The 54,773-nt window shown below is 68.2% G+C and carries 45 protein-coding genes and 1 tRNA gene (1 of these 46 cut by a window edge); 22 read left to right on the top strand and 24 right to left on the bottom strand.

Annotation, left to right across the window (positions count from 1 at the left end; translation table 11 throughout):
- Nucleotides 1–232: hypothetical protein (locus AC30PD_RS11795; RefSeq protein ID WP_489535844.1), on the bottom strand; the 232-nt coding region annotated here is incomplete at its 3' end.
- A 74-nt stretch (nt 233–306) separates the two neighbouring features.
- Between AC30PD_RS11795 and AC30PD_RS11790 the strand changes: the two genes are divergently transcribed.
- Nucleotides 307–903, top strand: a complete 597-nt coding sequence (locus tag AC30PD_RS11790; RefSeq protein ID WP_489535843.1) for a hypothetical protein — start codon at nt 307–309, stop codon at nt 901–903.
- Between the two features lie 21 nt (nt 904–924).
- Here AC30PD_RS11790 and AC30PD_RS11785 read toward each other — a convergent pair whose 3' ends face one another.
- Nucleotides 925–1,746 (bottom strand): methyltransferase, TIGR04325 family, encoded by an 822-nt coding sequence (locus tag AC30PD_RS11785; protein ID WP_489535842.1) that lies wholly within the window; start codon nt 1,744–1,746, stop codon nt 925–927.
- 147 nt (nt 1,747–1,893) lie between these two features.
- On the opposite strand from AC30PD_RS11785, the gene AC30PD_RS11780 reads away from it, so the two are divergent.
- On the top strand, nt 1,894–2,856 hold the full coding sequence (locus AC30PD_RS11780) for a JmjC domain-containing protein (protein ID WP_489535841.1): 963 nt from the start codon (nt 1,894–1,896) through the stop codon (nt 2,854–2,856).
- 12 nt (nt 2,857–2,868) lie between these two features.
- On the opposite strand, the gene AC30PD_RS11775 is transcribed toward AC30PD_RS11780, so the two are convergent.
- The 13 genes from AC30PD_RS11775 to AC30PD_RS11715 form a co-directional block, all read right to left on the bottom strand.
- Entirely contained in the window at nt 2,869–3,726 is an 858-nt protein-coding gene (locus AC30PD_RS11775; RefSeq protein ID WP_489535840.1) for a serine aminopeptidase domain-containing protein, read from the bottom strand.
- Nucleotides 3,723–4,565, bottom strand: coding sequence for an alpha/beta fold hydrolase (locus AC30PD_RS11770; protein WP_489535839.1), 843 nt, complete (start codon nt 4,563–4,565; stop codon nt 3,723–3,725). The genes AC30PD_RS11775 and AC30PD_RS11770 overlap by 4 nt, the downstream gene beginning before the upstream one ends.
- Nucleotides 4,562–5,119, bottom strand: a complete 558-nt coding sequence (locus AC30PD_RS11765) for a 4'-phosphopantetheinyl transferase family protein (protein ID WP_489535838.1) — start codon at nt 5,117–5,119, stop codon at nt 4,562–4,564. The genes AC30PD_RS11770 and AC30PD_RS11765 overlap by 4 nt, the downstream gene beginning before the upstream one ends.
- 167 nt (nt 5,120–5,286) lie before the next feature.
- Complete coding sequence (locus AC30PD_RS11760; protein WP_489535837.1) at nt 5,287–11,727, bottom strand: amino acid adenylation domain-containing protein; 6,441 nt, start codon at nt 11,725–11,727, stop codon at nt 5,287–5,289.
- Nucleotides 11,724–19,046, bottom strand: coding sequence for an amino acid adenylation domain-containing protein (locus AC30PD_RS11755; protein WP_489535836.1), 7,323 nt, complete (start codon nt 19,044–19,046; stop codon nt 11,724–11,726). Before AC30PD_RS11755 ends, AC30PD_RS11760 begins: the two co-directional genes overlap by 4 nt.
- Nucleotides 19,047–19,253: 207 nt before the next feature.
- Nucleotides 19,254–19,772, bottom strand: a complete 519-nt coding sequence (locus AC30PD_RS11750; RefSeq protein ID WP_489535835.1) for a methylated-DNA--[protein]-cysteine S-methyltransferase — start codon at nt 19,770–19,772, stop codon at nt 19,254–19,256.
- Entirely contained in the window at nt 19,769–21,271 is a 1,503-nt protein-coding gene (locus tag AC30PD_RS11745) for a DNA-3-methyladenine glycosylase 2 family protein (protein WP_489535834.1), read from the bottom strand. Before AC30PD_RS11745 ends, AC30PD_RS11750 begins: the two co-directional genes overlap by 4 nt.
- Before the next feature lie 69 nt (nt 21,272–21,340).
- On the bottom strand, nt 21,341–21,952 hold the full coding sequence (locus AC30PD_RS11740; protein ID WP_489535833.1) for a TetR/AcrR family transcriptional regulator: 612 nt from the start codon (nt 21,950–21,952) through the stop codon (nt 21,341–21,343).
- The gene (locus AC30PD_RS11735) at nt 21,949–23,916 is read right to left on the bottom strand and encodes an acetyl/propionyl/methylcrotonyl-CoA carboxylase subunit alpha (protein ID WP_489535832.1); all 1,968 of its coding nucleotides are present in this window, start codon (nt 23,914–23,916) and stop codon (nt 21,949–21,951) included. The genes AC30PD_RS11740 and AC30PD_RS11735 overlap by 4 nt, the downstream gene beginning before the upstream one ends.
- A gap of 58 nt (nt 23,917–23,974) precedes the next feature.
- Nucleotides 23,975–24,778 carry an enoyl-CoA hydratase/isomerase family protein gene (locus AC30PD_RS11730; protein WP_489535831.1) on the bottom strand — a complete coding sequence of 268 codons (804 nt, stop codon included), beginning with the start codon at nt 24,776–24,778 and terminating at the stop codon, nt 23,975–23,977.
- Between the two features lie 10 nt (nt 24,779–24,788).
- Nucleotides 24,789–25,943 (bottom strand): acyl-CoA dehydrogenase family protein, encoded by a 1,155-nt coding sequence (locus AC30PD_RS11725; protein ID WP_489535830.1) that lies wholly within the window; start codon nt 25,941–25,943, stop codon nt 24,789–24,791.
- Nucleotides 25,944–25,962: 19 nt separating this feature from the next.
- Nucleotides 25,963–27,576: an acyl-CoA carboxylase subunit beta gene (locus AC30PD_RS11720; RefSeq protein WP_489535829.1), complete on the bottom strand. Its 1,614-nt coding sequence runs from the start codon at nt 27,574–27,576 to the stop codon at nt 25,963–25,965.
- A gap of 1 nt (nt 27,577) precedes the next feature.
- The gene (locus AC30PD_RS11715) at nt 27,578–28,450 is read right to left on the bottom strand and encodes an SDR family oxidoreductase (protein WP_489535828.1); all 873 of its coding nucleotides are present in this window, start codon (nt 28,448–28,450) and stop codon (nt 27,578–27,580) included.
- A gap of 96 nt (nt 28,451–28,546) precedes the next feature.
- Here AC30PD_RS11715 and AC30PD_RS11710 point away from each other — a divergent pair, with 96 nt between their 5' ends.
- Both AC30PD_RS11710 and AC30PD_RS11705 read left to right on the top strand, forming a co-directional pair.
- Entirely contained in the window at nt 28,547–29,752 is a 1,206-nt protein-coding gene (locus AC30PD_RS11710; protein WP_489535827.1) for an acetyl-CoA C-acetyltransferase, read from the top strand.
- A gap of 1 nt (nt 29,753) precedes the next feature.
- A complete protein-coding gene (locus AC30PD_RS11705) occupies nt 29,754–31,892 on the top strand; it encodes a 3-hydroxyacyl-CoA dehydrogenase NAD-binding domain-containing protein (RefSeq protein WP_489535826.1) in 2,139 nt (712 codons plus the stop codon).
- A gap of 74 nt (nt 31,893–31,966) precedes the next feature.
- Here the strand turns inward: AC30PD_RS11705 and AC30PD_RS11700 are convergent, their stop codons facing one another.
- Nucleotides 31,967–32,275, bottom strand: a complete 309-nt coding sequence (locus tag AC30PD_RS11700) for a c-type cytochrome (protein ID WP_489535825.1) — start codon at nt 32,273–32,275, stop codon at nt 31,967–31,969.
- Between the two features lie 124 nt (nt 32,276–32,399).
- On the opposite strand from AC30PD_RS11700, the gene AC30PD_RS11695 reads away from it, so the two are divergent.
- On the top strand, nt 32,400–32,666 hold the full coding sequence (locus tag AC30PD_RS11695; RefSeq protein ID WP_489535824.1) for a TIGR04438 family Trp-rich protein: 267 nt from the start codon (nt 32,400–32,402) through the stop codon (nt 32,664–32,666).
- Between the two features lie 24 nt (nt 32,667–32,690).
- Here the strand turns inward: AC30PD_RS11695 and ilvD are convergent, their stop codons facing one another.
- Nucleotides 32,691–34,373: a dihydroxy-acid dehydratase gene (gene ilvD / locus AC30PD_RS11690; RefSeq protein WP_489535823.1), complete on the bottom strand. Its 1,683-nt coding sequence runs from the start codon at nt 34,371–34,373 to the stop codon at nt 32,691–32,693.
- Between the two features lie 89 nt (nt 34,374–34,462).
- Between ilvD and AC30PD_RS11685 the strand changes: the two genes are divergently transcribed.
- The 6 genes from AC30PD_RS11685 to AC30PD_RS11660 all read left to right on the top strand — a co-directional run bounded on the left by AC30PD_RS11685 (nt 34,463) and on the right by AC30PD_RS11660 (nt 39,313).
- Nucleotides 34,463–35,392 (top strand): LysR family transcriptional regulator, encoded by a 930-nt coding sequence (locus AC30PD_RS11685; protein ID WP_489535822.1) that lies wholly within the window; start codon nt 34,463–34,465, stop codon nt 35,390–35,392.
- A 48-nt stretch (nt 35,393–35,440) separates the two neighbouring features.
- Nucleotides 35,441–36,241, top strand: a complete 801-nt coding sequence (lgt, locus tag AC30PD_RS11680) for a prolipoprotein diacylglyceryl transferase (RefSeq protein WP_489535821.1) — start codon at nt 35,441–35,443, stop codon at nt 36,239–36,241.
- Nucleotides 36,238–37,239 (top strand): tetratricopeptide repeat protein, encoded by a 1,002-nt coding sequence (locus tag AC30PD_RS11675; RefSeq protein WP_489535820.1) that lies wholly within the window; start codon nt 36,238–36,240, stop codon nt 37,237–37,239. The genes lgt and AC30PD_RS11675 overlap by 4 nt, the downstream gene beginning before the upstream one ends.
- A gap of 22 nt (nt 37,240–37,261) precedes the next feature.
- Nucleotides 37,262–37,978 (top strand): DNA polymerase III subunit epsilon, encoded by a 717-nt coding sequence (gene dnaQ / locus AC30PD_RS11670; protein ID WP_489535819.1) that lies wholly within the window; start codon nt 37,262–37,264, stop codon nt 37,976–37,978.
- A 50-nt stretch (nt 37,979–38,028) separates the two neighbouring features.
- Nucleotides 38,029–38,103: transfer RNA gene (locus AC30PD_RS11665), tRNA-Val, on the top strand.
- Nucleotides 38,104–38,194: 91 nt separating this feature from the next.
- Entirely contained in the window at nt 38,195–39,313 is a 1,119-nt protein-coding gene (locus AC30PD_RS11660) for an NAD(P)/FAD-dependent oxidoreductase (protein WP_489535818.1), read from the top strand.
- Here the strand turns inward: AC30PD_RS11660 and AC30PD_RS11655 are convergent.
- The 5 genes from AC30PD_RS11655 to AC30PD_RS11635 are packed head-to-tail and all read right to left on the bottom strand — an operon-like array spanning nt 39,294 to nt 43,829.
- Nucleotides 39,294–40,061, bottom strand: a complete 768-nt coding sequence (locus tag AC30PD_RS11655) for an arginyltransferase (RefSeq protein WP_489535817.1) — start codon at nt 40,059–40,061, stop codon at nt 39,294–39,296. The genes AC30PD_RS11660 and AC30PD_RS11655 overlap by 20 nt on opposite strands.
- A complete protein-coding gene (gene aat / locus AC30PD_RS11650; RefSeq protein WP_489535816.1) occupies nt 40,058–40,816 on the bottom strand; it encodes a leucyl/phenylalanyl-tRNA--protein transferase in 759 nt (252 codons plus the stop codon). Before aat ends, AC30PD_RS11655 begins: the two co-directional genes overlap by 4 nt.
- A gap of 1 nt (nt 40,817) precedes the next feature.
- Nucleotides 40,818–41,600, bottom strand: a complete 783-nt coding sequence (locus AC30PD_RS11645) for a 3-hydroxybutyrate dehydrogenase (RefSeq protein WP_489535815.1) — start codon at nt 41,598–41,600, stop codon at nt 40,818–40,820.
- Between the two features lie 53 nt (nt 41,601–41,653).
- The gene (locus AC30PD_RS11640) at nt 41,654–42,811 is read right to left on the bottom strand and encodes a DUF3734 domain-containing protein (RefSeq protein WP_489535814.1); all 1,158 of its coding nucleotides are present in this window, start codon (nt 42,809–42,811) and stop codon (nt 41,654–41,656) included.
- Between the two features lie 46 nt (nt 42,812–42,857).
- Nucleotides 42,858–43,829, bottom strand: a complete 972-nt coding sequence (locus AC30PD_RS11635) for a sugar kinase (protein ID WP_489535813.1) — start codon at nt 43,827–43,829, stop codon at nt 42,858–42,860.
- A 117-nt stretch (nt 43,830–43,946) separates the two neighbouring features.
- Between AC30PD_RS11635 and AC30PD_RS11630 the strand changes: the two genes are divergently transcribed.
- Nucleotides 43,947–44,123 carry a hypothetical protein gene (locus AC30PD_RS11630; protein ID WP_489535812.1) on the top strand — a complete coding sequence of 59 codons (177 nt, stop codon included), beginning with the start codon at nt 43,947–43,949 and terminating at the stop codon, nt 44,121–44,123.
- A gap of 63 nt (nt 44,124–44,186) precedes the next feature.
- Here AC30PD_RS11630 and AC30PD_RS11625 read toward each other — a convergent pair whose 3' ends face one another.
- The gene (locus AC30PD_RS11625) at nt 44,187–44,984 is read right to left on the bottom strand and encodes an IclR family transcriptional regulator (RefSeq protein WP_489535811.1); all 798 of its coding nucleotides are present in this window, start codon (nt 44,982–44,984) and stop codon (nt 44,187–44,189) included.
- A gap of 138 nt (nt 44,985–45,122) precedes the next feature.
- Between AC30PD_RS11625 and AC30PD_RS11620 the strand changes: the two genes are divergently transcribed.
- From AC30PD_RS11620 to AC30PD_RS11590, 7 genes are all read left to right on the top strand, one after another.
- The gene (locus tag AC30PD_RS11620; RefSeq protein ID WP_489535810.1) at nt 45,123–46,082 is read left to right on the top strand and encodes an MBL fold metallo-hydrolase; all 960 of its coding nucleotides are present in this window, start codon (nt 45,123–45,125) and stop codon (nt 46,080–46,082) included.
- 1 nt (nt 46,083) lies between these two features.
- Nucleotides 46,084–47,769, top strand: coding sequence for an FAD-dependent oxidoreductase (locus tag AC30PD_RS11615; protein WP_489535809.1), 1,686 nt, complete (start codon nt 46,084–46,086; stop codon nt 47,767–47,769).
- Between the two features lie 23 nt (nt 47,770–47,792).
- Entirely contained in the window at nt 47,793–47,981 is a 189-nt protein-coding gene (locus AC30PD_RS11610; RefSeq protein ID WP_489535808.1) for a DUF2783 domain-containing protein, read from the top strand.
- Nucleotides 47,982–47,997: 16 nt separating this feature from the next.
- The gene (gene hmgA / locus AC30PD_RS11605; RefSeq protein WP_489535807.1) at nt 47,998–49,299 is read left to right on the top strand and encodes a homogentisate 1,2-dioxygenase; all 1,302 of its coding nucleotides are present in this window, start codon (nt 47,998–48,000) and stop codon (nt 49,297–49,299) included.
- A 144-nt stretch (nt 49,300–49,443) separates the two neighbouring features.
- The gene (gene bufA2 / locus AC30PD_RS11600) at nt 49,444–49,725 is read left to right on the top strand and encodes a BufA2 family periplasmic bufferin-type metallophore (RefSeq protein ID WP_489535806.1); all 282 of its coding nucleotides are present in this window, start codon (nt 49,444–49,446) and stop codon (nt 49,723–49,725) included.
- 47 nt (nt 49,726–49,772) lie between these two features.
- Entirely contained in the window at nt 49,773–50,618 is an 846-nt protein-coding gene (bufB, locus tag AC30PD_RS11595; protein WP_489535805.1) for an MNIO family bufferin maturase, read from the top strand.
- Entirely contained in the window at nt 50,615–51,388 is a 774-nt protein-coding gene (locus AC30PD_RS11590; protein WP_489535804.1) for an HvfC/BufC family peptide modification chaperone, read from the top strand. Before bufB ends, AC30PD_RS11590 begins: the two co-directional genes overlap by 4 nt.
- Before the next feature lie 19 nt (nt 51,389–51,407).
- On the opposite strand, the gene AC30PD_RS11585 is transcribed toward AC30PD_RS11590, so the two are convergent.
- Nucleotides 51,408–52,355 carry a hypothetical protein gene (locus tag AC30PD_RS11585; RefSeq protein WP_489535803.1) on the bottom strand — a complete coding sequence of 316 codons (948 nt, stop codon included), beginning with the start codon at nt 52,353–52,355 and terminating at the stop codon, nt 51,408–51,410.
- A gap of 187 nt (nt 52,356–52,542) precedes the next feature.
- Here AC30PD_RS11585 and AC30PD_RS11580 point away from each other — a divergent pair, with 187 nt between their 5' ends.
- The 3 genes in view from AC30PD_RS11580 to ligD are tightly spaced (at most 50 nt apart) and all read left to right on the top strand, a layout consistent with a single transcriptional unit that may run on beyond the window.
- Nucleotides 52,543–52,941 carry a hypothetical protein gene (locus AC30PD_RS11580; RefSeq protein WP_489535802.1) on the top strand — a complete coding sequence of 133 codons (399 nt, stop codon included), beginning with the start codon at nt 52,543–52,545 and terminating at the stop codon, nt 52,939–52,941.
- Nucleotides 52,942–52,991: 50 nt separating this feature from the next.
- Nucleotides 52,992–54,359: a CHASE3 domain-containing protein gene (locus AC30PD_RS11575; protein ID WP_489535801.1), complete on the top strand. Its 1,368-nt coding sequence runs from the start codon at nt 52,992–52,994 to the stop codon at nt 54,357–54,359.
- Nucleotides 54,356–54,773, top strand: the beginning of a protein-coding gene (ligD, locus tag AC30PD_RS11570) for a DNA ligase D (protein WP_489535800.1). 2,093 nt of this gene lie beyond the right edge of the window; the window shows 418 of its 2,511 coding nt (coding positions 1–418); it begins with the start codon at nt 54,356–54,358; its stop codon lies beyond the right edge, outside the window. The genes AC30PD_RS11575 and ligD overlap by 4 nt, the downstream gene beginning before the upstream one ends.

Here is a 54,773-nt window from a genome sequence, read left to right as displayed (position 1 = left end):
CCGACCCCGCCTGCGCCAGCACCGACCCCGCCTGCGCCAGCACCGACCCCGCCTGCGCCAGCACCGACACCACCTGCGCCGGCACCGACACCACCTGCGCCGGCACCGACGCCGCCAGCACCGGCACCGACCCCACCTGCGCCGGCACCGACGCCGCCAGCACCGGCACCGGCACCGGCACCGGCACCGGCACCGGCACCGGCACCGGCACCGGCACCGACGCCGCCAGCACCGGCGCCGCCGCCTGCCCCCACTGCGCCTGCCCTCGGCGGGCACAACCTGGTCTACAACCGAGACGGTGTCGCCGTGTCGCCGCTCAGCATCAGCCCGATCGCAACGCGCGCTTCGGGCAGCACGGTCTTGGTGTCGGTCGGGCGCGGCGTGGTCTCGGCTCATGCGCTGCCGACCGACAACAAGAGCAACGCCTACACGCAGCTCGGCGCGACCCACATCTACACCTTGTGGCAGAACTCCGGCACCGCGCTCTACGCCTGCGCTCGCGCGAGCGGCGGTTCAGGCCATGTCGTGACCGCGCCGAAGTCGGTGCCTGCCGACGAGACCACGCTCAGCGTCGTCGAAGTCGTGAACGGCGGTGCGATCGGCGAAGTCAAGTGGAACGAGGTGCTTTCCGGCAACCCGCTCACCAGCCAGAGCGTCACCACCACCGGCCCGGCCTTGCTGGTGGCGTGGTGGTGGGGCGATGCCAACGTGGTCTCGAACAAGACCGCGATCCCGGACAACGGCTTCAGCGTGATTGATTCGATCCTGCTCGAAGGCGCGCTGGTGCAATGCGCCGTGGCCGTGCGGCAGGTCAGTGCTGCCGGCACCTACCACGTCACCTGGGCAGCCACGCCGCTGCAGGGTGCCCAGCTCTGGATCGCGGCCGTGCAGTCCTCGCCTTGAGTCGGGTCGCCCCGCCGCGGCTTACGCGGCCGTTGCCAGATCGAGGCAGTAACCGCTGTAGTGGGTCAGGCTGTAGTCGGGGCGGTAGGGAATGCGCAAGGGCTTGTCGGGGTTGAGCCAGGCTTCGCGCAAGCGGTAGCCGAGGGCCGTCAGCCCTCGAATCAGGGCGGCCTGCGTCTGCACGCGGTAAGGGCAGAACGCGGTGCCCACGCTGTTGACGGTGAAGTACTCGCGCTCGTCGTGGATCGCCGCGGTGTTGATCACGATGCGACGCGGCAAGCGCTTGTAACCCGCGAGCAACTCGCTCAAGGTTTGCGGCAGGTACTGCAACACGCCCGACGCGAAGAGGATGTCGAGGCCTTCGCCATCGCCGAAGTTCTCGGTGAACTGCAGACGGTGGTTGTCACCTCGCTGAATCGAGAGTTCGCGCCCGTGGGCCACCATCGCCGGCACGTCCTGCACACGCCAGAGCAAGTCGTCGAAGCGCTGCAGCGGTTCGCCGAAGGCGAGGTATTTGATGCCGATGGCGCCCCCCAAATCGAACACGCCCTTCAAGCCTTCCTGAAGCGAGCGGCTCAACCAGTAGAGCGAGGGGTAGTCGTGCTGGTCCATGCGCACGCGCGAGTCGTACATGGCGGCCGAGGCTGCATTGTCGTAACCCTCCAGGCCGAAGGCGTGGGCGGCGGCCACCGCTTCTTCCCAACTGGCGTGCACGCCGAAGAACATGTTCCTGCTGCGGTTGGCGATGAAGGCCTGGCGCGCCTGGCGCTGGATCATTCCGCGCAGCGGCGGCTGGTTTGCCAAGGCATCGACGCGCCGGTGAAGGAACTCGATCAGGGCCATGTGGAATCCATTCGCGGCGGCTCAAAGTGGCGGGGCGACGGGATTATGTCGGAGCCTCCCGCCCATCGACCGCCCCCGAGGCGGGGGTGTTGTTGCGGCCACCCAAGGCTGGACTGATGTGCACTGTTCGCCGCAGAATCGAAGGCCATGAATGACACCGCATCGACCTTCCGCGATTTCACCCCGGGCACTGTGTCGGGCGGGGCGGCCCGGCGTCGCTTCCGTGTCTGGGTCGATCAGCCGCACGCGTTTTCGACCGAGCGTGTGCAGGCGATCCACCACAATTTTCACGAACACCCGCTGATGCAGTTGCCCGAGCTCGCAAAGCTCGCGCAAGACCTGTCGGCGACGAAGCAGTGCCGGTTCATCATGCCCGACACGCAGCAGGCCTCGGCCTTCGCGCACAACGCCGACGCGCACGACGGCCGCACCATCGACGAAGTCTTTCGACGCATCGAGGAGCCCGGCTCCTGGGTCGCGCTGTACAACGTCGAGACTCATCCGGTGTACCGCGAATTTCTCGCCGAGGTCACCGCCTGCGTGCGCCCGCTTGTCGATGCGCAGCAGCCTGGCACATGCAACGTGGGCGGGTTCATTTTCATTTCGGCGCCGCCTTCGGTGACACCGTTCCACATGGACCGCGAGAACAACTTCTGGCTGCAGGTGAAGGGCCGCAAGACGATGAACGTGTGGAACCACACCGACCGGCATGTCGTCGCGGCCGAAACGGTCGACCAGTTCATCATGTACGGCTCGCTCGACAAGGTGCGCCTCAAAGACGGCTTTCGCGAACGCAGCCACGAGTTCGATGTCGGCCCCGGTGACGGTGTCTACTTCCCGAGCACCTCGCCTCACATGACCCGCAGCGACCCGGGCTGGGTGCGTGCCGGCGACGGCGTTTCAATCTCGATCGGCGTGGTGTTCTACACCGACGTGACCCGCCGCTCCGCCAATGTGCACGCCTTGAATCACCTGCTGCGGCGGCTCGGGTTCTCACCGCGTGAACCTGGCGAATCGACCGCGATCGATCGCCTGAAATACCCGTTCGGCCGGGCGCTCATCTGGTTCAAGAAGACCTTCAGGCACTACAAGCCGCAGGTCGGCATGTAAGCGCCTGCCGGCTCAAGTCAGGCTGGAAATCGCGCGCTGCACTTCGGGCACCCAGCTCGTGATCACCTCGATCATGCGTTGCTGAGCCTCCAGCGAGATCAGCGTGTGGTCGAGGTCGGGGCGGAAGTCGCAACGCACCTGGTCGAAGAATGCCTCGTGGCCGAAAGCATCGCGGAACTGCCCGGCGTAGCTGTAGTACTCGATCGACGAGCCGCTGTACATGAAGAAGACCGCAACCCGGCGGTCCACCAACGCTTGTACCGCACGCACGAATTCGTGGCGCGGCGGGTTGGCCGGGCCCGACAGGTCGGGCGCCGGTTCGCCTTCGGGTGCGGCGCGTTTGGGCGTCACGAGCCCGGCCAGCCGCCGCGCGCCGGTGGCAGCGGCTTCGGTCCACGACAGGTTTCGAAAGCGTTTCCAGTGCCGCACCAGGCGAGACCAGCGGCTGCCGTACCAATGCCCGTCGAAGCTCAACAGGCCGACCACGCGCGCGTCGGCCCGCGCAGCCGCGAAGACGTTGACCGCGCCCGAGCAAATGCCGATCAGCGCGAAGCGACGAATGCCGAATGCCTGCTCCAGGTGGTCCATGGCGATGCGCAGGTCGCGCACCGCCTGGGCCCAGAAATCGCCGTCGCTGCCACGTGCGCTTCGGCTGTCGCCCTGGCCCGAGAGGTCGAAGCGAAGGCTCGTTTCACCAGCCCGCGCCAGCGTGCGCGCAAGCTTGACGTTGAGCCGGTGCGGGCCGATGCGCGGGATCACACCGGCGTTGAAGGTGATGAACGCGACCTGAGCCTGCGCATCGCCCACGGGCTGTGTGAGCACGCCGACGAGCGAAGCGTCCGGGCCGAAGACCAGAGGTGTTTCGGTCATGCGTTCGCTCCGGCGTGCTTGACGAGTTGCATCAGCGCCGGCGCGGTGATGAGCGCGCCGTTGTCGGCCGAATCGCTGGCCCACACGGTGCCGTGCGAGAGTGAAACGGCCTGCACACGGCCAGGTGTTGCAGCGCAGGCGGCTGCCAGGTCTCGCCCGTCGGCGTCAGCCGGGTCGGTGAGCGCGACGATCGATGCGGGCCGGGGCGGCCAGCGCAGACCGGTCGGCCGCACGGCCTGCAACTGCTCGCGCAACGCTGGGGGCAGCGCGAAGCCGATCGCCTCGTTCTGAAATTCGGCCGGGTCGCGCGCCCGCTCGCTGGCTGACGGGCGCGGTATGACGCTGAAGGCGTCGCCGAGGATGGCCACGTGCCGCTCGCGCAGGTAGCGCAGATACGCCGCGCCGTCGAGAACCGGGTCCCAGAGGACGAGGCGCTTCAGGCCGGGCGGCGCCTGTTCGGCGGCACGCAGTGCGATCGTGCCCCCGAGACGCATGCCGATCCACACCGTGTCATGCACGGCGCTGCGGGCACGCAATTCGCGGTCGGCCGAGTGCAGATCGGCGGCCCAGCCTTCGAGCTCGCCGTCGCTGCCTTCACCCATCGAGTCGCCGGTGCCGTAGAGGTCGAAACGCAACACCGGGTGCCCGGCACGGGCCAGCCGTTCGGCCAGCACTTTCATCATGCGGTGGGCACGCACTGCTTCCTGCCCGAAGGCCGGGCACAGCACCACTCCCGGCATGGCCGTGGGGGCTGGCTCGCCCGGGTGGAAGATGCCGAACAAGCGGCGCTGCGGCGTGCCGAAGTAGAAGGGCTGGATCGATGGGCCAAGTGTGCTCATGAAGGTTCTTGATCGGGCGGCGTGCACAAAGTTCTCGCCACGGCGGCCAATGCGTTTTCGCCGGCTTGAACGGTGTGCACAAGTACTTCGACAGCACCTGAGTCGGTTTGCAGGGTCAGAACTTTCGGTGCTGGCGCCAGACCGACGTCGAAACCGGCCGGCGCGATGCTCAGGCCGCAGCCCGCCGCCTTCAGGCAGGCTTCCTTGCGCGTCCAGCCGCTAAGGAAGGCGCGTGAAAGATGTTCTTTCGGAGCGCGGCGCAGCTCCTCGTACTCGTTCGCGCTGAAGTTCTGTTCTGCCAGTGGCCAGATGTCGCTCACATCGCGCAGCATTTCGATGTCCACGCCCACGCCGTCTTCTGCACCGATGCCGATGAGCGCGTGGCCTTCGCTGTGGCTCAGGTTGAAACCCCCGCCCCGGCTTGCCCGCGGATGCGGCTTGTCGTGCGCGCCGAGCTCGAATTCTTCGCCTGCCGGCAGTCCGCAGTGCGCCCACAGCAGGCGGCGCAGCAGCACGTGGGCTGCACGATAGCGGGCGGCGTCGCGCGCGAACACGAAGCGTGCGGCGCGCGCCTTCTCTGTCGCAGGCAGCCACGCCGCCGCGTCGTGTTGAGCTGGCCCGTCGAGGCCAGCGAGCCAGAGGCGGACACCCGCGATCGGTGACTGCAGTTCAACCGGTTCCGACGCGTCAGCCACCTCGAGGAATGAAGGTGCAAGCACGGTCAAGAACGGCGCCCCAGTCGACCGAACACCCGCGACAGCAGACCCGGCCGCGCCGATTCTTCGTCGCCGGCGGCAGGCGCCGCTTCGACCGGCGTGGCCGCGACCTGTGCCAGGCTCTCGAACACCAACCGGCGCACGGCCACGCGGATCGAGAGGCGCTTTTCCATTTCCATCACCGCGCGCATCGCGATCAGCGAGTGGCCACCCAGGTCGAAGAAATTGTCGGTGGCCCGGATGTCGGAGACGCCCAGGATGTCTTGCCACACCTGCGCCACGCCTTGTTCGATGTCGCTCAGTGGCTGCTGCAGGCGATGTGGCGCAGCGGCGACGGTTTCGCTCGGTGCCGGCAGGCCCTTGCGATCGACCTTTCCGTTGGGCAGCAGCGGCATGCGCTCGATCGGCACGAAGTGCTGCGGCAGCATGTAGTCGGGCAGAGTCAGGCGAAGATGGGTCCGCAGATCGGGGGCACTGGCTTGCCCGTCGCGGCCGATCAGGTAGGCCACGAGCCTCACATCGCCCGGCTTGTCTTCGCGCACGATCACCACGGCCTGAGCAACCTGCGGGTGGCTGGCGAGGTTCGCCTCGATCTCGCCGAGCTCGATGCGGTGGCCACGCACCTTGACCTGCGAGTCCATGCGGCCCAGGTGCTCGAGCAGCCCGTCATCGCACCAGCGGCCGCGGTCACCGGTGCGGTACAGGCGCCCGTTCGCGATGGCGGGGTCGGCGATGAAACGTTCGGCGGTGAGCTCGGGCCGGTGCAGGTAACCCGTGGTCACGCCACTGCCGCCGATGCAGATCTCTCCCGGCACGCCGACGGCACAGACTTGCCCTTGTTCGTCGAGGATGCGCACCCAGGTGTTCGCGATGGGCCGGCCGATCGAGATGCGTTCGATCGGCAGCTCCACCTGCCAGCAGGTCGACCAGACCGTCGTTTCGGTCGGGCCGTACATGTTCCACAGCGCGTCGCAGCGCTCGCGCAGCGTCTGCGCCAGATCGAGCGGCAGGGCCTCGCCGCCGATCAGGGCCTTGAACGTGGGCGACCCCCTCCAGCCGGCCTCGAGCAGCAGACGCCAGGTGCTGGGCGTGGCCTGCATTGCGGTGGCGCCGCTCGCTTCGAGCAGTTGGCGAAGCGCCGGGCCGCTCTGCGTGGTTTCAGTGCTCGCCAGAACGACCTGTGCACCCACCGAGAGTGGCAGCAGCAGTTCGAGCACCGCAATGTCGAACGACAAGGTGGTCACCGCGAGCAGCTTGTCGTCGGCGACCAGCCCGGGTTCACGCGCCATGCTGGCCAGGAAGTTGAGCACGGCCCCGTGCGGCACGACCACGCCTTTCGGCTTGCCCGTCGAGCCCGACGTGTAGATCACGTAGGCCGGGTCGTCGGCCGTGGCATCGAGCCGGGCGTCGGGCAGCAAGGGTGTGCCGGGCAGGGCTGCGACGGCCGTGGCGTCGGTGTCGACCAGCAACGAAGCCGCGCGCGGCCACGGCAACACCTGCGTGAGCGACGAGTGCGTGATGAGCAGCGCGAGCTTCGCGTCGCTGGCCATGTAGCCCAGGCGGTCGGCCGGGTAGGCCGGATCGAGCGGCACATAGGCGGCGCCCGATTTGAGAACGGCCAACTGCGCCGTCAGCATGTCGGGTGAACGTTCCAGACACAGACCGACCAGCGCCCCGCGCCCCACGCCGCGCGCGCGCAGCGCGTGCGCCAGCCGGTTCGCACCGGTATCGAGTTCGGCGTACGTGAGGGTGGTGTCGCCGCTGCGCAGTGCGACCCGGGGGCCCGACACGAGTGCCTGCGTCTGCAGCAGCGCCGCGATCGAGGGTGCTGGCGACGCGGTGGCCGCGGTGTGGTTCCATCGGTCGAGCGCGGCGAGCTCGGTCGCGGTGGCGTAGGCCAGTTCGCCGACCGCGCGTTGCGGTTCGGCCAGCGCCGAGGCCAGCAAGCGTTCGTAGCGGTCCACGAACCGCTGCACAGTCCCAGGCTCGAACACGTCGGCGTTGTAGCTCAGACCCCCGGCCAGCCCCTGCGGGTGTTCGAGGAACCACAGCCCCAGGTCTTCTGCAGCGCCGGGCTGGAACAGGTGCACCTGCTCCTGCTTCAGCGCGCCCCATTGGCGCGTGCGCTGGCGCGCGTCCTGGAACGAGAAGAAGGCCTGGTAGATCGGTGAGCGGCTTTCGTCGCGCGGCAGGTTCATCTCGCGCACCAGGTGCTCGAAGGGCACGTCGGGCGCCGAGAACGCGTCGAGCACGACGCGGCGAACCTGGGCCACCAGGTCGACAAAACTCTGCCCCGGCTCGATGCTCAGGCGCAAGGGCAGGGCGTTGACGAAGAAGCCCATTACGTTGTCGAGCTGTGCTGAATCGCGGCCGCGCACCGGTGTACCGATCATCAGCTCACGCTGCCCCGACAGCCGGCTGAGCAGCATGGCGTAGACCGCGAGCAGCGTCATGTACAGCGTGGCGTCGTGCGACTGGCCGAAACGCCGCACTTCGTCGGCCAGCGTTTGCGAGAACGCGACCGAACGTGTGCCGCCGGCACCCGACATGCGCGCCGGCCGCGGCCGGTCGAGCGGCAACTCCAGCGGGCCGGGCAGGCCGGCGAGCCGCGCGGTCCAGTGGCCGAGCTGGCGTTTCAGATCGTCGCTCTCCAGCCACTGCGCCTGCCAGTGTGCGAAGTCGGCGTAGCTGGCCGCGAGCGGCGCGAGCGTCGGCTCGGCGCCGCGGCTGTAGGCGCCGTAGAGCGCCGCCATTTCTTCGTAGAGCAGGTCGAACGACCAGCCGTCCCAGATGATGTGGTGCGGCATGAAGAACAGCACGTGTTCTTCTGCGGCGAGCCTGTACAGGCCGACACGGAACAGTGGCGCATCGCGCAGGTCGATCGGCTGAGCCACGCGCTCCTGCATCAGTGCAAGCAGTCGCGCTTCGCGCTCAGCCGGCGCCAGATGCGACAGGTCTTCCACCGGTTGCAGCGAGACCTGCAGGCTCGGCAGGATGTGCTGCACCGGTACGCCGTCTTCGTCGATCACAGCGGTGCGCAACACGGCCTGGCGGCGCAGCATCTCGTTGAAGCTGCGCTCGAAGGCGTTCAGGTCGAAAGCACCGGTCAGGCGGTGCGCCGACGGGGTGTTGTAGGTCACGCGGCCGGGGGCGAGCTGCTCCAGGAACCACAGGCGTTGCTGCATCAGCGAGGTGGGCGCCCGATCTGCTTCGGCATGGATTTCGATCGTGGCAGGTGCGACAACGTCGCTCGCCAGCTGAGCATCGAGCCACTTGGCGAGTTGCGCGATCGACGGTGCATCAAAGACCGCACGCAACGGCACGCGCTGGCCGAGGGAGCGGCTGAGTGCTGTGGCCAGTTGTGCGGCCAGCAACGAATGGCCGCCCAGCGCGAAGAAGTTGTCGTGCACGCTCAGGCCGGGCAGGCTGAGGGCCGATTCCATCGCGGCGGCGACCTCGCGTTCGCGGTCGTTGCGCGGCGCGACGAACTCGCTGGCCACCGCGACTGCCAGATCCGGCGCCGGCAATGCCTTTCGGTCGACCTTGCCGTTCGGCAGCAGCGGAATGGTGGCCAGCGTCACGAAGTGCTGCGGCAGCATGTAGTCGGGCAGCGTCGCTTTCAGATGCGCCACGAGGGCTGCTTCTTCGAGTGCCTGGCCGGGCCGCGGAACGATGTAGGCCACGAGGCGCAGGTCGCCGACCTGGTGTTCGCGGGTCACGACCACGGCGCGCGCCACGCTCGCATGGGCCAGCAGCGTTGTTTCGATTTCGCCGAGCTCGATGCGGTAGCCACGAACCTTGACCTGGAAGTCATTGCGGCCCAGGTGTTCGATCACGCCTTCGCCGCGCCAGCGGCCGCGGTCCCCGGTTCGGTAGAGCAAGGCGCCAGGCGCGTCGGAGAACGGGTCGGCGACGAAACGCTCGGCGGTCAGTTCGGGCCGGTTCAGGTAGCCCGAGGTCACGCCCTCGCCGCCGATCATGATCTCGCCCGGCACGCCGACCGGGCACAGCTGCGAGCGCTCGTCGACGATCCAGATGGCGGTGTTGTCGATCGGCCGACCGATGTCGATCGACGGGGCGCCCGGCTCGACGCGTGTGCAGGTCGACCACACGGTGGTTTCGGTCGGGCCGTACATGTTCCAGAGCGACCCCGTGCGCGCGAGCAACTGTCGGGCGAGGTCGAGGTCGAGTGGCTCGCCACCGCACAAGGCCTTGAAGCCGGCGTTGCCCGCCCAGCCTGCCGCCAGCAGCAGCCGCCAGGTGGCCGGCGTGGCCTGCATGACGTTGACGTGGTGGGTTTCGACCAGCCCTCTCAAGAGGCTCGCGTCGCCCGCTTCTTCGCGGCTCGCCAGCACGATGCGGGCGCCGACGGTCAGCGGCAGCAGCAGTTCCGTCACGGCGATGTCGAACGACAGCGTCGTCACGGCCACCAGCGTGTCTTCGGCGCTCAGCCCGGGGCGGCGCGCCATCGCATGCAGGAAGTTGACGGCCGCGCGATGCGGCACGACCACGCCCTTGGGTTTGCCGGTCGAGCCCGACGTGTAGATCACATAGGCGGGAAGCTCCGAGTGGAGCGCACCCTCCGCATGTTTCAGCGGCCCATGAGGCGCCTGGCCGAGCTGCGCTGCGTCGGTGTCGAGCAGCAGGCAGCGCTCGTGCGGCCACCCCAGCGTCTTTGCCCCTGCGGCGTTGCTGATCAGCAGCGCGAGCCCGGCATCGTCGGCCATGTAGGCCAGGCGGTCGGTCGGGTACGCCGGGTCGAGCGGCACGTAGGCGCATCCCGCTTTGAACACGCCCAGTTGTGCGGCCAGCATGTCTGCACCGCGCTCGATGTGCAGGCCGACCATGGCTCCCGGCGATACGCCACGCGCACTGAGGGTGTGCGCGATCTGGTTGGAACGCGCGTCGAGTGCGGCGTAGCTCAGCGAGACGCTTCCGGTGACCACGGCCACGGCATCGGGCGTACGACCCACTTGCGCTTCGAACAAGTCGTGCACCAGCGTCAGCCGTGAGAAGGGCGTGGCGGTGGTGTTCCAGCCCGCCATCAGCGCACGATCGGCCGCACTCACGAACGGCAGGTCGCCGAGCGCCTGATCGGGTGCGCTGCTGGCCCCGCGCAGAAGCGCCTCGTAGCCGGCCATCCAGCGTTGCACCGTGGCGCCGTCGAACAGATCGCTGTTGTACTGGCACTCGAGCCGCAGGCCACCGTCTTCCTGAACGGCGTTGACGAACAGCTCGAAGTTCTCGTGTGTTCTTGCGTTGCCCGAGAAGGCCAGTTCCAGGCCGGGAAAACCGGCTTGCGTGGTGTCGAGTGCCTGGTCGAGGTTGAACATCACGCTGACCAGCGGCAGGCGGCTCGGCTCGCGGGGCAGCACGAGCTTCTTGAGCAGGGTGCCGAAGGTGTATTGCTGGTGCTCGAAGGCATCGAGCATCGCGGATTGCGTGCTGCCGAGCAGCGTGCCCAGCGGCGCAGCCGCGTCGACGCGCAGGCGCAGTGGCAGCAAGTTCACGCAATGCCCGACCACGCCTTCCCAGCCGGCTTCGCTCTGGCCTGCTGCGGGAACGCCGACCACGAAGTCGTCGCCGCCGCAGACACGCTGCAAGGTCGCCGCGAAGCTGCCGAGCAGCGTCGAGAACAGGCTCGCTCCCTGGCGCGAGCCGAACTTGCGCACCTCAGCCAGCAGGCCGGCGTCGAGTCGAACGTCGAGGCGTTGTGAAGCGAAGCTGCGTTGGGCGTGCCGTGGGCGGTCGGTCGGCAAGTCGAGCAGCGGTGCGCCGTCGGCGAACCGGCTCGTCCAGTAGTTTTCATCGGCGAAGTGTTCGGGGCTGGTGGCGCGTGCCGATTGCGCGAGCGCGTAGTCGGTGAACGACACGGCCGGCGGGAGCTCGGGCGCCTGCCCGAGCTGGCACGCGTAGAGCTGGCCGAGGTCCTTGACGAGCACGCCGAACGACCAGCCGTCGCACACGATGTGGTGTGCGGTGAGCACAAGCAGGTGTTCCTGGGCTTGCAGCTTGAGCAGGCGCGCGCGCAGCAAAGGCCCTTGCTCGAGATCGAAACCGCGATCGACTTCTTCGCGCAGGATTCTGGCCACGCTTGCATCGCGTTCGGCGGCGGGCAGCGCGTCGAGAGAGACCGAGCCGACTTCCAGTGCGCTGGCGGTGTCGGCGATGCAGAGTGTCTGGCCGTCGCTGCCGAAAGTCGCGCGGAGTGCGTCGTGGCGTTCGACGAGTGCGCGTGTGGCGGCCTGCAGCGCCGACACGTCGAGCGGGCCGGTCAGGCGCAGGCTGACCGATTCGTTGTACGCGAGCGAAGCGGCGGTGCTGAGCTGGTCGGCCAACCACACCTCACGCTGTGGCTCGGTGCTGGGAACCACCCGCGTGAGCGGGACTTCTGCGAAAGGGTCGTGGTCGACAGCCGAGAAACCGGCCGGCACTTCAACGCTCATGCATTCACCTTCAGATACTTCGCCGGATCCTTCGGGTTCGGCACGAACCACGCCGGCTTGCCGTCAGCGTCCTTGCCCAGGCGTGCGCCGGGCACGGGCGGCTTGGCCGCGTCGAACACCATCGCCACCGGCACCTTGTGGCGTGGCAAGAAGTCGGACTCCTGCAGCTCACGCACCGAGTCCTTGAACGCGGTGGCGATCAGTTGCACGTCGGCTTCGGAATGCGCCGTCGTGAAGAAGCACGGGAAGTTGTCGAGGATGTGCACGCCGCGGCTGCGCATCATCGCGAACAGCAGGTCTTGCAGCGGGTGGTCTTCGAGCCAGCTCACGCGCCACAGCGACGCGAAGCTGCGGATCTCGAGCGGCGCGCCCACCTCGCGGCAGAACGCGCTGAGCTCGTCGGCCATGGCCAGGGTGCGCTGGTTGAGCCTTTCCTGAAGTTCCGGGCCTTGCTCCTTCAGATGCACGAGCGAGGCCTTCGCCGCGGCGAGCGCGAGCGGGTGGCGCACGAAGGTGCCGGCGAAGTAGGTCACACCGACCGTCGGCATCGAGTCGTCGCCGAACTGCCAGCCGCCGCCGTCGAGCGCGTCCATGTAGTCGCGTTTGCCGGCGATCACGCCGACCGGAAAACCACCGCCGATGACCTTGCCGTAGCAGGCCAGGTCGGCGCGCACGCCGAACAGCGCCTGCGTGCCGCCGAGGTGGGCCCGGAACCCGGTGATCACTTCGTCGAAGATGAAGCAGGTACCGCTCTTTTCGGTGATGGCACGCACTTCCTTCAGAAAGTCGACGGGGCGGAAGTCGGGCCGGCGGCTCTGCACCGGCTCGACCAGAACGGCCGCCAGATCGTCGGCATGCGTGCGGATGAACTCCAGCGCTTCGGGCGTGCCGTACTCGAGCACACGCACGTCGCCGAACACGCCGGCCATGATGCCGGGCGCGGCCGGAATGCCCTTGCCACCGCGGCCGGCGCGCACCAGCACTTCGTCGAAGGTGCCGTGGTACGAGCCGGTGAAGGTGACGACCATGTTGCGGCCGGTCACCGTGCGCGCGATGCGCACGGCCGCCATCACCGCTTCGGAGCCGGTGTTGCACAGGCCGGCACGGTCGAAGCCGGTGAGCTCGCAGACCAGATCGGCCACTTCACCGGCCAGCGGATGTTGCGGCCCGATCTCGTAGCCGGCGTCGAGCTGCTTCTTCACCGCGTCCTGCACGAAGTCGGGTTGCCAGCCGAACAGGTTCATGCCGAACCCGTTGAGCACGTCGACGTACTCGTTGCCGTCGATGTCCCACATGCGCGAACCCTTGCTGCGCTCGATCACGATCTGGTAGGTGATCTCTTTGGTCATCGGGCGGAAGCCGTTGACGACGCGCGGGTCGGCCAGGCGCGAGCGGTGCTGAACGGTGTAATCCTTGCTCTTGCGCGTGCGCTCCACGTAGCGGCGCATGAAGGTGTCGAGCCGCACGCGCTGCCGGTTCGTCACTTCGTTGGCCTGGGTGTGGATGCGGGCGATCGCACCGAAGGCCTTCTTGACGTCGTAGCGTGAGGTCGAGGCTTCTTCGGCAGGCGCGGGCGTGGACGTGGGTGCACCTGCACTGGGCGGCGCGACGACAGCCGCCGGCGCTGCAGGCTGTGTCACGGTGGCTGCCGCCACCTGCGGCGCCACGGCGGCGGCACCGGCCGAGCCGTTCAGCAGCGCGAGCTGTTGTGCCATCAATTGCATCTGCTGCGCGATCACCTGTTGCACCAGCGACGACGGCGCGGCGGCCGGGCCGGCAACGGTCATGGCGAGCGGAGCGAACGCTGCGGGCGCCGCAACGCCCGGTGCCGAAGCGGCCATCACGGCCGGTGCGGCCACCTGCGCCGCTTCGGCCGGCACGGTCTCGTCGAGGAAGGCGGCGAGCGTGTCGAAGCTGCGGTACTTCTCCATCAATTGCCGGAACGTGATCGCGACACTGAAGTTCTTCTTCACCTGGAGCGCCGCTTGGGTCAAGGTGAGCGAGTCCAGGCCGAGTTCGACGAAGGGCGCTGCCGCATCGGCGTCGCCGAGGTCGACGCCGGCCACGTCTTCGAACAGCTCGCGCAGGCGCGAGACGAAGCGCGGGTGCCGCGCGGCGGCGGGCGCAGGGCTGGCGGCAGGTTGGGTGTGGGACATGTCAAGCCTCGGTGCGGGAATATCGGGGGTGATCGTTGCAGTCTGCGGCGCTGCGGCGGGAATTGCGGCGACAACCGGAACAGGTGCGGGCGCTGCCGCCGGAGTCGACGCGTGTGGCGCGTCGATCCAGAAGCGCTTGTGCTCGAAGGCGTAGGTCGGTAGCAGCACGCGGCGCCGGCCTTCGGCGGGCGAGGCTGCGGACGACGGCAACTCGATGCCGACCGACCACAACTGCGCCTGGGCGAGCAACAGCAACGCGGCCTCCGAGTCGGGTGAATCGCCCAGGCTGGCGATCGCCATCGGCGCGCCCTTACCGGGCACCGCATGCTGGCGGGCCAGCGTGGCCAGCGTGCCACGCGGGCCGATCTCGAGAAAGGCAGCGTCGAGGTCCGGCTGCAGTGTGCGCAACGCGGCTGAAAAACGAACCGGTTCGCGCAGGTGGCGTGACCAGTAGCGCGGGTCGGTCGCGTCCTGGTCGGTCATCCAGGTGCCGGTCAAGGTCGACACGATGCGGATCGCGGGTGCCGACAGCGTCACCTTGCGCACTTCGGCTTCGAAGGGCGCGACGGCCGCGTCCATCATCGACGAATGGAAAGCGTGCGAGGTCTGCAGCAGGCGCGCGGTGATGCCGTCGGCTTCCAGCTTCGCCTGCCAGGCTTCGACCAGCGGCGTCGGCCCGGCCACCACGCAACTGAGAGGCCCGTTCTCGGCGGCCAGCGACAGGCCCGCCGGGATGAGCGGCATCAGCTTGTCGAGCGCGAGCCGAACCGACAGCATGCTGCCGCGCGGCAGGGCCTGCATCAATGCACCGCGCATGGCCACGAGGCGTGCCGCATCGGCCAGAGGCATGACACCGGCGATCACCGCGGCCGCGAATTCGCCGATGCTGTGGCCGATGAGCGCGGCTGGTTGCGCTCCACGGGCGAGCCAGACGCGGGCGAGTGCGTATTCGATGCAGAAGGTGGCCGGCTGGGTGGTGTCGGTCGCCGTGAGCGCGTCGGCGCCACCGTCGAACATGCGCGCACGCAGGTCGAAGGGCAGGACCGACCGCAATGCGTCGAGGCATTCATCGAAGGCCGCGCGAAAAGCGCCGTCGCTTTCATACAGGCCACGCCCCATGCCGGCGTACTGCGCTCCCTGACCCGGGAACAGCCACACCTGCGAGGGCACCAATGCACCCACGCTGCGCGCGCTGCGCAGCGGTGCGTCGGCACTGCGCAAGGCGACCACGGCCTGCGACGAAGAATCGGCCACCACCGACAGCCGATGCGTGAAGCGGCTGCGGCCGTGCTGCAGCGTGTAGGCCACGTCGGCGAGATTGAGCTGCGGGTGTGCTTCGAGATGATCGGCCAGTTGCTCGCCCATGCGCTGCAGCGCGGCGGCGGAACGCGCCGACAGTTGCAGCCATTGCGGACCGCGCGCCGGTGTTGACGCAGCGGTCAGCGGCGCCTCTTCCATCACGACGTGAGCGTTCGTGCCGCCGACGCCGAAGCTGCTGACGCCGGCGCGCCGCACCTGCGCAGCGCGCGGCCAAGGCGTGAGCCGGTCGTTGACGATGAACGGGCTGGCGGCGAAGTCGATCTTCGGGTTTTGTTTGTCGAAGTGGATGCTCGGTGGCAACTGTTCGGCTGCGAGCGACAGTGCCGTCTTGATGACACCGCCAGCGCCCGCCGCGATCACCATGTGCCCGACGTTGCTCTTGAGCGAGCCGATGCGGCAGAAGCCGGTGTCGGCCGTGCCGCGCCGGAAAGCCCGCGTCAGGCCTTCGAGTTCGACCGGGTCGCCGAGCGGCGTGGCCGTTCCATGCGTCTCGACGTAAGAGATCGTGCGCGGGTCGACACCGGCCGAAGCCTGCGCCGCGGCGACCACGGCAGCCTGGCCGTCGACGCTCGGTGCCGTGAAGCTGGCCTTGTCGCGCCCGTCGTTGTTGACGGCCACACCGCGGATCACGGCGTACACGGTGTTGCCGTCGGCGATGGCGTCGCTCAGGCGCTTGAGCAACACGACGGTGGTGCCGTCGCTGAACACGGTGCCCTGCGCGTTCGCATCGAAGCTGCGGGTGCGACCGTCGGGCGACAGCATCGCGCCGTCCTGGTACAGGTAACCGCTGCGCGGCGGGCAGGTGATCGACGAGCCGCCCGCCAGGGCCATGTCGCACTGCCCGGCGCGCAGGCTCGTGAAGGCTTGGGCGATCGCCACCAGCGAGGTCGAACACGCCGTGTGCACGCTGACGGCCGGGCCGGTCAGGTTGAGGCGGTTGGCGATGCGGGTGGCGATGTAGTCCTTCTCGTTCGCCAGCATCACCTGGAACTCGCCGAGCTTTTCGATCAGCTCGGGCCGGTGCATGACGTGGCGTTGAAAGTACGTGGCGTTGTACATGCCGGCGAACACGCCGACAGGGCCGCCGGCGGCGTCGGGCGCGTGGCCGCCGCGCTCCAGGCATTCCCAGCACAGCTCCATGAAGATGCGCTGCTGCGGGTCCATCAACTCGGCTTCACGCGGCGAGATGCCGAAGAACGCGGCGTCGAACAGCTCGACGTCGTCGACCACGCCGCGGGCCTTCACATAACACGGGTCGCTCGTCAGCGCCGCGGGCAGGCCCGGGTCGAGCTCGTCGTCCTTGAAGAAGGTGATGCCGTCACGGCCTGCGCACAGGTTGTCCCAGAACTGCTCGACGTTGCGTGCGCCGGGGAAGCGGCCTGCCATCGCGATGACGGCGATCGGTTCTTCGTTCGCACTGCGGCCTGCCGCCGATTGGCGCGACAGGCGGCGCGTGTCGAGCGACAGGTCGGCACCGTCGGCATCGAGCGCCCGCGCCAGCGCGGCAGGTGTGGGCTGGCGGAAGAAGGTGTTGGTCGACAGGCGGGCGGGGTGGTCGCGGCCCAGTTCGGCGATCACGCGCAGCACCAGCAGCGAATTGCCGCCCAGATCGAAGAAGTTGTCGTTGCGGCCGATGGGCTCGAAGCCGAGTGCGCTCGCGAAGGCGGCGCAGACGCGACGCTCGGTCGCGCTCGTGGCCTGCTGGAACGGTTCGGCCAGATCGGGGCGTTCGGACGAGGGTGCCGGCAGCGCGCGGCGGTCGAGCTTGCCGTTCGTGGTGATCGGGAAGGCCGCCATCCAGACGAAGCTGGCAGGCACCATGAATTCAGGCAGGCGCTGACCGAGGTACTGGCGCAGTTCCGCGGCAGGCAGCTCTGCCGCGCCCAGCGCCGCCACAAGGTAGGCGACGAGCCGGGTGTTGCCGGCGCGGTCTTTGGCGGCCACGATGGCACTCGCCTTCAGGCCGGGGTGGCCGGCGAGTGCGGCCTCGATCTCGCCGACCTCGATGCGGAAGCCGCGCACCTTCACCTGGCCGTCGGCGCGCCCGACGAACTCGATGTTGCCATCGGGCAGGTAGCGCACGAGGTCGCCGGTGCGGTACAGGCGCTCGCCGGGCGCGCCGAAAGGGTCGGGCACGAAGCGGTCGCGGGTCAGCGCGTCACGTTTCAGGTAACCACGCGCCAGACCACGGCCGCCGACGAAGAGTTCGCCAACCAGCCCGATCGGCAAGTGCTGCATCGTCGGCGAGAGCACGTGCACGGGGGTGTCGGTGATGGGGCGGCCGATCGGCACCGAGCGCGCGTGCGCAGGAAGGTCACGCGGAATGGCATACGCGGCCGTGAAGGTCGTGCACTCGGTCGGCCCGTAGCCATTGATGATCGTCACCTCGGGCAGCGCCTGCATCGCACGGCGCACGTGGGCGACGGAGAGGGCTTCGCCGCCGATCAGCAATTGCTTCAGGCCGTGCAGGTGGCGCGGGTCGTCGTCGACCACCGCATTGAACAGCGCGGCCGTGAGCCAGGCCGTGCTCACCTGTTCTTTGCGGATCGTGCGCGCGAGGCCGGCGCCGGTGGGCAGGTCTTCGTCGTGCAACACGCAGCGCCCGCCATTCAGCAAGGGGCCCCAGATTTCGAGCGTCGAAGCGTCGAAACCAAGAGGCGCCGCGTGCATCACGGCGGCGGTGGGGCTGAGTTCGACATAGCGTGCATCCAGCACCAGGCGCAGGATGGAGCGGTGGCAGATCTCGATGCCCTTGGGTGTGCCGGTGGAGCCCGAGGTGTACATCACGTAGGCGAGCGAATCACCAGAGGCCGCGACCGGTGCGAACACCGGTTGCGCGGACTGGTCATCGGGCGCGGCGTCGATCGTGAGCACCGGGGTCGGGCCGGTGAAGACGGCGCGGTGCTCGCTGCCGGTGACGACGAGCACGACCGATGCGTCGTCGAGCATGAAGGCCAGGCGTTCTGCAGGGTACGACACGTCGACCGGCAGGTACGCGGCACCGGCTTTCAGCACACCGAGCAGCGCGACGATCGAGGTCATCGACCGTTCGAGCGCCACGCACACCGTCTGCCCTGCGGCCACGCCGTGCTGTTGCAAGCGCGCCGCGAACTGCGTCGACTGCCGATCAAGCTCGGCATAGGTCATCAAGGCACCCCGATACGACAGGGCGGCGGCATCGCCGCGTGCGGCGGCTTGTTGTGCAAACACGCCGTGCACGCTCAGTGCGGGTCGCGCCGAAGAGAGCGGCGCATTCCACTCGACGAGCTGGCGCTGGCGTTGTGCGGCCTGCAAGGTTTCGACGGCGCTCACTGGCTTGTCGAGGCTGGCGAGCAGTGAAGAAGACGCCTGAACCACGGCGTCGAGCACCGTCCGCGCCTGCTCCTCGTCCATCACGGCGGTCGATGTGAAAACGACGAGGCTGCGGCGGGTCGTGCCCCGCAGGCCCAGGGCCAGCACTGAGTCTTCGGCAAGCGCCGGCCCATTCCCGCTCGTCAACGAGCCGAGCCAGCCGAACGCCGCCCCGCCGGTGTCACGCTGCCGGACATCGACCTCGGCGAGCCACTTGGCGCAGGTTTGCGTGAGGTCGGATGCACCGGCATGGCCGTGCAGTGCCGCCCCGCGCCACTGGCTTTGCAGCAGCAGCCAGGCCGCGCAGTACAGGGTGTCTGGCAGCAGGCCCGCAGACGCGCAGAGGGCATTGGCCTCCTGCGTCAGCGCTGCGGGCAGTTCGGTGCTGAGCTCGATCGTGCGCGGCGCCGCAGACGCGAGCGACGACGGAACGAACAGGTCCGACAAAGCGAGGGCTGTGCTGGGTTCGGTGGGCTGCGAGGCAGAGAACATGGTCGAGGATTCGGGCGCGTGGTCAACAGGGCGTGGACCATGCCTTGGCGAGGCCGGTTGGCAGCAGAGTCAGCACGCACGGACTGTATGACCGGAAGGACACGAATCTTCCTGCTCCCACCCCCCTATTCTGGTTAACCAAAGGTCACATCCGCACCGTACCGGTCGCTCGTGGAGCGGCCATGTGCGCACAAGTTCACTGTCGCTTTACACGCTCGGGCGCGCGCCCTCCAGCGCGAGCAAGGCCAGCTTGCGATCCACGCCACCGGCATAGCCCGTCAACGAACCGTCGGCGCCCACCACGCGGTGGCAGGGCACGAGCACCGAGACCGGGTTGCGGCCGACCGCGCCACCCACCGCGCGCACGGCCCTGGCCGATGCCACGTGTTGCGCGATGCCCCCGTAGGTCTGCGTGCTGCCCGCAGGAATCGCCAGCAAGGCCCGCCACACCGACTGCTGGAAGGGTGTGCCCAGCAAGTCGAGCGGCACGTCGAACTGCGTCGTTTCCCCGGCGAAATATCGCTTGAGTTGCAACGCGGCCCGGTGCAGCAACGGGTCGTCTTCGCGTACCGGGGCGTCCAGCGCCCCCGGGTGGTGCTTCTGCCCCTCGAACCACACCCCGGCCAAGCCCTTGGCCGTGCGTGCCAGCAGCACCGGGCCGAGCGGTGAAGCGATGGTGCACTGGGCCGTGCACGCGGCGTGAATCGAATCGGTGACTTGGCTCATGGCTTTTTCTCCAGGCTGTTCCAAAGGCGCAGCACGGCGTAGGACCGCCAGGGCTGCCAGGCTTGCGCGCGGGCGTCGGCCTCGCGCTGGTTGTTCGTATCGAAGCGCTCGCGCATCGCCTTGAGCACCGCCACGTCGTTCGGCGGAAATGCGTCGGGCCAGCCGAGCGCGCGCATCGCGACGTAGTGCGCCGTCCAGGGGCCGATGCCGGGCAGGGCGCACAGCGCGTCAATCAGCGGCTCGGCGCGGGCCTTCGGCGCGAGCCGCGCAGCGATCTGCGGCCAGGCCTTCGCGATGCCGATGATGGCGCCGGCCCGGGTGCGGATGATGCCGAGCTCGGCGATGCTCTCGATCGGTGCCGCGGCCAGCACTTCGGGTGCCGGGAAGAGCCGGCTCACGTCGGCCCAGGGTGTGCCGATCGGCTCGCCGAAACGTTCGACGACACGGCGCGCGAGTGTGCGGGCGGCCGCCACCGTGACCTGCTGCCCGAGCACGGCGCGCACCGCGAGCTCGAAGCCGTCGAGGCTGCCTGGCAAGCGCAGGCCGGGGTCGCCCGGCAAGTCGGCCAATGCGGCGTCGATGGCCTGCGGCATGGCATCGAGGTCGAGCCAGCGGCGCACGGCGGCCACCACGGCGCCGCTCGAGCCCGCCAGTTCCGGCGCGAACCGCAGGTGCAGCAGCGAAGGCTGGGTGAGTGACGCCGCCGTGGCGAATTCCGCTTCGATCCAGCCGGCCGTCGCGGCGACCGTGCCGGCCCGCACGCTGCGCCGGATGCGCCGGCCCTCGACGTGTTCGATGCCCGGAATGGCGCGCAGTGCGATGAAGCGCATCAAGGCCGCCACGTCGTAAGGCGCGCGGTAGGCGAGCTTGACCGTGACGCCGGTGGTGGGTGTCCCGGCCTCCTCGGGCACCTCGCCGCGGAGCCGGCTCGGGCTCATGCGGTAGCTCTCGGCAAAGGCCGCGTTGAAGCGCCGCAGGCTGTTGAAGCCGCTCGCGAGCGCGACCTGCGCGACCGGCATCCGCGTGTCGGTGAGCAGCTGCTTGGCGAGAAGCAAACGCCGCGTCTGCAGGTATTGCAGCGGCGTGACGCCGTGCTCGGCCTGGAAGATGCGGCGCAAATGCCGGTCACTCACGCCCAGGCGGTCAGCCAGCGCTGCCACGCTCGGCGGCTCGGGCATCGCGGCGTGCGCTTCGAGCACATCGGCTGCCTGGCGGGCCAGCGTGCGCGAAGCGTCCATCGTCGTCCACGCAGGGTCGGCGCCGGGTGCGATCTCGGGCCGGCACTTCAGGCACGGCCGGAACGCGGCCGCCTCGGCCTGCGCCGGTGTGTCGAAGAAGCGGCAGTTCTTGCGCAACGGCGTGCGCACGCGGCAGATTGGCCGGCAGTAGATGCCGGTCGAGGTGACGCCGACGAACAGCCGGCCGTCGAAACGGGCGTCACGGGCGGTGATGACCTGGTACGCGGCGGCGTCGTCGAGGCGGGGTGTGGCTTGCAGCATGGGGCCGATTATGGTCAGCCTGCCCCAGCAGACTGGCCGTTTTCGGACACGTCCCGCCAGCCCGGCGGCTCAGGGCACGTGCAAAACGAGGGCGACCGTCTGTGCGGTCAGTTCGTCGAGGTCGACACGCTTCACCGAGCGCGGTTTGCTGCGGTACCACGTGGCCGAAAAGTTGATCGCCCCGAGGATCATCAAGCGCGCGAGCCGCGCCTCGGCACGCAGCAGCCCGAGCGTGTGCAACTCGTCGAGCGTGCCTTGCCAGATCGCGTCGTAGCGGTCTTTCAGTTCGATGATGCGCCGCTTGTACTGCGCCGGCAAAGCGCGCCAGTCGTACAGCATCACCGGGATGAAATCGCTGCCCGTGTCGTGCAGGATGCCGTAGTGCGTGCGCACGAGCCGTTTGAAACGTTCGGGCGCGGCGAGCGACGTGTCGGCCAGCGCCTCTTGCGTGCGCGCCAGGCCAAGCCGCAGCCCTTCTTCCATCACCGCCATCAGCAACTCGTGCTTGTTCGCGAAGTGGTAGTAAGAACTGCCGGAGCGCATGCCGACGGCGTGGGCAATATCGCGTACCGAGGTGCCGTCGAAGCCCTTCTCGCGGAACAGCCGCGCTGCGACGCGGATCAGTTCGGCGCGGCGGTTCGCGGGCTCGGTGACCGCAACGGCTTCGGCCCTGGCCTTCACGCGCTCACTTCCACCAGCACCTGGCGCGCCGCGACCTGATCGCCCACGCTCGTGTGCAGCGCGCCCACGGTGCCGTCGAAAGGCGCGTGGACCTGGTGTTCCATCTTCATCGCCTCCATCACGATCAACAGCGCGCCCGCCTGCACCTGCGCGCCGGGTGCCGTGTGGACCTGCGTCACGCGGCCGTGCATCGGCGCCCGCAAGGCACCCGCCTTCGCACCCGCGCTTGCTTCGGGCGCGGCGTGCCGCCGGTCTTGCAGCGTGAGTTCGAAGCCGCCCGATTGCCACCACGACTCGCTGCCGTCGTTCACGCAGCGCGCGCTGACGGGGTGGCCATCGACGACCGCGTGAACGAGCGAACGGCTCTCGCGCACCAGCCCGGCGATGTGGTGCGTGTGGTCGCCGCATCGCGCCGTCAACCCGGCAGGCGAGCCGTCCAGACGCCATGTTTCGCTCGTTTCGCCGATGCTGATCGGCGCCAGCGTGCCGACGTGGTTCGACGACGTCCAGCCGGCCCAGAGCGCGGGCAAGGCGGCGGGCGCGAGCGTGGCATTGCTCGCCGCTGCAAGGGCGCGCAGCCACGACGGCGCGCCACCCGTACGGGCCGCGTCGTCCTTGAAATGCAGGCCGAGAAACGCCGTCGTGACGGCGCTGGCGGTGAACGCCGGATGGCGCAGCACACTCGCCAGAAACGCGCGGTTCGTCGTCACGCCGAGACACACGCAGCGGTCGAGCGCATCGGCGAGCTTGTGGGTGGCCGCCAGCCGGCTCGGCGCGTGCGCGATGAGCTTGGCGAGCATCGAGTCGTAAAACGGGCTGACCTCGCAGCCGCTCGCCAGCGCGTGGTCGCAGCGCACGCTGCGTGGCGGCTGCCAGTGCAACACGCGGCCCGACTGCGGCAGGTAGCCGTGCGCGGGGTCTTCGGCACACAAGCGCGCTTCGATGGCGTGGCCACCCGACTCGAACCGCTGCAGCACCTCGTCTTGTGTCAGCGGCAGCGCTTCGCCCGCTGCCACGCGCAACTGCCACTCGACCAAATCGACACCGACGAGCGCTTCTGTCACCGGGTGCTCGACCTGGAGGCGGGTGTTCATCTCCATGAACCAGAACTCGCCGCTCTCGTCGAGCAGGAACTCGACCGTGCCCGCGCCTGCGTAACCCACGGCCCGCGCGACCGCGACGGCCACCTCGCCCATGCGCCGCCGCAGCGATGGCGAGACGGCCGGCGAGGGCGCCTCTTCGATGATCTTCTGGTGGCGGCGCTGCACCGAACAGTCGCGCTCGCCGAGGTGCAACACCCTGCCGAGCGTGTCGGCGAAGACCTGGATCTCGACATGGCGCGGCGCGAGCAGCGCCCTTTCGAGGAGCAAGCGCGCGTTGCCGAACGCCGCTTGCGCTTCGGCCGCCGCCGAATCGAGCGCCGCATCGAGATCGTTCATCTGCGTGACGAACCGCATGCCACGCCCGCCGCCACCCGCCGTGGCCTTGATCATCAGCGGCACGCCGATGCGTTCGGCCTCCATGCGCAGCGTGCCGCGCTGCTGGTCTTCGCCGTCGTAGCCGGGCAAGACTGGCACGCCGGCGGCGGCCATGCGTTGGCGCGCCTGCGCCTTGTCGGCCATGGCGAGCATCGCGGCCGGCGGCGGGCCGATCCAGGCGAGGCCGGCGTCGATCACGGCCTGGGCAAACGTGGCGTTCTCGGACAGGAAACCATAGCCCGGGTGCACCGCCTGCGCGCCGGAAACGCGGGCCGCGTCGAGCAGCTTGTCGATGCGCAGGTAAGAGTCGGCCGGCCGATCGCCGCCGATCGGCACGACGGTGTCGCAGGCATCGGTGTGCGGTGCGCCGGCGTCGACGGCCGACGCCACGGCGATGGTCTTGAAGCCGAGCGTGCGTGCCGTGCGCGCGACACGAGTGACGATCTCGCCGCGGTTCGCGATCAGCACCGAATCGAAGCGGCTCACTGGACTACCCTCTGCACTGCGTGCGCCGGGATGAGCGCTTGGGAGCGGCCCGGCGCGCTCATGGCGCTGCGCCCTCGGGCACGCTGACCCACGCGGCAGCGCGCTTGGCCGACAAGGCCGCGAGGCCTTCCGAGGCCGTGCCGCTGCGCAGTGCCGCTGCGAACGCGAGCGACGCGAAATCGAGCGTCGGTGCCAGTGCCTCGCTGCGGCACTGCAGGATCGTTTTCGTGGCGCGCATCGCGCCCGGCTCGGCACAGCCGAGCTCGGCCAGCAGCGCATTTACGCGCTCGTTCAACGCGTCGCCTTCGTGCAGTTCGTCGGCCAGGTTGCAGCCCAGCGCCTGCGCCGCGCCGATGCGCCGGCCGGTCAGCATCAGCCGCAAGGCCGCGCCGTGGCCGAGCCGCGCGGCGACAAAAGGCGCGATCTGAGCCGGGGGCAAACCGAGTGTCACTTCCGGCATGCCGAACTGCGCCGTGCCGCTGGCGAGCACGAAGTCGCACGCCGCCGCCAGCCCCACGCCGCCGCCCATGGCCGCACCTTCGACGACGGCGATGGTCGCCACCGGGCAGGCCTGCAGGCGTTCGAGCATGGCGCCGAAACCGCGGTTGAACACGGCGATCGGGTCGGGGCCGCTGGTGGGTGCGGCGGCGGCCATGAGTTCGCGAAAGCGGCTGAAGTCACCACCCGCGCAGAACGTGCCACCGGCCCCGCGGATCACCAGCGCACGCGTCTGCGGGCTCGACCCCGCGAGCGCGATGGCGTCGCTCAGGCCGGCCACCATCGTGTCGCTCAGCGCATTGCGCGTCGCTGGCGAATCCAGCGTCGCGAACACGAAGGCCCCGCGCGTTTCGATGCGGATCACGGCCGGTGCCTCAGCGCTTGCCCGGCAGCGTGTGCATGAACTTGCTGATGATGCCGAGCATCACTTCGTCGGCACCGCCGGCGATGGAGGCCAGGCGCCCGTCGCGGTACATGCGCGAGACGCGGTTGTCCCACGTGTAACCCATGCCGCCCCAGTACTGCATGCAGCTGTCGGGCACGGTGCGCAGCAGGCGGCTCGACTTCAGCTTGGCCATCGAGGCCCACTCGGTCACGTCCTTGCCCTGCACGTACTGCTCGGTCGCCATGTAGACCAGGCCACGCAGCGATTCGATCTCGGTCTTCAGTTCGGCGAGCTTGAAGTGAACCACCTGGTTGTCGAGCACGCTCTTGCCGAAGATCTGGCGCTCGCGGGTGTATTCGATGGTTTCGTCGATGCAGTTCGACAGCCCCTGGATCGCGTTCGCCGCCGCCCACAGCCGCTCTTCCTGGAACTGCATCATCTGGTAGGTGAAGCCCATCCCTTCCTGGCCGACGAGATTGCGCTGCGGCACACGCACGCCGTCGAAGTGGATCAGCCCGGTGTCGCTGGCCATCATGCCGATCTTGCGGATCTTCTTCGCGCGCGTCACGCCGGGCGAATTCATCGGCACCATGATCAGGCTCTTGTTCTTGTGCGCCGCGCCTTCCGAGGTGTTCGCCAGCACGCACATCCAGTCGGCCTGCAGGCTGTTGGTGATCCACATCTTGCCGCCGTTGATGACGTAGTCGTCGCCATCTTTCTTGGCCGTGGTCTTGATGCTCGCCACGTCGGAGCCGGCGCCGGGCTCCGAGACGCCGATGCATCCGACCGCGTCACCGCTGATCGCCGGCGCCAGAAACTCGCGGCGCAGCGCGTCGGAGCCGAAACGCGCGAGCGCGGGCGTGGCCATATCGGTCTGCACGCCCACGGCCATCGGCACGCCGCCGCAGTCGCAGTGGCCGAGCGCTTCGGCCATCACCACCGAGTAGGAATAGTCGAGCGCCATGCCGCCGTAGTCGGTGGGCTTGGTCAGGCCGAGCAAGCCCAGGTCGCCGAGCTTCTTGAAGACCTCGTGCGCCGGGAAGGCTTCGGCCGCTTCCCATTCTTCGACGTGCGGGTTGATTTCGTCGGTGATGAAGCGTTTCAGCGTGCGCCGGATCTCTTCGTGTTCGTGGGTGAGTTGCATGGGCGTGTCTCCGGGTGGGTCAGGGGCGGGCCACGCCGAACTGCATCGGGTGCAGCGTGCGCCGGTTCGTTTCATCACACAAAGCGAGCGTGAGGGCGAGCACGCGGCGTGTGTCGCGCGGGTCGATGATGCCGTCGTCGAGCAGCAGGCCCGAGGTGTAGAACGCATGCATCTGGCGCTCGAAGGTGTCGACGATCTTCGCCTTCAGCGCCGCCAGCCTGGTTTCGTCGACCGGCTCGCCCTTGCGCGCCGCGCCTTCGCGCATCACGATCTCCATCGTGCCGGCGGCCTGCTCGGGGCCCATCACGGCGGTGCGTGCGTTGGGCCAGCTGAACACGAAGCGCGGGTGAAATCCGCGGCCGCACATGCCGTAGTTGCCGGCGCCGAACGAGGCGCCGCATTGAATGGTGATCTGCGGCACCGTGGCGTTCGACAGCGCCTGGATCTGCTTCGCGCCGTGTTTGATCATGCCGGCGCGTTCGGCCTCAGTGCCGACGATGAAGCCGGTCGTGTTCTGCAGGTAGACGATGGGCGTGCCGGTTTGGCAGCAGCTCTGGATGAAGTGCGTGAGCTTGGTGCTGCCGGCCGGGTCGAGCGGGCCGTTGTTGGTGACGAGGCCGATGCGGAACCCGGCAATCGCGGCGTATCCACAAACCGTGGCGGGCCCGTGGTCGGGCTTGAACTCGAGGAAGTTCGAACCGTCGACGATGCGCGCGACCACGTGGCGCATCTCGACCGGCTTTTTCATGTCGGCCGCGAACAGGCCGAGCAGGTCTTCGGCATCGGCCTTCGGCGCCGGGCCATCGGGCCACGACGCTGGCGGCTGCCAGCCGAGCGCCTTGACCAGATCGCGCGCCATGCCGAGCGCGTGCGCGTCGTCGTCGGCCACGTAGTCGGCCAGGCCCGAGACCGTGGAATGCATGTCGGCACCACCGAGCGCCTCGTCGGTCGCGACTTCACCGGTGGCAGCCTTGAGCAGCGGTGGCCCGGCCAGGAATGCGCGGGCCCGGCCGCGCACCATGATCACGTGGTCGGACAGGCCGGTCATGTAAGCGCCACCGGCCGTCGAAGAACCATGCACCACGGCGATGACCGGCAGCCCGGCGGCCGAGAGCCGCGCCAGCATGTAGAACGCGCTGCCGCCGTGGATGAATTGTTCGACGCGGTACTTCAGCAGGTTGGCGCCGGCCGATTCGACCAGGTGCACGAAGGGCAGCTTGTTCTCGAGCGCGATGGCTTGCGCGCGCTGCAGCTTTTCAAGGCCCTGCGGCTGCAGCGCACCGGCTTCGATGCCGGCGTCGTCGGCGATGAGCATCACGCGGGTGCCGGCCACCACACCGATGCCGGCGATCACGCCCCCGCCGGGCACCGACTTCTCGGGGTCGGGCACGTCTTGCAGCCAGCCGGCGAGCGTGGAGAGTTCGAGAAACGGCACGCCCGGGTCGAGCAGCCGTGCGACACGTTCGCGCGGCAGCAACTGGCCACGTTTGTCGAACAGCGCCTGCGCGCGCTGGCTAGCGGCACGCGTGCGGGCTTCGAGTGCACGCCATTGTTCGATCAACCCGAGTCCGTGCGCGCGGTTGGCGGCGAAGGCTTCGCTGCCGGTGTTCAGGCGGAGGTCGACGAGGGACATTTCAGTCCTGCAATACCTTGGGCGTGGCCGCGAACTGAAACCCGTCGAACGGGGTGTTGCTGCCGCCGGTGCCCACTTCGGGCCAGATGCGTTTGGCGTTCGGTGCCGCGCCGTCGATGCGCAGGCAGGCGCCCGAGATGAAGGCCGCGGCCGGCGAGAGCAGGAAGACGATCGCGGCCGAGACCTCGCTTTCGGTGCCGAGCCGGCGAAGCGGCACCAGGTCTTTCATGCCACGGATCGTCTCGCGCATCATCGGCGGGTACTGGTCCATGCCGCTCGAGGCGATCCAGCCCGGCGCCACCGCGTTGCTGCGGATCGGCGCCCATTCGAGCGCTGCAGTCTCGGTGAAGTTGAGCATGCCGGCGCGCGCCGCGCCCGAGTGCGCCATGCCCGGCATGCCACCCCAGATGTCGGCAATGATGTTGACGATGGCGCAGTCGCCGGCATCAATGCTGCCCATCCACTGCGTGACGCACTCGCGCGCCATCAGAAAGCCGCCGGTCAGGTTGTTGCGCACGACAGCGTCCCAGCCCTTGGCGCTGATCGACGCCAGCGGCGAAGGAAACTGCCCGCCGGCGTTGTTGACGAGGCCGTCGATGCGGTGGTGGCGTTCGAGCACGGCGGTGACGGTGGCGCGCACGGCGTCTTCCTCGCGGATGTCGCAGCTGTGCGTTGAGCAGACGCCACCCGCCGCTTCGATCTCGGCGCGCACCGCTTCGAGCTTGTCGGCCTTGCGCCCGACGATCGCCACGGCCGCGCCGAGCGCCGCCAGCTCGTGCGCCGTGCAACGCCCGATGCCCGAGCCGCCGCCGGTGACGACCACCACCTTGCCGGCAAACAGGCCCGGCTGAAACACCGATCGATACGCCGACATCCGCACCCCGAAATATCTGCCAACCAAGCACTTGCTTGGTAACTTGCCGGCGAGTGTGCGCGTGCCCATAATGCGTTGTCAATTGGAGACCGCACCATGCCGAACGCAATGATCTTCGACGCCGTGCGCACGCCGCGTGGCAAGGGCAAAAAAGACGGCAGCCTGCACGAGGTCAAGCCCGTCGATCTGCTCGCCGGCCTGCTGCTGCAACTGCAGAAGCGCCTGGCCTTCGACCCGTTGCAACTCGACGACGTGGTGATGGGCGTGGTCTCGCCGGTGGGCGAGCAGGGCTCGGTGATCGCGAAGACGGCCGCGCTGAAGGCGGGCTGGGACTTCCGCGTTGCCGGCATGCAGATCAACCGCTTCTGCGCTTCGGGCCTGGAAGCCGTGAACCTCGCCGCGCAGAAGGTCGCCAGCGGCTGGGAAGACATGGTCGTCGCGGGTGGCGTCGAGAGCATGTCGCGCGTGCCGATCGGCTCCGACGGCGGTGCCTGGGCGCAGGACCCGGAAACCAACTTTGCCACCGGCTTCGTGCCGCAGGGCATCGGCGCCGACCTGATCGCCACGCTGGCCGGCTGGGGGCGGGAAGACGTCGACCGTTATGCGCTCGGCTCGCAGCAACGCGCCGCGGCCGCGCAGGCTGCCGGCCACTTCGATCGTTCGGTGATCGCGGTCACCGACAGCATCGGCCTGCCGGTGCTCGAACGCGACGAGTTCATCAAACCCCGCACCACGCTCGAAGGCCTGGCCTCGTTGAAGGTCGCGTTCGGCGAGCTCGGCGGCATGGGCTTCGACGCGGTCGCGCTCGCACGCTACCCGCAGGTCGAGCGCATCCACCACGTGCACACGGCCGGCAACTCGTCGGGCATCGTCGACGGTGCTGCGGCGGTGCTGATCGGCAGCGAAGCGAAGGGCCGCGAGATGGGGCTCACGCCGCGCGGGCGTGTCGTCGCCACCGCCTTGTCGGGCGCCGACCCGACCATCATGCTCACCGGCCCGATGCCGGCCTCGCGCAAGGCCCTGGCCAAGGCGGGGCTGACGGTCGACGACATCGACCTGTTCGAAGTCAACGAAGCCTTCGCGGCCGTGCCGATGCGCTTCATGCTCGAGATGGGCGTGCCGCACGAGAAGGTCAACGTCAACGGCGGCGCGATCGCGCTCGGCCACCCGCTGGGCGCGACCGGTGCGATGCTGGTCGGCACGCTGCTCGACGAGCTCGAGCGCCGCCAGCTCAAACGCGGCCTCGTCACGCTGTGCGTGGGCGGCGGCATGGGCATCGCGACCATCATCGAAAGGGTCTGAGATGCAGACCATTCGCTACGAACTCGACAGCGACGGCATCGCCACCGTCACGCTCGACGCACCCGGCGCGCCGGTCAACACGATGACGCCGCAGTGGCAGGCCGACCTGGCCGAAGTGGCCGACTGCCTCGAGCGAGACAAGGCGCAGATCAAGGGTGTTTTGCTGACCTCGGCCAAGACCACCTTCTTCGCCGGTGCCGAACTGAACAGCGTCTTGAAGCTGAAGGCCGAAGACGCGGCGCCCGGCTTCAAGAGCATCGAAGCGATGAAGCGCAGCTTTCGCCGCATCGAAACGCTGGGCCGGCCGGTCGTGGCGCTGCTCAATGGCGCCGCGCTCGGGGGTGGCTGGGAAGTGGCCCTCGCCGCGCACGCCCGTTTCGCGCTCGACGACCGCAAGATCCAGTTCGGCACGCCCGAGGTGTCGCTCGGCCTGATCCCCGGCGCCACCGGCATCACGAAGACGGTGCGCCTGCTCGGGCTGATGGCGGCCCAACCCTACCTGCTCGAAGGCCAGCTCTTCGGCCCGCGCGAAGCGCTCGAACTCGGCCTGGTGCAAGGCCTGGGCGACAACATCGAGAGCCTGCGCGCGCAGGCGCTGGCTTGGATCGCCGATCACCCCGACGCGACCCAGCCCTGGGACCGCAAGGACTACAAGATGCCAGGCGGCACGCCGGCCAGCCCGAAGATCGCCGCCGGCCTCGTCGTGGCGCCGGCGATGCTGGCGCAGAAGACGCGCGGGCTGTACCCGGCGGCGCACGCGATCCTCGAGGCGATGGTCGAAGGCGCGATGGTCGACTACGACACGGCCACGCGCATCGAGAGCCGCAAGCTCGCGAAGACGATGGTGAGCCAGACCACGAAGAACATGGTCACCGCGTTCTTCTTCAACATGAACGCGATCAAGTCCGGCAAGTCACGGCCCGCGGGCGTGCCACGCTGGAAGCCGGCCAAGGTGGGCGTGCTGGGCGCCGGCATGATGGGTGCGGGCATCGCTCACGCCGCTGCCTCGCGCGGTTTTGCCTGCGTGCTCAAAGACGTGAATGTCGAGAAGGCGAGAACCGGTTTCGAAGCGGTCCGCAAGCTCACGCTGCCGCTGGTGGCGCGCGGCCGCATGAGCGAAGTGCAGCAGGCGCAGATGCTGAACCTGATCACGCCGACCGGCGACGCCGCCGGCCTGCAAGGTTGCGACCTGATCATCGAGGCCGTGTTCGAGCAACGCGACCTGAAGGCCACCGTCACGCGCGAGGCCGAACCGACGCTGGCCGCGGGTGGCGTGTTCGCATCGAACACCTCGACGCTGCCGATCACCGGCCTGGCGCAGGCGAGCGCGCGGCCCGAGAAGTTCATCGGCCTGCACTTCTTCTCGCCGGTGCACAAGATGAAGCTGGTCGAGATCATCCGCGGCGAGCGCACCGACGACGAGACCGTGGCGCGGGCGTTCGATTTCGTGACCGCGCTCGGCAAGATCCCGATCGTCGTCAACGATTCACGCGGCTTCTTCACGAGCCGCGTGTTCGGCACCTTCGTGATGGAAGGGGCGACCATGCTCGCCGAAGGCATTGCCGCACCGATGATCGAACACGCCGCGCTGGCCGCCGGCATGCCGGTCGGCCCGCTGGCGGTGCTCGACGAGACCTCGCTGTCGCTCTCGGTCCACGTGCTCGACCAGACGCGTGCCGACTTCGCCGCTGCCGGCAAGCGCTTCGAACCTGGTGTTGGGGAGTTGCTGGTCGAGCGCCTCGTGAAGCAGCTGAAGCGCCCGGGCCGGGCGGGTGGCGGTGGTTTCTACGACTACCCCGCGGGTGGCGCCAAGACCTTGTGGCCCGAACTGAAGAGTCTGTTCGAACGCGCCGATGTGTCGGTGAGCGTCGATGAACTGAAGCAGCGGCTGTTGTACCGGCAGGCCATCGAAACAGCACGCTGCCTGAGCGAAAGGGTGCTGACCAACACGGCCGACGCGAACATCGGCTCGATCTTCGGCATCGGCTTCCCGGCCTGGACGGGCGGGGCGATGCAGTTCATCGAGTCAGAAGGCCGCGCACGCTTTCTGGACAACGCCGATGCCCTGGCGGCGAAACACGGCGCGCGCTTTGCCCTCGCGCCCGACGTGCGTCGTTGTATAGAGGCCTTGCCGGCCTGAGTCGGTTTGATGTGGTTTGGCGCAGGCGTGAAAAAGCCCCGCGTGCGGGGCTTTTCTCTTGGCGCGCCGAAGCTTCACTTCAGCGTCATGATCCACTGAACGAGTTGTTTCGCTTCGGCCTCGCTCACTTGGGCGTTGGCTGGCATCGGCACCGGGCCCCAGGCGCCGGAGCCACCCTTGATGACCTTCTGGGCCAGCTTGTCGACGGCGTCTTTCTGGCCGGCGTACTTGGCAGCGACTTCCTTGTAGGCCGGGCCGACGACCTTCTTGTCGATGGCGTGGCAGGCCATGCAGTTCTTCTTCTGGGCCAGGTCGGCGTTGGCAAAAGCGGGTGCCGACACGACGGTGGCAACGGCGAGCAGCAGGGAAGGCGTGAATTTCATGGGTTCCTCTTGGACAGACCGGGTTGGGGACACTCAGCTACAGCTACAGTCAGCATAACGGATCGCCGTGCCGCCGGTTGACGCGGGCTTCACCGGCTGAAACTGGCACACAAGGAGTCAGAACATGTTCTTCGTCATCGTCGGTGTGGGCCTGATCTTGCTGAACTTGGCCGGTATCGGCCCGATGGGGCTGTGGAACTGGGAAATCACCGGCGATCTGTGGAAGATGGTGTTGCCCTTCATCCTGGCGGTCTTGTGGTGGTGGTGGGCCGACGCGACCGGCTTGAACAAGCGCCGCGAGATGGACAAGATGCAGGCGAAAAAGCAGAAGCGCCGGGAAGAAAACCTCCAGGCGCTCGGCATGAGCCCGCGCAAGAGCCGCAAGCGCTGAGGCTGGCGGCCCGAGCGCTGCCCCTTACTCGAACTTGTCGAGCACCGCGCCCGAGCTGGCGCTCGAGGCATTGAACGCGAACTTGGCAAGCACACCGCGGGTGTAGCGCGGCTTCGGCGCTTTCCACGCCGCGCGGCGTTCGCCCAGCACGGCGTCGCTCACGTTCAGCTGCAAGGTCAGCGTGTGGGCATCGATCGTGATCGAGTCACCTTCGTGCACCAGCGCGATGTTGCCGCCCGCGTGCGCCTCGGGCGCCACGTGGCCGACCACCATGCCCCAGGTGCCGCCCGAAAAGCGCCCGTCGGTGATCAGGCCGACCGATTCGCCCAAGCCCTGGCCGATCAGCGCGCCGGTGGGGGCGAGCATTTCCGGCATGCCCGGTGCGCCCTTCGGCCCGAGGTAACGCAGCACCATCACGTCGCCGGCCACGATCTTCTTGGCCATGATCGCGGCGAGTGCCGACTGCTCGTCGTCGAAAACGCGCGCCGGCCCGGTGATCACCGGGTTCTTCAGGCCGGTGATCTTGGCCACGCATCCTTCGGGCGAGAGGTTGCCGCGCAGGATCGCGAGGTGGCCCTGTTCGTACATCGGCTTGTCGATCGTGCGGATCACGTTTTGGTCTGCGCGCGGCGCATCGGGGATGGCGGCGAGGTTCTCTGCCACCGTCTTGCCGGTGATCGTGATGCAGTCGCCGTGCAGCAGGCCGGCCTTCAGCAGCACCTTCATCACCTGCGGAATGCCACCGGCCCGGTGCAGGTCGACGGCGAGGTACTGGCCCGATGGCTTCAGGTCGCACAGCACCGGCACCTTCTTGCGCATGCGCTCGAAGTCGTCGATCGTCCACTCGACACCGGCCGTGTGGGCGATCGCCAGGAAGTGCAGCACCGCGTTGGTCGAACCGCCGGTGGCCATGATCACGGCCACGGCGTTCTCGATGCTCTTGCGGGTGACGATGTCGCGTGGCTTCAGGTCGTTCTTGACCGCTTCCACGAGCACCCGCGCTGCTTCGGTCGCCGCACCCGAGATCTCGTCGTGCGGGTTCGCCATGGTCGACGAAAACGGCAGGCTCATGCCGAGCGCCTCGAAGGCCGAACTCATGGTGTTGGCGGTGTACATGCCGCCGCACGAGCCGTTGCCGGGGATGGCGCGGCGCTCGATCTGGCAGAAATCTTCTTCGCTCATGTTGCCGGCGCTGAACTGGCCGACGGCTTCGAACACGCTGACGATGTTGAGGTCTTGCCCCTTGTAGCGCCCCGGCAGGATCGTGCCGCCGTAGACGTAGATCGCCGGCACGTTGGCGCGCAGGATGCCCATCATGCCGCCCGGCATGTTCTTGTCGCAGCCGCCGACCACGAGCACGCCGTCCATCCACTGGCCGCCCACGCAGGTTTCGATGCAGTCGGCGATCACCTCGCGCGAGACCAGGCTGTACTTCATGCCTTCGGTGCCCATCGCCATGCCGTCGCTGATGGTCGGCGTGCCGAAGATCTGGGCGTTGCCGCCGGCCGCTTCGATGCCGGACACGGCGGCGTCGGCGAGCTTCTGCAGGCCGGAATTGCAAGGCGTGATCGTCGAGTGGCCGTTGGCCACGCCGATCATCGGCTTCTTGAAGTCGCCTTCTTCGTAGCCGAGGGCGTAGTACATCGAACGGTTCGGTGCACGCGCCACGCCCTCGGTGATGTTGGCCGAGCGTCGGTTGATCTTCATGGGTGTCTCCTCAGATGAGGCGCAGAGTATCGGGGCCGGCGTGACCAGCGTCCAATATATGTTTGCGCCAGCATTGATATGCTTGGCAAATGAAAGACGACGCTGCGCTTCCCGTGATCGAGCTGCGGGCCTGGCGCCAGTTCCTCGTGCTGGCCGAGCAGCTGCACTTCGGCCGTGCCGCGGCGCTGCTCAACATGACGCAACCGCCGCTCACGCTGGCGGTGCAGCAGATCGAGCGGCGCCTCGGCGTGGCGTTGTTCGAGCGCACCCGCCGCAGCGTGGTGCTCACCCCGGGCGGGCTGGCGCTCGTCGAGCCGGTGCGGCAGTTGCTGCGCCAGGCGGCGGCGTTGCCGGGGCTGGCCCGCAGTGCCACGCTGGGCGAGATCGGCCGCATCCGCATCGGCTTCATCTCCACGGTGGGCTTCGGCCCGCTGCCGGCCTGGCTGCGGGCGTTTCGCGAGCGTTGCCCGGGCATCTCGGTCGAGCTGATCGAAGCGACCGGCGACGTGCAGCTCAAGGCCTTCGAGCGCGGCGAGATCGACGCCGGCTTCGTGCTGCACGCGCCCGGCATGGTGCCTGGCGCGTCGCTCGGCTTGCAGGCGCTGTCGCTCGGGGTCGAACCGCTGGTGCTGGCGCTGCCGGAGTCTTTGCCCTGGGCCGCGGCGAAGCGCCTGCGCGTGGCCGAGGTGCTGGCGCAGCCGCTGGTGATCTTCCCGCGCGCCATCACGCCGTCTCTGTTCGACGCGGTGCTGGCGTTCTACCACCGCCACGGCGTGACCCCGGCCATCGCGCAAGAGGCGATCCAGATGCAGACGATCGTGAACCTCGTGTCGGCCGGTCTGGGCATCGCGCTCGTGCCGAAAGCGGTGACACAACTGCAGCGCGCCGGGGTGGTCTACCGGCCGCTGCCAGCCGGGCTGGCAACCGCCGCGCCGCAGTGCGAGACCAGCCTGGTCTGGCCGTCCGCCGCCGAGCCGGCGGTGCAAGGTTTTGTCGAGTTCGTGCGCAGCCGGCTCTGAAAGCCGGTGGGGTATCGTTCGCGCTGCTCCCCGCTCCCGACCCAGCCCATGCTCGTCTACCCACAATTCAACCCGGTCGCGTTGCAGCTCGGCCCGATCGCCATCCACTGGTACGGGCTGACCTACCTCGCGGCCTTCGGCCTGTTCATCTGGCTCGGTGCGCAGCGTGTGAAGCTCGCGCACTTCCTGCAGGCCGGCTGGACGCGGCGTGACATCGAAGACCTGCTGTTCTACGGCGTGCTCGGCGTCGTGATCGGCGGGCGACTCGGCTACGTGCTGTTCTACAAGCCCGGCTACTACGCCGCCCACCCGCTCGAGGTGTTCGCGGTGTGGAAGGGCGGCATGGCCTTCCACGGCGGGCTGCTCGGCGTGCTCGTCGCGATGGCGGTGTTCGCGCGAATGCGCGGCCGTCGCTTCCTCGAAGTGACCGACCTGATCGCGCCGTGCGTGCCGACCGGCCTGGCCTGCGGGCGCATCGGCAACTTCATCAACGGTGAACTGCCGGGCCGCGCCGCCGACCCGAGCCTGCCCTGGGCGATGGTCTACCCGCAGACCGGTTCGCCACTGCCGCGCCACCCGTCGTCGCTGTACCAGTTCTTGCTCGAAGGGCTGTTGCTCTTCGTCGTGTTGTGGTTCTACGCGAAGAGGCCGCGCGGGCTGGGGCAGGTGTCGGGCGTGTTCCTGATCGGCTACGGCGTGCTGCGTTTCGTGGCCGAGTTCTTCCGCGAGCCCGACGACTTTCTCGGCTTGTTGAGCCTGGGCATGAGCATGGGGCAGTGGCTGTGCGTGCCGATGGTTGTCGCCGGCATCGCCCTCTGGGTCATGGGCCGGTCCAAGCCTGCCACATGACAAGGCTGCTCCTCGCGGCTTTGGCAGGCGCGCTCTTCTGCGCCGCGCCACTGTGGGCCCAGACCGTCAAGGACGCGTCGCTCGCTGGCCTGCTCGACACCGGCCGTTATGCCGAGGCCGAACGCGCCGCCACGGCCCGCATCGCCGCCCGGCCCGATGACATGGACGGCTATGCCACGCTGACGCTCTCGGTGCTCAACAGCAGCGACGCAGCGCAGCGCGAGGCCGCCCTGAAGCTGCTCGAAGCCTGCGCTGCGCGCCTGCCGCAAGCCGCCATGTGCCACTACGGTGTGGGCAGCGTGCTCGGCGCGCAGGCCTTGTCGCAAGGCATGCTCAAGGCGCTCGGCAGCGTCGGGCGGGTGCGTGATGCGCTCGCCCGGGCCGTCGAACTCGACCCGCTGCTCTACGCCGCCCGCAACGCGCTGGTGCAGTTCTACCTCGTGGTGCCCGGCATCGCCGGCGGCAGCACGACGAAAGCGCGCGAGGTCGCAAGCGCTGCCGCGCCGCGCCAGCCCGAACACGCCAAGCTGCTGATCGCGCTGGTCGACATCGGGCAAAAGAAGCCCGATCAGGCCGAGGCGGGCCTCGCTTCGGTGCGCGCCGGCGACGACAAGGAACTGGCCGCCGACGTGGCCGAAGTCTGGGCCCAGCTCGGCTTCACCTACCTGAACGACAAGAAGGATGCCAAGGCACGCGCCGTGTTCGAGCGCATGGTGGTCGACCGGCCGGCCAGCCCGCGTGGGCACTACGGCCTGGGCCGCGTGTTCACCGACCTGGGCCAGTTCGACCAAGCGATTGCCGCCTTCGAACGCGCCGCCGCGCTCGACCGCACGGGCGGCTTGCCGATCGACTACCGCGCTGCGCTGGCCTACCAGGCCAAGGGCGACCGCGACAAGGCGCGTGCGCTGCTCACACGGTTCGTGGCGGCCGGCAAAGGCAGCTCGCAGAATCTCGATGACGCGAAGAAGCGCCTGGCGCAGATGGCCGATGCCGGCTGAAGCGCGCCTCTAAAATCGGGCCATGCGCCAAATCTTCTTCGACACCGAAACCACCGGCCTCAGCCCCGAATCGGGCGACCGCATCATCGAGATCGGCTGCGTCGAAATGATCGGCCGCCGGCTCACCGGCCGCAACCTGCACTTCTACGTCAACCCCGAGCGCAGCAGCCACGAAGACGCCGTGAAGATCCACGGCCTGACCGACGAATTCCTGGCCGACAAGCCGCTCTTCGCCGCCATCGCCGACGAGTTGCTGGAGTACCTGGCGGGCGCCGAGATCATCATCCACAACGCCGGCTTCGACGTGGGCTTCCTGAACGAGGAACTGCGGCGTCTGGGCCGCCCGAAGTTCGCGACACTGGTGGAGAAAATCACCGACAGTTTGTCGATGGCGCGCGAGATGTTCCCCGGCAAGGCCAACTCGCTGGACGCCCTGTGCAAACGCCTCGAGGTCGACAACTCGAACCGCAGCCTGCACGGCGCCTTGCTCGACGCCGGGCTGCTCGCCGAGGTGTACATCCGCATGACGCGCGGGCAGAACTCGCTGGTGATCGACGCCGGCGAATCGTCGGCCGCGCAGATGGCGCTCGAAGCGGTCGATTTCGCCGCGCTTGTGCTGCCGGTGATCGAAGCCAGCGAAGCCGAAGCGGCCGCGCACGCCGCGATGCTGCTCGATCTCGACAAGGCCAGTGGCGGCAAGACGGTGTGGCCACGGTCGGCCGAGCCGGCTGTGGCATAATCTGCGGCTGTCTGGAACCCCAACGGGCACCACAGGCAGGTACAGGATTCGGGCGGTTAGCTCAGGGGTAGAGCACAACATTCACACTGTTGGGGTCGGAGGTTCGAAGCCTCCACCGCCCACCAACCAGCGCCTCGGCAGCGCAGCAAACGGCGACCATTCGGTCGCCGTTCTGTTTTGGGCGTGGGTTGCTGCGGCGCCGGCTATGCTGCCCACATGGACACAGTCGATGCAGTGGTGATCGGCGCCGGCGTGGTCGGTCTGGCGGTCGGTCGGGCGCTGGCGCAGCGCGGGCTCGAGACGGTGGTGCTCGAACGCACGAACCTGATCGGCAGCGGCACCAGTTCGCGCAACAGCGAAGTGATTCACGCGGGCATCTACTACGCCACCGGTTCGCTCAAGGCGCGCCTGTGCGTGCAGGGGCGCCAGGCGCTGTACGCATATTGCGAGACCCACGGCGTCGAACACCGGCGCTGCGGCAAGCTGCTCGTCGCCACGAGCGAAGCGCAGCGTGCGAAGCTCACGCAGATCCAGGCGCTCGCGGCGCTCAACGGGGTGCACGACCTTCAGCTGCTGAACGCCGAAGAAGTGCGCGTGCTCGAACCCGAACTCCGTGCTGTGGCCGCGCTGCATTCGCCTTCGACCGGCATTGTCGACAGCCACGGCCTGATGCTCGCGTTCCAGGGCGATCTCGAACGTGCGGGCGGGGCGCTCGCCCTGCTGGCCCCGGTCGACACCATCGACGTGCGTGGCGCGCTGCCACTGCTGCAGGTCGGCGGCGAAGCACCGATGGAACTCGCCGCGCGCGTGGTCGTGAACGCTGCCGGGCTGTGGGCGCCGCACGTCGCCGCCGGCATGCTCGGCTTGGCACCGCAGCACGTGCCGAAAGCGCACTACGCCAAGGGCAACTACTTCTCGCTCGCGCCGCGGGCGCCGTTCTCGCGGCTGATCTACCCGATCCCGCAGGAAGCCGGCCTCGGTGTGCACCTCACGCTCGACCTCGCCGGGCAGGCCCGGTTCGGGCCCGACGTGGAGTGGGTCAATCCGGCCACGCCGGCAGAGATCGACTACCGCGTCGACGTTTCACGCGCTGCGGCTTTCGAGGCCGACATCCGCAGCTACTGGCCCGGCCTGCCGGCGGGCGCTTTGCAACCGGCCTACAGCGGCGTGCGCCCGAAATTGCAGGGTGCCGGGCACCCGGCCGGCGACTTCGTGCTGCAGGGCCCGGCCGATCACGGCGTGGCCGGCTTGATGAACCTGTTCGGCATCGAATCGCCGGGGCTGACGTCGAGCCTCGCGCTCGCCGACGAGGTGCTCAGGCGCCTGGCGTTGTAGGTGTGCCGGCCGCTTCGCCCTGCGGCTGCCACTGGCCGTTGACGAGCAGCTCGTGCGGCGCGAACTGGGCCTTGTAGGCCATCTTGCCGCTCTGACCGATCCAGTAGCCCAGGTACACGTGCGGCAGCTTCAGGGCCCGCGTCTGCTCGATCTGCCACATCACGTTGTAGGTGCCGTAGCTGGCACGCTCGTCGGGCTCGAAGAAGGTGTAGACCGCCGACAGGCCGTCGTTCAGCACGTCGAGGATCGAGACCATCTTCAGTGTGCCCAGGCCTTCGGCCGACGGCTCGCGAAACTCGACCAGCCTCGAATTGACCCGGCTCTGCAGCAGGAACTGCGTGTACTGGTCGATGCTGTCGTGGTCCATGCCGCCCCCTACATGGCGGCCGGCCTGGTAACGCAGGTAGAGCTGGTAATGCTCTGGCACGAAGCACAGCCGCAGTACGCGTGCTTCGAGGTGCTGGTGGGCCTTGAAGGCGCGCCGCTGGCTGCGGTTGGGCTTGAACCCCGCCACCGGCACACGCAGCGGCAGGCAGGCCTTGCAGCCGTCGCAATAGGGGCGGTAGGTGAACATGCCGCTGCGCCGAAAGCCGTTGGCGACCAGCCCGGAATAAGCGTCGGCGTGGATCAGGTGGCTGGGCGTGGCGACCTGCGAACGTGCCATGCGCCCGTCGATGTAGCTGCACGGGTAGGGCGCCGTGGCGTAGAACTGCAAAGACGCGAGCGGGAGTTCTTTGGGGTGGGTCACAGGCCGGTGTCCTCTGTGGCCGCCGGTTCGAGGTGCCGCCACAGGCGCAAATCATAGGACCAATCGGTGACCGGCGGCGCCCCCCGAACCGAGGCCACACGCGCTTCGAACTCGGCGCGTGTGATCTCGCCTGCACCCAGCGAAGCCAGGTGGCCGGTGCGCTGCTGGCAGTCGATCATCGGCATGGCGTGCTCGCGGCAGAAGCACACGAGCGCGGCCAGCGCGATCTTCGACGCGTCGGTGCGGTGCGAGAACATCGATTCGCCGAAGAACATGCGCCCGAGGCTCACGCCGTACAGGCCGCCGACGAGCTCGCCGTCGATCCAGGTCTCGAAGCTGTGGGCGCGGCCGAGCGCATGCCAGGCGCAATAGGCCTCGACCATCTCGGGCACGATCCAGGTGCCGCTCTGACCTTCGCGCGGCGCGCCGGCACAGGCACTGATGACCCGCCTGAAAGCGCTGTCGATGCGCAGCTCGCAGCGCGGGTTGCGGTGAAACTTCTGCACGGTCTTGCGCAGCGAGCGCGAAAGCTTGAAGTTGGCGGTGAGCAGCACCATGCGCGGGTCGGGCGACCACCACAGCACCGGCTGGCCTTCGCTGTACCAGGGGAACACGCCCTTCGAATAGGCCTCGGTCAGGCGCTCGGGCGTGAGCTCGCCGCCGGCGGCCAGCAGCCCGGGCGCGTCGCTGCCCGGCGGCAGCGCGAGCCGGGTGCTCGGCAGCCGGTCGCCGGGCTGGCGCAGCCAGGTGATCACGTCACTCCATCGACCAGCCGTGGCTCACGATCAGCGACTGGCCGGTGAGCGCGTTCGACGGGAACGCGGCGAACAAGAGCGCGACTTCGGCCACGTCCTGGATGGTCGTGAACTCGCCGTCGACGGTGTCTTTCAGCATCACCTTCTTGATCACGTCGTCTTCGCTGATGCCGAGCGCTTTCGACTGCTCGGGGATCTGCTTGTCGACGAGCGGCGTGCGCACGAAGCCGGGGCAGATCACGTTGGAGCGCACGCCGTACTTCGCACCTTCCTTGGCGATGGTCTTCGACAGGCCGATCAGGCCGTGCTTGGCCGTGACGTAGGGCGCCTTCAGCACCGAGGCTTCTTTCGAGTGCACCGAGCCCATGTAGATGATCGAGCCGCCGCGCTTGCCGGCGTACATGTGCGGCAGGCAGGCCTTGGTGGTGAGGAAGGCGCCGTCGAGGTGGATCGCCAGCATCTTCTTCCACTCGGCGTACGGAAAGTCTTCGACCGGGTGCACGATCTGGATGCCGGCGTTGCTCACGAGCACGTCCACGCCACCGTAGGCGGCCACCACCTCGGCCACGGCGGCGTTGACCTGCTCTTCGCTCGTCACGTCCATCGCCACGGCCATCGCGGTGCCGCCGGCTTTGTTGATCTCGTCGGCGGTGGCCTGGGCTGCCGGCTTGTTCATGTCGGCGATCACGACCTTGCCGCCTTCGCGCCCGTAGGTGAGGGCGATTTCCTTGCCGATGCCGCTGGCGGCGCCCGTGACGATGCAGACCTTGTCCTTGAGTTTCATGGTGTCGTGATTCCGCGTGGGGTTGAAGTGAATGAGGGTGTTCGGGCCAGTGTTCAGACCGCGGCCGACACCGATGCCGGGCTGTCGGAGGTCAGGTCGAACACGTGCACACCGTGGGCCTTGCGCTCGCGTTTCAGCCAGCGCGGGTCATGCAAGGTGTGCGCCATGTCGGCCCGCCCGGCGTCCCAGTGTTCGTGCATCGACAAGCGCGAGAACTCGTAGTCCTTCGACTGGGTCTCGTAGTGTTTGCTGCGGTAGATCAGGTGCACGACGTCGACAGCGCCTTCGCAGCGCAGCCGCGCCAGCGCCCGCGCGTCGGGGTCGTCGCGCAAGGCTGAAGGCAGCTTGGCGAGCAGGCGCTGTGCCGCCTGCGCGATCACCTGGCGGTCGAGTTCCATGGTCGTGTTCAGCCGGGTGCGGCTCGAGAAGCGGATGTCTTTCTCGCGCTCGGTCACGTCGGCCAGCGTGGTCGGCAAGGCGCCGCGCGCCGCGAACAGGTCGACCTGGATGACAACGCGGCGCTGCCGCTGCCCCGGCTGGTCGAGCACGTATTGCAGGGGGGTGTTCGAGACCAGGCCGCCGTCCCAGTAGTGTTCGCCATCGATCTCGACCGGCGCGAAGCCGGGTGGCAACGCGCCGCTGGCCATGATGTGGCGTGCGTCGAGCTCCTGTTTCATCGAGTCGAAGTACTCGAAGTTGCCGGTGCGCACGTTGACAGCGCCGACCGACAAGCGCACCGAGCCCGAATTGATGCGGTCGAAGTCGACCAGGTTCTCCAGCGTCTGGCGCAGCGGTGTGGTGTCGTAGTAGCTGATCGCCTCGGGCGTGCCGCGCGGCTGGAACGGCGCCGGTGGAAAGCGCGGCTTGAAGAAACCCGGCACGCCGAACAGCATGCCCTGCGAGGCGCTCGCTTCGTTCAGCCCTTCGCGCGAGCCGAAACCCTGCGCCAGTGCTGGCGGGGCGATCGACGAACTGACGAGCTCCCAGAATGCACGCAGCCGCTCGACGCGGCGCGAGACCGGGTTGCCGACGATCAGCGCCGCGTTGATCGCACCGATCGAGATGCCGGCCACCCAGCTCGGCTCGCGCCAGGTTTTCACGAGCGACTCGAACACGCCCGCCTGGTAGGCCCCGAGGGCACCACCGCCTTGCAGCACCAGGATGCAGTCTTCCTTCGGTGGCGGGTGGTTCTCGCTGTGCTGCTGGGTCATGACTTCTGCTTCTCGAAGGAACGGCCAAGCATAGCGCCGGGCGAGTTCACAGGTTGGCAGCGTCCAGTTCGGCCCGGGTCGGCAGGCCTTCGGTGTCGCCCAGCACCTGCACGGCGCGGGCACCGATCCAGGCGCCGCGTTTCACGGCATCGGGCACGCTGCGGCCTTCGAGCAGGGCGCTGACCACGCCGACGGCAAAGCCGTCACCGGCGCCCACGGTATCGACGACCTTGTCGACGGGGAACCCGTCGACCTGCCCGCAGCCGGCCTCGCCATCGAAGTAGGCGCCTTCGGGGCCCAGTTTCACCACCACGAGTCGCGCGCCACGTTGCCGGTAGAACCGTGCCACCGCTTCGGGCGTGGTCTCGCCGGTCAGCAGGCGGCCTTCTTCGAGCCCGGGCAAGACCCAGTCGGCGCGGGCTGCGAGGCCATTGACCTCGTGCCGCATCAGCTCGGTCGAACCCCAGAGCGTGGGCCGCAGGTTCGGGTCGAAAGACACCGTGCGGCCGGCGTCGCGCATCACGCCGATGCTCTTCTTCGCCGCTTCGAGCGTGCTGGCCGAGACGGCGGCGAACACGCCGGTGGCGTGCAGGTGGCGCGCGCCACGCAGCCAGGCTTCGTCGACATCGGCCGGGCCCATGCGGCTCGCGGCCGAGCCGGCGCGGTGGTACTCGATGGTCGGGTCGCTGCCGTCGCTGGTGCGTGCCTTGAGCATCAGGCCGGTGCGCTGGGCCGGGTCGCTCATCACCTTGGAGCAGTCGATGCCTTCACGCCGCATCGTCGCCAGAAGGTAGCGCCCCATCGAGTCGGCGCCGAGCCGGCTGGCCCAGCCGACGGCCAGGCCCAGGCGCGCCAGGCCGATCGCCACGTTGGTCTCGGCGCCGGCCGTGCGTTTGTGAAAACCGGGCGTGTCTTCGAGCGGGCCGGCGGTGTCGGCCACCAGCAGCAGCATGGCTTCGCCGAAGGTGACGACGTCGAGCGCGCGGGGTGCCGAAGGCGGTGCATGTTCTTGAGGCATGGTCGTCATTCTGGCTTGTGACAGCGTGTTGTCTGACACACTGCTGTCGCAATTTCTTACACTCATCTGGCGCACAGGGCCGTGCAATTTTCGCTGCAGCGCTCAATACTGCGTCTCATGCGATTCAACCCGCTTGCTCTCATCTTCGTGCCGGGCATCGGCCTCGCCGGTCTGCTGGTCGGTGGCGCCGACGGCGCGCAGAGCGCTCTGGCCGCCTGGCTGCTGATCGTGGGTTTTGTGTCGGTCTGGACGCTGGCTCGCGGGCCGATCGAAGCAGACAACGCGCAGCTCTGAGGCACGCTCCCTTGCGGCACTCCGCCGCTTGGTTCGAGACCCGTCAGTTCAAACTGCTCGGCATCAAGCCCTGAATCCCAGACGCATCGAGATCTCGGCCACCGCTTGCCGCACGCCGTCAGCTTCTGCCGAGCCCCATTCCGCCGAAAAATTGTCTTCGTGCCCGAGCGCCGTGATCACGAGCGCGGCGCGGCCTTCATGGTCGAACACCGGGGCGCTGAACGCGTTGATGCCGGGGATCGGCCTCCCCATCGCCCGGGCCAGGCCCTGCGAGCGCACTTCGGCCGAGAGCTCCTTCAATTCACGTGCAAGGTTCTTCACCGGTGAACGGTCGGCGCGCCGCAACTCGGCCGAGTGGCCGCGCATCGCCTGTTCCAGCTGACTGGCCGGCAGCACCGCGGCGAAAGCGCGGCCGGTGGCCGTGCCCAGGATCGACATCACGGTGCCGGCGCGCATGTTCACGTGCAGCGGCTGGCTGCCTTCGATCAGGCGCACGACGGTCGGCCCGAAGTTCGCCCAGACCGCGATCACGACCGTCTGATCGATCCTGCGCGCCAGCGCTTCGGCCACCGGCGTCGCGGCCTTGATCGGGTCGCTCTGGTGCAGGCAGCTCAGCCCCATCTGCAAGGCCATCGGCCCGAGCGCGTAGCGGCCGGTGTGGGCTTCCTGCTCGACGAGCCCGAGTTTGCCGAAGCTCACCAGGTAGGGGTGAGCACGCGACGCGGGCAGGTCCGCGGCCGCGGCGAGGTCTTTCAGGCTCATCGACGCGGCGTGGTCGGTCAGTGCCTGCAACAGCCGGCCCCCGACCTCGACCGATTGAATCCCCCGCTGGCCCTTGTCTTCGTCGTCTTCGAGTTGCACAGTGGTCCTCCCGGCGCGATCGCGACTCTAACAAACAAGTTTGACAATGGCGAATCAATCCAAGATACTGCGAATCCGTTTGCCAATAACAAATCTTGGCGCGGGCGCATCTGCGTTCGGCGCCCACCCGGAGACCGCATGAACAGCCCCAAGAAATTCGCTTCGCAGGCCGACCTCGAGGTCAAGAAGGTCACGTTCACCAAACTCTCGGAGCACGCGTATGCGTACACCGCCGAGGGCGACCCGAACACCGGCATCATCATCGGCGACGACTGTGTGCTCGTGGCCGACACGCAGGCCACGCCAGCCATGGCGCAAGACGTGATCCGGCGCATCCGCGAGGTCACCGACAAGCCCATCAGGTACGTCGTGCTCACGCACTACCACGCGGTGCGTGTGCTCGGTGCCAGCGCGTACCACGCCGATCACGTCATCGCCAGCCAGGACACGCGCGACCTGATCGTCGAGCGGGGCGAGCAAGACAAGGCGAGCGAGATCGGGCGCTTTCCGCGCCTGTTCAACAACGTCGAGACCGTGCCGCCCGGCATGACCTGGCCCACGCTCACCTTCACCGGCAAGATGACGCTGTGGCTCGGCCAGCTCGAAGTGCAACTGCTGCAACTCGGCCGCGGCCACACCAAGGGTGACACCGTCGTCTGGCTGCCGCAAGACAAGGTGCTGCTCAGCGGCGACCTGGTCGAGTTCGACGCCACGCCGTACGCCGGCGACGCCTACTTCAACGACTGGCCGAAGACGCTGGAGCGTGTGGCCGCGTTGGGTGCCACGGCGCTCGTCCCCGGCCGTGGTCCCGCATTGATCGGTGCCGAGCGTGTGAAGCAGGGGCTGGACAGCACCGCCGGTTTCATCGCCGACGTGCGCGCCAGCGTGCAGGCCGGCGTGGCGGCGGGCAAGAACCTCAACGCGGTCTACAAGGACACCTTCGCGGCATTGAAGCCGAAGTACGGCCACTGGGTCATCTTCGATCACTGCATGCCCTTCGACGTGACACGTTGCTTCGACGAAGTGACGCAGTACGCCGACCCGCGCATCTGGACCGCCGAGCGCGACCGCGAAATGTGGGAGACGCTGGAAAGTTGAGATGCACGCGCAGTCTGCGAGCGTCGACTACCAGAAGCTGGTTTTCGACTACACCCGCCACGCCGACCAGGATGCCGCCTCACCGGCGCGCCACCCGGTCGTGGTGGTCGGTGCCGGCCCGGTCGGTCTGAGCCTGGCCATCGACCTGGCGCAGCAAGGTGTGCCCGTCGTGCTGCTCGACAACGACAACACGTTGTCGACCGGCTCGCGCGCGATCTGCTTCGCCAAGCGCACCCTCGAGATATTCGACCGGCTCGGCTGCGGCGAGCGCATGGTGGCCAAGGGCGTGTCGTGGAAACTCGGCAAGGTGTTCTTCAAGAGCGCGCAGATCTACAGCTTCGACCTGCAGCCCGACACCGGCCACGAGCGGCCGGCCTTCATCAACCTGCAGCAGTACTACGTCGAAGGGTATCTGGCCGACCGCGCTGCCGAGCTGCCGTTGATCGACCTGCGCTGGAAGAACAAGGTCGTCGGTGTCGAGCAACATGCCGACCACGCGGCGCTGACGATCGACACGCCCGATGGCAACTACGAACTGCGCGCCGACCATGTGGTGGCCTGCGACGGCTCGCGCTCGTCGGTACGCCAGTTGATCGGGCAGGAAAGCAAGGGGCGCGTGTTCCGCGACCGCTTTCTGATCGCCGACGTGAAGATGAAGATCGACCAGCCGGCCGAGCGCTGGTTCTGGTTCGACCCACCGTTCCACCCGAACCAGAGCGTGCTGCTGCACATGCAGCCCGACGGCGTGTGGCGCATCGACTTCCAGCTCGGCTGGGACGCGAACCCCGACGAAGAGAAGAAGCCAGAGAACATCATTCCGCGCGTGAAGGCGCTGCTCGCGAACTCGGCGCTGAAAGACGCGCAGTTCGAGCTCGAGTGGGCAAGCGTCTACACCTTCGCCTGCCAGCGCATGGAGCGCTTTCGCCACGGTCGTGTGCTGTTCGCCGGCGACTCGGCGCACGGCGTCTCGCCGTTCGGCGCGCGCGGCGCCAACTCGGGCGTGCAGGATGCCGACAACCTGGCGTGGAAACTCGCCGCCGTGCTGCGCGGGCAGGGCGGTGACGCGTTGCTCGAGAGTTATGCCGACGAGCGCGAATACGCGGCCGACGAGAACATCCTCAATTCCACCCGCGCCACCGACTTCATCACGCCGAAGAGCGACATCAGCCGGGTGTTCCGCGATGCGGTGCTGGCGTTGGCGAAAGAGCATTCGTTTGCGCGCACGCTCGTCAACAGCGGGCGCCTGTCGGTGCCGGCGACGCTGCACGCGTCGGTGCTTAACACGCCCGACCAAGAAAGCTTCGAAGGCCGCATGCTGCCGGGCGCTGCCGCGGCCGATGCGCCCGTCACCCGGGCCGACGGCCGTGCCGGCTGGTTGCTGCGCGAGTTGAGCGACGGCTTCACGGCGCTGGTGGCCGGCTGCGCCGGCTTCGATGCGGTGGTCGCCGAACTGCGTGCCGGCGCCGAAGGTGTCGTGCCCTTGCGCATCCTCCGCGTTTCGGCCGAAACGACGGCATCGACCGTGGCGACGCTGGTCGACCACGACGGTCTGGTTGCACGACGCTACGACCTGCAGCCCGGCACGGTCTACCTGCTGCGGCCCGATCAACACGTGTGCGCACGCTGGCGGCAAGCGGCTGCACCATCGCTGCGGGCGGCGCTGCGGCGCGCGCTCGCGCTGCCCTGAGACGAATACCGGGAATGCACGACATGGACCTCATCACCACCCCGCACCTCAGCGCACCCGACGACTTCTACGAAGCGCTGATCGACACTCACCGCGACCTGTCCAACGAACAGAGCCAGGCCCTCAACGCACGCCTGGTGCTGCTGCTGGCCAACCACATCGGCGACTTCGGGGTGTTGAAGCAGGCCCTGCTCGCAGCCCGTTGCGCCTGACATAAAGGCGGATCGAATGAACAAGGAATTGATCTACCAGAGCGGCTTCGGCAACGAGTTCGCGACCGAAGCGCTGAAGGGCGCGCTGCCCGTGGGCCGCAACTCCCCGCAGCGATGCCCTTATGGCCTGTACGCCGAACAACTCAGCGGCAGCGCCTTCACCGCGCCGCGCGCCGACAACCGGCGCTCGTGGCTGTACCGCATCCGCCCCTCGGCCATGCACCTGCCGTTCGAGCGCATCGATGCCGGCCGCATCGTCAGCGACTTCACGGCCTTGCCGACCACACCGAACCAGCTGCGCTGGAACCCGCTGCCGATGCCGAGCGAGCCGACCGATTTCATTCAGGGCCTGGTCACGATGGCCGGCAACGGCGACCCGCACGCGCAGAGTGGCGCGGCGGCGCACATCTATGCCGCGAACCGATCGATGGGCACGCGCGCCTTCTACAACGCCGACGGCGAAATGCTGATCGTGCCGCAGCACGGCCGCCAGCGTTTCGTGACCGAACTCGGCGTGATCGACGCCGAGCCGCAAGAGATCGTGGTGATCCCGCGCGGTGTGCGTTTCCGCGTCGAGTTGCTCGATGCCGAAGCTCGCGGCTACGTCTGCGAAAACCACGGCGCCCCGTTCCGCCTGCCCGACCTCGGCCCGATCGGCTCCAACGGCCTGGCGAACCCGCGCGACTTCATGACGCCGGTGGCGGCCTACGAAGACATCGACGGCCCGCACGAACTGGTGGCCAAGTTCGGCGGCTACCTGTGGTCGGCGCAGATGAACCACTCGCCGTTCGACGTGGTGGCCTGGCACGGCACGCACGCGCCGTACAAGTACGACCTGCGGCGCTTCAACGCCATCGGCTCGATCAGCCACGACCACCCCGACCCGTCGATCTTTCTGGTGCTGCACAGCGCTTCCGACTCACCCGGCGTGAGCAACATCGACTTCGTGATCTTCCCGCCGCGCATCCTCGCGATGCAGGACACCTTCCGCCCGCCCTGGTTCCACCGCAACATCGCCAGCGAGTTCATGGGTCTCGTTCACGGCGCCTACGACGCCAAGGCCGAAGGTTTCACGCCGGGTGGCGCGAGCCTGCACAACAGCATGAGCGGCCACGGGCCCGACGCCGAAACCTTCGAGAAGGCGAGCCACGCCGATCTGTCGAAACCCGATGTCATCAGGGACACGATGGCCTTCATGTTCGAGACACGCCACGTGCTGCGGCCCACGCCGCAGGCGATGGCCTCGGCGCAACTGCAGGGCGAGTACTACCGCTGCTGGCAGGGCCTGAAAAAGCACTTCGACCCGGCGCGACCCTGAGCGCCCGAAAAAAAACTTCTGAGGTGCCGTCAGAAAATCTGGCGCTGCGCTGACCAAGGCAGGTGCAAGGGATTCGAACCCACGCGCCAAGCTGCCCTGCAACGTGTGCGGGGTGTCCTCAAGTCAGCCATTCAGGAGTTCCACATGTTCACAGCTTCCAAGGGTTTCCAGCTCGCATCCGCCGCCGCCGCTCTGGCGTTCTCGGCCGTCGCCATGGCCGCCGACGCCCCGGCCGGCAGCTCGGGCAAGGCTGTCGCCGCTGGCGACAAGGTCCACTGTTACGGTGTCAACAGCTGCAAGGGCCAGGCCGATTGCAAGACCGCCAACCACGCCTGCAAGGGCCAGGGTTCGTGCAAGGGCCAGGGCTTCAAGGGCATCGCCGCAGCGCAGTGCCTGAAAGACGGCGGCACCATCGGCGACCTGTGATCGGCTGACCGGCCGATTCGCATCTCGTGAAACAAGGCTCACGGGCCATGAGTGCAACGCAACCCTCGCCCGGCTTCGGGCTGGGGTTGCGCACGCAGCACTACGCCGACTTCATCGACGCGCCACAACGCGTCGACTGGCTCGAGCTGCTCTCCGACAACTACATGGTGCCGGGTGGCAAGCCGCTCGTGATGCTCGATCGCATCCGCGCCAACTACCCGGTCGTGATGCACGGCGTGGCCTTGTCGATCGGCTCGGCCGACGGCGTCGACGAAACCTATCTCGACGCGCTCGTGCAACTCGCCGACCGCGTGCAGCCGCTGTGGATCTCTGACCATCTCTGCTGGACCGGCGTGCACGGCCGCGTGTTGCACGATCTTTACCCTCTGCCCTATTCCGAAGACGCGCTCGATGTCGTGGTGCGCAACGTGCACCGGGTGCAAGACCGCCTGAAACGTTCGCTCGTGCTCGAGAACGTGTCGAGCTACGTGAGCTTCGGCGCGTCGTCGATGACCGAGTGGGAATTCATCAGCGCCGTCTGCGCCCGCACCGGCTGCCGCCTGCTGCTCGACGTGAACAACATCCACGTGAGCAGCGTGAACCACGGCTTCGATGCCCACGCCTTTCTGCGCGGCATCCCGGCCGACCGGGTGCAGCAGATCCATCTGGCCGGCCACACCGACCACGGTGACCACATCATCGACACGCACGACCACCCTGTCGCCGACAGCGTGTGGGCGCTCTACACCGAGGCGCTGACGCTCTGCGGCCCGGTGGCCACGATGATCGAGCGTGACGACCACATCCCGCCGCTGGCCGAACTGGTGGCCGAGCTCGATCACGCGCGTGCACTGGCCGCCGCTGTCTTCGAGCCGGCGCAGGCGGTGGCATGAACACTTCGCTGCTGGCGCTGCAGGCCAGTTTTCAGCAGCACATGCTGGGGGCGTCCGATGCCACGCCGCAGCTCGCCGGCCGTGCCGACCGGCGTGCGCTCGGCCTGGCCATCTACGCCCATGCGTACCGCCGCCGTCTGGTCGACGTGCTGGTCGATGCCTTTGCCAAGACCCAGGCTTTGCTCGGCGACGAAGCCTTCGACGCGGCGGCCATGCACTACGTGAACGAACATCCGCCCGAAACACGCAACCTGCGCTGGTATGGCCACGAATTCGCCACGCATCTGCGGCGCGTGTTCCCGGCACAGGCGGCGGTGGCCGAACTCGCGCAGCTCGACTGGGCCTTGCGCCAGGCCTTCGACGGGCCCGATTCGCCGGTGCTCGCGGCCGCCGATCTGGCCGGCGTGGCCGCCGAAGCCTGGGCCAGCCTGCGGCTCGTGCCGGTGCCTACCGCCAACCTGCTGCGCTTCGAGCACAACACCGTGGCCGTGTGGCAGGCCATCGATGACGAGGCCGACACGCCGGCCATCGTGCACGGTGAGGCGCCCGTCGACTGGCTGGTGTGGCGCAAGGAACTGCAACCGCACTTTCGGTCACTGCACCCGATCGAGGCGTCGCTGCTGCGCGCCATGCTGGCCGGCGCGAGCTTCGCGCAGGCGTGCGAAGAAGCGCAGGCGCAGACCGACGAAGACTGCACCAATCACATCGGTGCCGGGTTGCGCCAGTGGCTGGAAGACGGCGTTCTCGGCGCGCTCGTGGTTCCCGCCTGACCAGCCCCACCGCCGAGCGCTACGACAGGATCGCGCGCCGCACCGCCGCGAGCGGCGCGCTGTCGTCGAGCGTGCTGCCCACCACGCCGAGATCGCGCCACAGCGCGTCGAGCTCTGCCGGAGCGGGTGAATCCTTCATGCGCTGGTAAAGCGCGGTCAAGGTGTTCTGGCCCACGGCGGCATCGGCCGTGGCGAGGATGCGATCGACCGACCAGGCCACGCCGTAGCTGCCGCCGGCCGCGAGCACACCCTGCAGCGCCTGCTGCAGGCCGGCGCTGCGTTCGCTGCGCGAGAGCATCTGCACGTCGGCGAGCAGGCAGAACATCGCGCCGCCCCAATACGTGCGGCCCCAGGTCGGGGTGTGGTCGAGACCGGTGTCGCCGGCCTGTGGCTGGCCTTGCGGCATGGCCTTCGCCCAATCGCGCCACACGGTCGCTGCAGACACCAGGCCGGCGCGGCCGCGCGCCACGCTTTCCACGTAGGTCGCCAGCCCTTCCTGAAGCCAGTTCTGCGCGCGCGGCACGCGCGGCACGGCGAGGTGGATCATCTCGTGCACCATGATCCAGTCGTCGAGGAACTGCGCTTTCGTGGTCTCGCGGCCCACGCGCACGCGCACCAGCAGCGAAGGCTCGCCGTAGGTCACGCCACCGCGCACGCCGGAGCCTTCGGTCGGCACCACCAGCAGCACCGCCTTGTCCACCGGGAAGCGGCCGAAATAGCCGACCACCGCGTTGGACGAACGTTGTATCCACGCGCCGGCTTCGGCGCGCAGGCGGGCGTCGAACCCGGGCGCGAATTGCAGTTCGAGGCGGGCGTTGCCCACGCGCAAGTTCTCGATCAGCGGTTGGGCGTCGGCCGCCTGCGCGAGAAGCCGCGTCGGGCTGGCCGACATGGCGGTGCCGGCCAGCAGGGCCAGGAGCCCCCGGCGCTCGGGGCTGGCCCCAAGGAAAGTCTTCTGACGTGACATGCGATCTTTCGAGAGCTGCGAACTTGGTCGCGTGCGTGTCGGGCAACTTACCGCGTTTCCGGGCGAGCGGGCGGCTTCCGAGAAAGCGCCCGACAGAAGGCATCAGATTTGTCCTACGGACAGCGCGGCGGGCTTCTGGCGAAATGACCGATACGAGAACAACGCTTCGTCAGCTGGAAGGAGAGAAGTGAACAGCCCCATCAAAGACCCAGGAGTCGTCATCGCCGCGCTGAAAGCCGCCGCGCCCACCGAAGAAGGCGACGCCATCGTGTTGCAGGCCAAAGCGCTTGTGGCCGGCGAGCTCAAACACCTCGACATCGCGATCCAGACCGACCTGGCGCCGGCCGTGGCGATCGCCCTGCTGAACTCGACCGCCAGTGCGCGCTCGCGCCAGCAGCCGCTCGATCCGGCCTTGCTGTGCATCGCCGCGGGCGTGGCACCCGCCAGCACGCCTGACAGCGTGCGCATCCAGTTGCTCTTCGAAGGCGGCGCTGTGCTGCCGGTCGAGCTGCCCCGCCACGGCGCGCCTGCCTTGCTGCGGGCGCTGCAGGACGAGATCTCGCGAGAGTCTGCGAACGCAGGCTGAGTGATTCCACGGCCTCATCCACCACCGTCTGGATCCCGGGCCCACGACACATGACCGACATCTCGCAACCGCGGGCACAAAGCCCGCCCGATGTGCGAGATCCGCGCTGGGCCTTGCTGCTCGCAGCACTGCTTGCGCTGGCGGTGTTCATCATCGGTGAATCGTCGTATCGAAACACCCGCTCGATGATCGAAGGGCTGAACGCTCAGGCCACGGCGCGCAGCAACATCCAGCTGTTGTGGCGCGGCCTGACCGACGCCGAAGCCGGCCAACGCGGTTACCTGCTCACCGAACGCAAGGAATACCTTCAACCCTACCTCGACGCGCAGCAAGGTGTGCAGTCTTCGCTGCGCTGGCTCAACCGCTACTACGGCGCCGACCAGGCCCTGCGGGCCCCGATGCGCCAGCTCGAAGCCGCGGCACAGCAAAAACTCACCGAGATGGCCGACACCCTGCGCTTCCACGATGAAGGTGAAGACGAGCGCTGGCGTGCCGTCGTGCTCAGCGACCGCGGCCTGCAGCAGATGGAAGCCGTTCGTGCGCTGAGCCAGCAGCTGCTGGCCGACGAGTCGATCCGGGTGGCCACGGCACGCGGCGCGGTCAATGGCAGCCTCACGCTCACCCGTGCCACGCTGGCGGCCATGGCCTGCCTGAGCCTGCTGCTGATGCTGATGTACCTGCGGCAAACCGCCGCGCTCGACAAACGCCGGGCCGAGCAGGTGCTCGCGACCCAGCGCGAGTGCGAGGAACTGGAACGCCAGGTCATGGAGCGCACCTCTCAGCTCACCGAACTGGCCCGACACCTCCAGACCGCGCGCGAAGACGAGCGCAGCCGGCTCGCGCGCCACCTGCACGACGAACTCGGCGCGGTGCTCACGGCGGCCAAGCTCGACGTGGCGCGGCTCAAGTCTCGCCTGCCCGCGCCGGCGCCCGAACTGCTCGAGCGCGTGGCCCACCTGAGCGAGACGCTCAACAACGGCATCTCGCTGAAACGCCGCATCATCGAAGACCTGCGCCCGTCGACGCTCAGCAACCTCGGCCTCGTCACCGCGCTCGAGGTGCTGACGCGCGAGTGGGGCGATCACAACGAGCTGGATGTGAAGACGCACCTGGAGAAGGTCCACCTGAAGGCGTCTGCCGAGCTGACGGTGTACCGGCTCGTGCAGGAAGCCTTGACCAACGTCAGCAAGTACGCCGGGGCGAGCCAGGTCAGCGTCTCGCTCGAATCGGCCGAAGGCCAGGTGGTCGTGTCGGTGCGCGACGATGGTGCGGGGTTCGACACCTCGGTGCCGCGACGCGACGGGCACGGCTTGCTCGGCATGGTGTATCGGCTCGAAGCCGAAGGTGGCAAGCTGGCGATCGTCTCCGCACCTGGCGCGGGCACGCTCGTGGAAGCGACCCTGCCGGAGTCGGAATGACCCGGAAGGCCGCGGCTGCGGCCACCGACGGCCTCGCTCGCTACCGGGCCAAGCGCAACTTCGCGCACACACCCGAGCCCGCCGAAGGTGGCGTGAGCGACGCCGGTGGCTTGTCGTTCGTGGTCCAGAAGCACTGGGCGAGCAGCCTGCACTACGACTTTCGCCTGGAGCTCGGCGGCAGCTTGAAGAGCTGGGCGGTGCCGAAAGGCCCGAGCTTCGACCCGGGCCAGAAGCGCATGGCGATGCACGTCGAAGACCACCCGCTGTCGTACGCGTCCTTCGAAGGCAGCATTCCGCCCGGGCAATACGGCGCCGGCAAAGTGATCGTGTGGGACAAGGGCCATTGGATGCCTGTCGGCGACCCGCAGCAGGGCTACCGCGATGGCAACCTCAAGTTCGAGCTGCGGGGTCACA

It is taken from the genome of Rhizobacter sp., assembly GCF_032229685.1.
GTDB lineage: Bacteria > Pseudomonadota > Gammaproteobacteria > Burkholderiales > Burkholderiaceae_C > LMDS01.
This window is presented reverse-complemented; position numbering and strand designations above follow the sequence as displayed.

Bases quoted from the DNA above. Each gene is read 5' to 3' on its own strand.
- AC30PD_RS11785 (WP_489535842.1), bottom strand. From the start codon at position 1,746: ATGGCCCTGATCGAGTTCCTTCACCGGCGCGTCGATGCCTTGGCAAAC.
- AC30PD_RS11780 (WP_489535841.1), top strand. From the start codon at position 1,894: ATGAATGACACCGCATCGACCTTCCGCGATTTCACCCCGGGCACTGTG.
- AC30PD_RS11775 (WP_489535840.1), bottom strand. From the start codon at position 3,726: ATGACCGAAACACCTCTGGTCTTCGGCCCGGACGCTTCGCTCGTCGGC.
- AC30PD_RS11770 (WP_489535839.1), bottom strand. From the start codon at position 4,565: ATGAGCACACTTGGCCCATCGATCCAGCCCTTCTACTTCGGCACGCCG.
- AC30PD_RS11760 (WP_489535837.1), bottom strand. From the start codon at position 11,727: ATGAGCGTTGAAGTGCCGGCCGGTTTCTCGGCTGTCGACCACGACCCT.
- AC30PD_RS11755 (WP_489535836.1), bottom strand. From the start codon at position 19,046: ATGTTCTCTGCCTCGCAGCCCACCGAACCCAGCACAGCCCTCGCTTTG.
- AC30PD_RS11750 (WP_489535835.1), bottom strand. From the start codon at position 19,772: ATGAGCCAAGTCACCGATTCGATTCACGCCGCGTGCACGGCCCAGTGC.
- AC30PD_RS11745 (WP_489535834.1), bottom strand. From the start codon at position 21,271: ATGCTGCAAGCCACACCCCGCCTCGACGACGCCGCCGCGTACCAGGTC.
- AC30PD_RS11725 (WP_489535830.1), bottom strand. From the start codon at position 25,943: ATGCAACTCACCCACGAACACGAAGAGATCCGGCGCACGCTGAAACGC.
- AC30PD_RS11720 (WP_489535829.1), bottom strand. From the start codon at position 27,576: ATGTCCCTCGTCGACCTCCGCCTGAACACCGGCAGCGAAGCCTTCGCC.
- AC30PD_RS11715 (WP_489535828.1), bottom strand. From the start codon at position 28,450: ATGTCGGCGTATCGATCGGTGTTTCAGCCGGGCCTGTTTGCCGGCAAG.
- AC30PD_RS11710 (WP_489535827.1), top strand. From the start codon at position 28,547: ATGCCGAACGCAATGATCTTCGACGCCGTGCGCACGCCGCGTGGCAAG.
- AC30PD_RS11705 (WP_489535826.1), top strand. From the start codon at position 29,754: ATGCAGACCATTCGCTACGAACTCGACAGCGACGGCATCGCCACCGTC.
- AC30PD_RS11700 (WP_489535825.1), bottom strand. From the start codon at position 32,275: ATGAAATTCACGCCTTCCCTGCTGCTCGCCGTTGCCACCGTCGTGTCG.
- AC30PD_RS11695 (WP_489535824.1), top strand. From the start codon at position 32,400: ATGTTCTTCGTCATCGTCGGTGTGGGCCTGATCTTGCTGAACTTGGCC.
- ilvD (WP_489535823.1), bottom strand. From the start codon at position 34,373: ATGAAGATCAACCGACGCTCGGCCAACATCACCGAGGGCGTGGCGCGT.
- AC30PD_RS11685 (WP_489535822.1), top strand. From the start codon at position 34,463: ATGAAAGACGACGCTGCGCTTCCCGTGATCGAGCTGCGGGCCTGGCGC.
- lgt (WP_489535821.1), top strand. From the start codon at position 35,441: ATGCTCGTCTACCCACAATTCAACCCGGTCGCGTTGCAGCTCGGCCCG.
- AC30PD_RS11675 (WP_489535820.1), top strand. From the start codon at position 36,238: ATGACAAGGCTGCTCCTCGCGGCTTTGGCAGGCGCGCTCTTCTGCGCC.
- dnaQ (WP_489535819.1), top strand. From the start codon at position 37,262: ATGCGCCAAATCTTCTTCGACACCGAAACCACCGGCCTCAGCCCCGAA.
- AC30PD_RS11660 (WP_489535818.1), top strand. From the start codon at position 38,195: ATGGACACAGTCGATGCAGTGGTGATCGGCGCCGGCGTGGTCGGTCTG.
- AC30PD_RS11645 (WP_489535815.1), bottom strand. From the start codon at position 41,600: ATGAAACTCAAGGACAAGGTCTGCATCGTCACGGGCGCCGCCAGCGGC.
- AC30PD_RS11640 (WP_489535814.1), bottom strand. From the start codon at position 42,811: ATGACCCAGCAGCACAGCGAGAACCACCCGCCACCGAAGGAAGACTGC.
- AC30PD_RS11635 (WP_489535813.1), bottom strand. From the start codon at position 43,829: ATGCCTCAAGAACATGCACCGCCTTCGGCACCCCGCGCGCTCGACGTC.
- AC30PD_RS11630 (WP_489535812.1), top strand. From the start codon at position 43,947: ATGCGATTCAACCCGCTTGCTCTCATCTTCGTGCCGGGCATCGGCCTC.
- AC30PD_RS11620 (WP_489535810.1), top strand. From the start codon at position 45,123: ATGAACAGCCCCAAGAAATTCGCTTCGCAGGCCGACCTCGAGGTCAAG.
- AC30PD_RS11615 (WP_489535809.1), top strand. From the start codon at position 46,084: ATGCACGCGCAGTCTGCGAGCGTCGACTACCAGAAGCTGGTTTTCGAC.
- AC30PD_RS11610 (WP_489535808.1), top strand. From the start codon at position 47,793: ATGGACCTCATCACCACCCCGCACCTCAGCGCACCCGACGACTTCTAC.
- hmgA (WP_489535807.1), top strand. From the start codon at position 47,998: ATGAACAAGGAATTGATCTACCAGAGCGGCTTCGGCAACGAGTTCGCG.
- bufA2 (WP_489535806.1), top strand. From the start codon at position 49,444: ATGTTCACAGCTTCCAAGGGTTTCCAGCTCGCATCCGCCGCCGCCGCT.
- bufB (WP_489535805.1), top strand. From the start codon at position 49,773: ATGAGTGCAACGCAACCCTCGCCCGGCTTCGGGCTGGGGTTGCGCACG.
- AC30PD_RS11590 (WP_489535804.1), top strand. From the start codon at position 50,615: ATGAACACTTCGCTGCTGGCGCTGCAGGCCAGTTTTCAGCAGCACATG.
- AC30PD_RS11585 (WP_489535803.1), bottom strand. From the start codon at position 52,355: ATGTCACGTCAGAAGACTTTCCTTGGGGCCAGCCCCGAGCGCCGGGGG.
- AC30PD_RS11575 (WP_489535801.1), top strand. From the start codon at position 52,992: ATGACCGACATCTCGCAACCGCGGGCACAAAGCCCGCCCGATGTGCGA.